Source organism: Rhodopirellula sp. UH5, assembly GCF_056839225.1.
Genome location: NZ_CM166390.1, coordinates 1,440,164 through 1,497,834, shown reverse-complemented (window position 1 = coordinate 1,497,834; position 57,671 = coordinate 1,440,164). Strand labels below are relative to the sequence as shown.

At 56.5% G+C, this 57,671-nt stretch carries 39 protein-coding genes (2 of these 39 running past the window's edge); 26 read left to right on the top strand and 13 right to left on the bottom strand.

The annotated features are described in order from the left end of the window. From UH5x_RS05620 to UH5x_RS05610, 3 genes are all read left to right on the top strand, one after another. Nucleotides 1-184 carry the 3' portion of an efflux RND transporter permease subunit gene (locus tag UH5x_RS05620; RefSeq protein WP_482635028.1) on the top strand. Its footprint begins 3,086 nt before the window's first position, so the window shows 184 of its 3,270 coding nt (coding positions 3,087-3,270); the start codon falls outside the window, past its left edge; it ends in the stop codon at nucleotides 182-184. 69 nt (nucleotides 185-253) lie between these two features. Continuing rightward, a complete protein-coding gene (locus UH5x_RS05615; protein WP_482635027.1) occupies nucleotides 254-2,290 on the top strand; it encodes an alpha/beta hydrolase in 2,037 nt (678 codons plus the stop codon). Between the two features lie 772 nt (nucleotides 2,291-3,062). Beyond that, on the top strand, nucleotides 3,063-3,422 hold the full coding sequence (locus UH5x_RS05610; protein ID WP_482635026.1) for an ion transporter: 360 nt from the start codon (nucleotides 3,063-3,065) through the stop codon (nucleotides 3,420-3,422). Nucleotides 3,423-3,448: 26 nt separating this feature from the next. Here UH5x_RS05610 and UH5x_RS05605 read toward each other — a convergent pair whose 3' ends face one another. Beyond that, nucleotides 3,449-4,822, bottom strand: coding sequence for an IS4 family transposase (locus UH5x_RS05605; RefSeq protein WP_482633085.1), 1,374 nt, complete (start codon nucleotides 4,820-4,822; stop codon nucleotides 3,449-3,451). A 164-nt stretch (nucleotides 4,823-4,986) separates the two neighbouring features. Between UH5x_RS05605 and UH5x_RS05600 the strand changes: the two genes are divergently transcribed. Next, nucleotides 4,987-5,373 carry an ion transporter gene (locus UH5x_RS05600; protein ID WP_482635025.1) on the top strand — a complete coding sequence of 129 codons (387 nt, stop codon included), beginning with the start codon at nucleotides 4,987-4,989 and terminating at the stop codon, nucleotides 5,371-5,373. Here the strand turns inward: UH5x_RS05600 and UH5x_RS05595 are convergent. From UH5x_RS05595 to UH5x_RS05570, 6 genes are all read right to left on the bottom strand, one after another. Next, entirely contained in the window at nucleotides 5,365-6,522 is a 1,158-nt protein-coding gene (locus UH5x_RS05595; protein WP_482635024.1) for a Wadjet anti-phage system protein JetD domain-containing protein, read from the bottom strand. The genes UH5x_RS05600 and UH5x_RS05595 overlap by 9 nt on opposite strands. Further along, nucleotides 6,519-9,899: an ATP-binding protein gene (locus UH5x_RS05590; RefSeq protein ID WP_482635023.1), complete on the bottom strand. Its 3,381-nt coding sequence runs from the start codon at nucleotides 9,897-9,899 to the stop codon at nucleotides 6,519-6,521. Before UH5x_RS05590 ends, UH5x_RS05595 begins: the two co-directional genes overlap by 4 nt. A 1,133-nt stretch (nucleotides 9,900-11,032) precedes the next feature. After that, nucleotides 11,033-11,413, bottom strand: a complete 381-nt coding sequence (locus UH5x_RS05585; protein ID WP_482635022.1) for a GxxExxY protein — start codon at nucleotides 11,411-11,413, stop codon at nucleotides 11,033-11,035. A 244-nt stretch (nucleotides 11,414-11,657) separates the two neighbouring features. Then, nucleotides 11,658-12,371, bottom strand: coding sequence for a DUF4194 domain-containing protein (locus tag UH5x_RS05580; RefSeq protein WP_482635021.1), 714 nt, complete (start codon nucleotides 12,369-12,371; stop codon nucleotides 11,658-11,660). After that, nucleotides 12,368-13,897, bottom strand: coding sequence for a DUF3375 domain-containing protein (locus UH5x_RS05575; RefSeq protein ID WP_482635020.1), 1,530 nt, complete (start codon nucleotides 13,895-13,897; stop codon nucleotides 12,368-12,370). Before UH5x_RS05575 ends, UH5x_RS05580 begins: the two co-directional genes overlap by 4 nt. A 457-nt stretch (nucleotides 13,898-14,354) precedes the next feature. Next, nucleotides 14,355-14,723 (bottom strand): hypothetical protein, encoded by a 369-nt coding sequence (locus UH5x_RS05570; protein WP_053061113.1) that lies wholly within the window; start codon nucleotides 14,721-14,723, stop codon nucleotides 14,355-14,357. On the opposite strand from UH5x_RS05570, the gene UH5x_RS05565 reads away from it, so the two are divergent. Then, nucleotides 14,722-14,874 (top strand): hypothetical protein, encoded by a 153-nt coding sequence (locus tag UH5x_RS05565; RefSeq protein ID WP_482635019.1) that lies wholly within the window; start codon nucleotides 14,722-14,724, stop codon nucleotides 14,872-14,874. The genes UH5x_RS05570 and UH5x_RS05565 overlap by 2 nt on opposite strands. Nucleotides 14,875-15,203: 329 nt before the next feature. On the opposite strand, the gene UH5x_RS05560 is transcribed toward UH5x_RS05565, so the two are convergent. The 3 genes from UH5x_RS05560 to UH5x_RS05550 form a co-directional block, all read right to left on the bottom strand. Then, a complete protein-coding gene (locus UH5x_RS05560) occupies nucleotides 15,204-15,392 on the bottom strand; it encodes a hypothetical protein (RefSeq protein WP_482635018.1) in 189 nt (62 codons plus the stop codon). Between the two features lie 6 nt (nucleotides 15,393-15,398). Continuing rightward, the gene (locus UH5x_RS05555; RefSeq protein ID WP_482635017.1) at nucleotides 15,399-15,869 is read right to left on the bottom strand and encodes a c-type cytochrome; all 471 of its coding nucleotides are present in this window, start codon (nucleotides 15,867-15,869) and stop codon (nucleotides 15,399-15,401) included. Nucleotides 15,870-16,000: 131 nt separating this feature from the next. After that, nucleotides 16,001-16,477: a CBS domain-containing protein gene (locus UH5x_RS05550; RefSeq protein ID WP_482635016.1), complete on the bottom strand. Its 477-nt coding sequence runs from the start codon at nucleotides 16,475-16,477 to the stop codon at nucleotides 16,001-16,003. 786 nt (nucleotides 16,478-17,263) lie between these two features. On the opposite strand from UH5x_RS05550, the gene UH5x_RS05545 reads away from it, so the two are divergent. From UH5x_RS05545 to UH5x_RS05535, 3 genes are all read left to right on the top strand, one after another. Next, entirely contained in the window at nucleotides 17,264-18,895 is a 1,632-nt protein-coding gene (locus UH5x_RS05545) for an AMP-binding protein (protein ID WP_482635015.1), read from the top strand. Continuing rightward, entirely contained in the window at nucleotides 18,892-19,038 is a 147-nt protein-coding gene (locus UH5x_RS05540) for a hypothetical protein (RefSeq protein WP_482635014.1), read from the top strand. The genes UH5x_RS05545 and UH5x_RS05540 overlap by 4 nt, the downstream gene beginning before the upstream one ends. Nucleotides 19,039-19,160: 122 nt before the next feature. Next, entirely contained in the window at nucleotides 19,161-19,631 is a 471-nt protein-coding gene (locus tag UH5x_RS05535; protein WP_482635013.1) for an Hsp20/alpha crystallin family protein, read from the top strand. Between the two features lie 72 nt (nucleotides 19,632-19,703). Here the strand turns inward: UH5x_RS05535 and UH5x_RS05530 are convergent, their stop codons facing one another. Next, the gene (locus UH5x_RS05530) at nucleotides 19,704-20,630 is read right to left on the bottom strand and encodes a PAC2 family protein (protein ID WP_482635012.1); all 927 of its coding nucleotides are present in this window, start codon (nucleotides 20,628-20,630) and stop codon (nucleotides 19,704-19,706) included. 577 nt (nucleotides 20,631-21,207) lie between these two features. Here UH5x_RS05530 and UH5x_RS05525 point away from each other — a divergent pair. Next, nucleotides 21,208-21,801, top strand: coding sequence for a DUF21 domain-containing protein (locus tag UH5x_RS05525; RefSeq protein ID WP_482635011.1), 594 nt, complete (start codon nucleotides 21,208-21,210; stop codon nucleotides 21,799-21,801). Between the two features lie 93 nt (nucleotides 21,802-21,894). Here the strand turns inward: UH5x_RS05525 and trxC are convergent, their stop codons facing one another. Then, nucleotides 21,895-22,308 (bottom strand): thioredoxin TrxC, encoded by a 414-nt coding sequence (trxC, locus tag UH5x_RS05520; protein ID WP_047813971.1) that lies wholly within the window; start codon nucleotides 22,306-22,308, stop codon nucleotides 21,895-21,897. 1,306 nt (nucleotides 22,309-23,614) lie between these two features. On the opposite strand from trxC, the gene UH5x_RS05515 reads away from it, so the two are divergent. The 10 genes from UH5x_RS05515 to UH5x_RS05470 all read left to right on the top strand — a co-directional run bounded on the left by UH5x_RS05515 (nucleotide 23,615) and on the right by UH5x_RS05470 (nucleotide 49,904). Next, nucleotides 23,615-27,076: a PSD1 and planctomycete cytochrome C domain-containing protein gene (locus tag UH5x_RS05515; RefSeq protein ID WP_482635010.1), complete on the top strand. Its 3,462-nt coding sequence runs from the start codon at nucleotides 23,615-23,617 to the stop codon at nucleotides 27,074-27,076. 12 nt (nucleotides 27,077-27,088) lie between these two features. Further along, nucleotides 27,089-28,546, top strand: coding sequence for a DUF1501 domain-containing protein (locus UH5x_RS05510; protein ID WP_482635009.1), 1,458 nt, complete (start codon nucleotides 27,089-27,091; stop codon nucleotides 28,544-28,546). Between the two features lie 1,653 nt (nucleotides 28,547-30,199). Then, entirely contained in the window at nucleotides 30,200-30,397 is a 198-nt protein-coding gene (locus UH5x_RS05505) for a hypothetical protein (RefSeq protein WP_482635008.1), read from the top strand. A gap of 167 nt (nucleotides 30,398-30,564) precedes the next feature. Continuing rightward, nucleotides 30,565-31,008, top strand: coding sequence for a cyclic-phosphate processing receiver domain-containing protein (locus tag UH5x_RS05500; RefSeq protein WP_047816948.1), 444 nt, complete (start codon nucleotides 30,565-30,567; stop codon nucleotides 31,006-31,008). A 522-nt stretch (nucleotides 31,009-31,530) separates the two neighbouring features. Beyond that, complete coding sequence (locus tag UH5x_RS05495; RefSeq protein ID WP_482635007.1) at nucleotides 31,531-32,196, top strand: hypothetical protein; 666 nt, start codon at nucleotides 31,531-31,533, stop codon at nucleotides 32,194-32,196. A 435-nt stretch (nucleotides 32,197-32,631) separates the two neighbouring features. Then, on the top strand, nucleotides 32,632-35,379 hold the full coding sequence (locus UH5x_RS05490) for a PSD1 and planctomycete cytochrome C domain-containing protein (RefSeq protein ID WP_482635006.1): 2,748 nt from the start codon (nucleotides 32,632-32,634) through the stop codon (nucleotides 35,377-35,379). A gap of 26 nt (nucleotides 35,380-35,405) precedes the next feature. Further along, nucleotides 35,406-36,866, top strand: a complete 1,461-nt coding sequence (locus tag UH5x_RS05485; protein ID WP_482635005.1) for a DUF1501 domain-containing protein — start codon at nucleotides 35,406-35,408, stop codon at nucleotides 36,864-36,866. A gap of 4,852 nt (nucleotides 36,867-41,718) precedes the next feature. Continuing rightward, a complete protein-coding gene (locus UH5x_RS05480) occupies nucleotides 41,719-44,760 on the top strand; it encodes a two-component regulator propeller domain-containing protein (RefSeq protein ID WP_482635004.1) in 3,042 nt (1,013 codons plus the stop codon). After that, nucleotides 44,757-48,152 carry a response regulator gene (locus UH5x_RS05475; protein WP_482635003.1) on the top strand — a complete coding sequence of 1,132 codons (3,396 nt, stop codon included), beginning with the start codon at nucleotides 44,757-44,759 and terminating at the stop codon, nucleotides 48,150-48,152. Before UH5x_RS05480 ends, UH5x_RS05475 begins: the two co-directional genes overlap by 4 nt. Before the next feature lie 378 nt (nucleotides 48,153-48,530). Then, the gene (locus tag UH5x_RS05470) at nucleotides 48,531-49,904 is read left to right on the top strand and encodes an IS4 family transposase (RefSeq protein WP_482635002.1); all 1,374 of its coding nucleotides are present in this window, start codon (nucleotides 48,531-48,533) and stop codon (nucleotides 49,902-49,904) included. Between the two features lie 123 nt (nucleotides 49,905-50,027). On the opposite strand, the gene tnpA is transcribed toward UH5x_RS05470, so the two are convergent. Next, a complete protein-coding gene (tnpA, locus tag UH5x_RS05465) occupies nucleotides 50,028-50,495 on the bottom strand; it encodes an IS200/IS605 family transposase (RefSeq protein ID WP_482635001.1) in 468 nt (155 codons plus the stop codon). A gap of 943 nt (nucleotides 50,496-51,438) precedes the next feature. On the opposite strand from tnpA, the gene UH5x_RS05460 reads away from it, so the two are divergent. The 7 genes from UH5x_RS05460 to UH5x_RS05430 form a co-directional block, all read left to right on the top strand. Further along, a complete protein-coding gene (locus UH5x_RS05460; RefSeq protein WP_482635000.1) occupies nucleotides 51,439-51,714 on the top strand; it encodes a DUF3302 domain-containing protein in 276 nt (91 codons plus the stop codon). Then, complete coding sequence (locus UH5x_RS05455) at nucleotides 51,711-53,027, top strand: HlyD family secretion protein (RefSeq protein WP_482634999.1); 1,317 nt, start codon at nucleotides 51,711-51,713, stop codon at nucleotides 53,025-53,027. The genes UH5x_RS05460 and UH5x_RS05455 overlap by 4 nt, the downstream gene beginning before the upstream one ends. Before the next feature lie 60 nt (nucleotides 53,028-53,087). Then, nucleotides 53,088-54,623: a DUF1254 domain-containing protein gene (locus tag UH5x_RS05450; protein WP_482634998.1), complete on the top strand. Its 1,536-nt coding sequence runs from the start codon at nucleotides 53,088-53,090 to the stop codon at nucleotides 54,621-54,623. Nucleotides 54,624-54,833: 210 nt separating this feature from the next. Then, nucleotides 54,834-55,088, top strand: a complete 255-nt coding sequence (gene csrA, locus UH5x_RS05445) for a carbon storage regulator CsrA (RefSeq protein ID WP_482634997.1) — start codon at nucleotides 54,834-54,836, stop codon at nucleotides 55,086-55,088. A gap of 189 nt (nucleotides 55,089-55,277) precedes the next feature. Beyond that, on the top strand, nucleotides 55,278-56,822 hold the full coding sequence (locus UH5x_RS05440) for a DUF1254 domain-containing protein (protein ID WP_482634996.1): 1,545 nt from the start codon (nucleotides 55,278-55,280) through the stop codon (nucleotides 56,820-56,822). 223 nt (nucleotides 56,823-57,045) lie between these two features. Further along, complete coding sequence (locus tag UH5x_RS05435) at nucleotides 57,046-57,474, top strand: hypothetical protein (protein ID WP_482634995.1); 429 nt, start codon at nucleotides 57,046-57,048, stop codon at nucleotides 57,472-57,474. 76 nt (nucleotides 57,475-57,550) lie between these two features. Further along, nucleotides 57,551-57,671 carry the 5' portion of a hypothetical protein gene (locus tag UH5x_RS05430; RefSeq protein ID WP_283431085.1) on the top strand. Its footprint extends 389 nt past the window's final position, so the window shows 121 of its 510 coding nt (coding positions 1-121); the start codon lies at nucleotides 57,551-57,553; the stop codon falls past the right edge of the window.

Sequence of the window (57,671 nt, the reverse complement as noted above, 5' to 3'; positions counted from 1 at the left end):
CATGACTTCGCTGGCATTCATCCTGGGTGTGGTCCCCTTGGTGTTGGGAACTGGCGCCGGGGCCGAGATGCGATCCACGCTTGGGGTGGCTGTCTTTTCAGGCATGCTGGGCGTGACGTTTTTCGGCATCTTCTTGACACCTGTTTTCTACTACGTCCTCGCCAATCGGACGCCTCCGTCCTGATCGCAACCGTGCTTGGGTGAGCTACGTGATCGTACTGGCACGTTTTTTCGTTATTGCAGGAGCCAACGAGTGATCCATCGCGCAGCTATCAAGGTCCAATCGTTGTCGCGGTCGTACCTGGACTCGTTTTCGTTCACCGGATTGGTGTTCGCAACGCTATTTTTCTGCGGATCGATCACGCCGTCGTTGTTGCCTCGACCCTACGTTGTCCAAGGAATCCTGTCTGGGTTTTCGCTTGCCATCGGTTACGTCGTGGGTGTGCTTGCGACGTGGGGCTGGTCGTTCCTGGAATTGCCCCAGCCTGGAAGTACGCTGGCACGTCGTTCCAAACAGATCTGCGTGACGCTGGTGTCGATCGTCTTCGCACTTTCGATTTGGTATGCAACCGAATGGCAGAACTCGATTCGTATGTTGATGGAGATGCCGCCGCTCCAGTCAACGGCTCCGATTCACTTCTTTTTGATCGCGCTTTTGGTCGCATTCATTCTGGTTTCGATTGCTCGTTGGATGATTCGTTTCGGGGCCTCCCTTTCCAATCTGCTGCAGAGATATTTGCCTCGCCGAATTGCCATTTCAATCAGCACGGTGTGCGTGTTGTTGCTCGGACTGATGGTCGGCAATGGCGTGATTGCACGAGGGTTGCTGAACGCTGCGGATCGTTTCTTTTTGCAAGCCGATTTGTTGATTGATGACGGCATCGAACAACCCACATTGGACCTCGCCTGCGGTAGCGAGCAGTCGCTGGTCGATTGGGAAGCAATCGGCCGTCGAGGAAAGGACTTCATCGGGGGCGGCCCCAAGGCGGAAGAGATTGAAAGGCTGAGTGGGCGACCTTCGAAGCGTCCGATTCGGGTCTATGTCGGGATGCGAACGGACGAAGACGAGCAAGCCAGAGCAACGCTCGCTTTGGAAGAACTGAAACGCGAGGGCGCGTTTGATCGCAAAATCCTGATCGTCGCAACACCCACCGGCACCGGTTGGCTTGATGAAAGTGCGGTCGACACAGTCGAGTATTTGCATCGTGGCGATACAGCGATTGTCAGCATGCAGTACTCGTATTTGCCCAGCTGGATCACCATTTTGGTGGACCCGTCTCGGTCCAAACGATCCGCCTCCGCGTTGTTCGATCAAGTCTACGCGTACTGGACCACTTTGCCGAAAGAAGAGCGGCCTCGGTTGTACTTGTTCGGATTGAGTTTGGGTTCCTATGGATGCGAAGATGCAGCGGACTTGATGGAGACCTTTCAGGATCCGATCCAAGGTGCAGTCTGGAGCGGGCCTCCGTTTCCCAGTCGGCAATGGGCGTCCATTGTCAGCTCTCGCAATGCGGGAACGCCCATTTGGTCGCCAACTTTTCGCGACGAATCGATGGTCCGGTTCACGTCGCAACAGAACTCGCTCGAAACCCAGAAACGCTGGGGGCCGATTCGAAATGTGTACATCCAGCATGCGAGTGATCCGATGGTTTGGTTTTCACCCTCATTGGCCTGGCACCAACCGCAATGGCTTTCCGAACCACGTGGACCGGATGTCTCTCCTGGTTTGCGCTGGTATCCCATCGTGACGTTTCTGCAGATCGCTTTTGATTTGCCGATGGCGACCAGTGTTCCACTTGGCTACGGGCACAACTATTCGCCGTCGAGCTACATCGACGCTTGGGTTGCCGTGACCCAACCGGAGGGCTGGTCGAAGTCTGATTTGGACAAGCTTCGCGAACGCTTTGCCACACCAACTGAAGACGTCCAGCCGCCCATCCCAGACTTTGACCCGAGTTCGATTCCTTCCGAGTTGGATTCGGAACCCACCGAACCCATGAATCGACTTCAAATCACCGCCGAGGGGGAGCTTTACCGCAACGGCGAACTCATCTCGCGGTCGGCCGTGATAGACGATCTGCGTGGTTTTCCAGATGTTTCTGAAGTTCATGTCGTGGTCGACGGAGATCCGACCGTCACGGTGAAAACTGTTGTTGGGCTGCAGAAGAACTTGGGCAAAGAAGTCCCAAACCACGGTCCATTCACGTACTCCGTTACTCGTGATTCAGACGAACTGTCGTCTGGTGGTGATGCCTCGATCATACGGTCGGAAGAAAATCGAAAGGAATGATCGGGGACAACCACGCGAGCCGTTTTGGGTTGGCGGGTTGTGTGCGGTAACCGTGGCGAACGCCGTGCGGCTGACATGTGTTGGATGCATTTGGGGAGAAGGGACGCTGGCGACGAGAAGACGTTTGAGCTATCGCCCCGGACGGGGCCGACGTTCTTAGCTCGGGGCGGAAGCCCCGAGATTGATTGCGAGAAACGGCAGGTCGCCCCGGATGGGGCCGTCGTGGGGATGGGATGCGGTTTCCCGCTGACGATTTGGCGGTCCGATTTGGGGTGCTGGTTGTGTGCGGTAACCGTGGTGAACGCTGTGCGGTTTACATGTGCTGATCGCGTGTTGGGCGAAGAGGCGAAGACGACGGGAAGACGTTGAGGTATCGCCCCGGACGGGGCCGACGTCCTTAGCTCGGGGCGGAAGCCCCGAGATTGATTGCGAGAAACGGCAGGTCGCCCCGGATGGGGCCGTCGTGGGGATGGGATGTGGTTTCCCGCTGACGGGTTGGCGGTCCGATTTGGGGTGCTGGTTGTGTGCGGCAACCGTAGCGAGCGCCATGCGGCTCACATGTGCTGGATGCATGTTGGGCGAAGGGGCGAAGACGACGAGAAGACGTTTGAGTTATCGCCCCGGACGGGGCCGACGTTCTTAGCTTGGGGCGGAAGCGTTGAGACTTCCAACGAAAACCGTTCAAATCCCGAAAGACTCCTGCCGACCTGCTACGGTTTCAACGTCGAGTCGCGATGCAAACAACAGATGCACCTAGGAAAGGAAAAATCAATTGGATCTCAAGCAGATCGTCGAGAAAACGGACACCAAGGCGGGACTCGTCTTTGACCTGACCATGCAGGCCTTGATCGTCGTCTCGTTGGTGGATTTCTCTGTTGAAACGATTCCTGGTCTATCAGATACCACGCGTGAGATACTGTGGTTTGTTGAGCTTGGGACAGTGGTCGTTTTCACAGCTGAATATCTCATTCGCCTATTCGTCGCCGATCGCAAGATCGAATTCGCGACCAGCTTCTTCGGTGTCATCGACCTGCTTGCGATTCTACCGTTTTATCTGTCGCCAAGCAGGTCGGCAGGAGTGATCAAGCACAACCATGTGAGCCGTTTGGGCGTTAGCCCCGGTTGTGCGTGAAAACCGTGGCTAACGCCGAATGGCACTTACTTTAGATCCGAGTCTTTCAGTTTTGACGGTGGTTTCTTTCGCTTTTCGAATTGCGCGTCTTTGGGCCGTTTGCGGTACGCCTCGCGTCGGTATCTGCGTTTGCCTCGAATTGGCAACTTGTCTTTGCGGGCGATCGCCAGGGCGGTTCGGTAGGCCTCGCGCCACTGGCTAGGCTCGGTGTGCATGTGTCGCAACAAAAAAGTCTGAAAGGTGGTCCACGTTCGCTTGAAACTCATTCGACGCGGCGGAACTTCCTCCATGGCGGCCGCTTCGATACGAAGCTGACTGGTCAGGTTGTAAGCCACGACTGACGTGTAGAGTTCTTTCATGAATGTGTCGACACTCTTGGCACGGATATTCTCGGCATCCATCACCACCTTGAAGTTGCAAATGTCAATTTCTACATCGTAGCGACGCTCAAATAATGCGGCCAACGTGAAAGCTTCGTCGGCCAGCGTGCTGACCAGATAAAGCGTCAGCGAGTCGGTAACCTTGACCTCGTGCAGAAAAACATCGCACTGGCAATCCGCGGGCAACTCCGGTTGGGTCTGGCGATTCTTCTTCGTGGGTATCCACGTGTGTCGGTAACTTTTGTGATGTTCGGATTGCTCAATCAGCTCGGCATTCTTCTGCAGCGAATGAAAGTTAGCCTTCTTCATTCGCAGCAAAATGTCGTGCCCTGCATTGATGGCTTCATACGCGACTCCAAAGATCCCAAAGCCCGCATCGGACATAATGATCGAGTGCTCGGGAAGCTGCTCAAAACCTTGGCGAGCAAGTTGCGTCTCGGAGACTGCCTCGGGCCCGTACATCGGTCCGACTTGCGGAAGCATTGCAGCGCCGCTGGCAAGTTCATGAAAGACGGTTAACAACGCGCATGGCCAGATACCTTCGCCGAGTTGGTTGCTTGCCGGTGGAAACGCTTGTTGGAGTTCTTTTTCCGGTGCAAGAGCCATCGTGGTTCCGTCAATCAGGAACACGCGTTGTTGGTTGAATGTAGGCTCGGTGGCCGAAATGATGCCGGAGCTGACTTCCTCGGCAAACCAACGAACGACTTCTAGAGGCAGTCGAGATCGCGCTCGGCTGTAGGCACCCGATGCGGTCGAGATCGTGTTTTCGTCGAGTCGTTTGTTCTCGGGAAGATAGCTCGGCCTAGTTTCGATCAGGTGTTTCACCGCGTTTTCGAGTGAGGCATCGGGCTTGAGACGCTGGTAGACGAGCATCCAAAGGACAACGCAGGCGGTGTAGACAGTGTGAGCTCGCTGGGCAAAAAGCTCGTTCGCATCTTCGAAGTTGACAAGCTGATGCAGCAGTTCGAAGGAGCGGTCAAACTGCTGGTCGGCTTCCATGCTTCGCTCGGAATCGTTCATGCCAAAATGGCTCCTTTTTGAGAAAGGAAGCCTGAATGCGCAAAAACTGTGCCAAGATTATCGCAGCTGAAGACTCAATCTAAAGTAAGTGCCATTCGGCTAACGCCAGCGGCTCACATACCCGATGACACCTGCGTACCTGCTTAGGGTTCGACCTTCGTTCCATGCGAGCGTTTCGGTTGTTGCGTCTGTTTCGAATTCTGAAACTGGCGAGATACAACGCGGCTGTGCGAAGGTTTCACCGAGCCTTGTTGATCGCTTGGGAAGAATTGGTTCTCTTCGGCGTGGTTGCCGTGATCGTGCTCTACCTCGCGGCGGTTGGCATCTACCATTTCGAGAACGAAGCTCAACCCGATGCTTTTGCCTCGGTGTTTCATTCGCTTTGGTGGGCGGTGGCGACGCTGACAACGGTTGGATACGGCGACGTCTACCCGTTGACCGTGGGTGGCCGCATCTTCACGTTTGTCGTGTTGATCGTCGGATTGGGCGTTGTGTCGATTCCCGCCGGATTGATCGCGTCAGCGCTTTCCAAGGCAAGAGAATCAGAGTGAGAGTGCCTTGAATATCAACTCAGTCGGCAAGTGTTCTTGCTCGATCCGAAGGTTGGTTTCGCACACGTGGTGATAGCACCGCAGTTCGCTCTCACAAAGATTCTCGACTGCATGAGCCTCGCTCGCGTTGCCTTTGGTCGCTAGATCGGCAAATTGCTCCACGATGGATCGGTCCATCAAACGGCTTTCCACGTGCGGAAGAATCACTCGGAGTCGATCGAGAATGCGAAACCCGTCGGCATCCAGATCGCCCCAGTAAATGACTTTGCACTTCGAAAGCCAGGAGATCTCAGACAGTTGCGTCACCCCGTTTCCCAGTCCGCCCAACGCAAGCGTTCGACGCATCGAGGGCAGCGACAACAGACTCACTTTATTCTCGACAATGATGACTCGCTGGTCCCTTGCCGGCAGCTTGTCAATGGATTCAGCGGGCAATGAAAGTTCGTCAAATGGTAGCCCCAGATCGTGTTGCAACGCTTCGTCGAGGACTCGAAGCAAGTAGTGCGGACGGGCGTAGCGCAGCCCGTATCGAGGTTCAAATTGGTCGTGGCCAAACCGGAAATCAATCGCGTCGGGCGGCAACAGCAGATCCAGCCAGATTGCCAGCCGACGACGATGTTGCTCGATCAGCTTGGTGGAAACGGCAACCGGCAACTCACGAGCGAAACAGTCTGGACGCGGATGCAAAAGCATGTGATCGAGAATGCTGAGCAAATCAGGAAGCACGTCGGACAACTCCAAAATCAACTTCCAATTCGTCCCCGCTCGCAACCAGTCTTCGAGCCTCGGTTGACGATCACGAAGCGTGGCAACGGCCAACTGAAGCGACTTCCAGTCACCCACCCGGTCACTCAGTTCAACCAGGTCATCCATCGTGTCCACGAAAACTGCATCGGGAAAGTCATTCTGCCCATGCGTGCGACTTCGACGGGATTTCCATTCGATTCGGTACCCTGATCCGATCGTTCGTTTGCTGTGCTCACGCAGGGACTCGACTTCCGCGATCGCTTTTGACAAATCCTGCGAGGGTGTCAGGTTGGCGGGGATTCGGTGTGGGAAGAACGCCTCCAGCTCATGGTTCAACCAAGCCTTGATTGCCTTCCCAAACAGTCGCTTTGCTTTGTCTCGAATCTGTTTGGCAGTGATCATGCTTCCTGATCCGTGGCTCGATACTGCTCGGTCGTCAGGCTGATCAATTGGCTGCGGTGCGTGTCGGGATCTTTGATGATGTGACCATACGTGCCAATATAGCTCTCCGTGATCCGTGCCTTGGCGTCCAGTGGCGCGACGATGGCCAACTGCAATCCAAAACGTTCAAACAAATCGAGTGCGTACTTGGCACGCGTGTCATCGCTGCGTGAAAACATTTCGTCCACCATGACAAATTGAAATCGTTCGCGGGATGGATCATCCGGTTGGAGATCATATTGATAGGCGATCGCAGCGACCAACACCAAGAACGCCAGTTTGCCTTTCTCGCCACCGGATTGCCCGGTGCCTCCGTCGTAATAGCTGCCTGGTTCACCCGATACCGTATCGTATTCGCGAGCCGCGAATTTGAACCAATTCCGAACATCGATCACCTTTTCTCGCCAACGAAGGTTCGCGTCGTCTCGAAGTCGGTCGACCAGCTGTTCGATCTTCTTGAACGTTGCTTCATTGGCGTCGTCGGTGCCACCTAGCGTTCCTTCCAGGCAACCCGCAAGCTCCCGTCGAAAATCACGGATCTCCGCGTCGGACGTGTCGCTTGGTTCCAGGCGCATGAACGAGCCTGGATTCCAATCGAGTTGACGCAGGGCTTCGTTGAGCGTTTCGACCTTGCTGCGAATTTCTTCTCGTTCGTCTTCGAGTGATCCATGTAGCAAGCCGATCTCTTGAAGCACTTTTTCCTTGAGTCGCTGTTTGAACCGCCGCTCGTGACGAGGCAGGTCGTCCTTGTTGATTCGCTCGGCAAGTTGTTTGAAGCTGGGCAATGCTTGAGGCGTGGGATCGAGTTCCGACTCGAAGACAGGGAATCGATTCAACAATTTGCTCATCGCCTTGGTCAGGTTGTCCCGGACTGGAACGATCCGCTCTTCCAACTCGCTGACACGGACGTTCAGTTCATCCGCAATATCCCGCGGTAACATCCCAAGATTCTCCAATGTCAGTTTACGCTCGCCCAGTTGATGGACGATCCCGTTGAAGAACGCTTGGGTGGAAGCGAATCGATCGTTCGAGCGAGCCTCCTCGACTTTCGCATCAACTTGTTTCAAGATCCCTTCGCTTTTCCCGATCTCTGTCTGCAGATTGGAGCGTTCCCCCACAAATCGATCTCGTTCGGATTCCAGCCCCTGGATCTCCGCATTGAGAGCCGCCAGCTTTGCCTTGAGCTGTCGAACTTGATCGCTCGACTCCTCCAGCTTTTGCTTTTCGAGCCTCAATTGAGAGGCTTCAAAATCGTGCCGGTGATCGTCGATGGTGTCGAACTGCGTCACCGCCGATAACTCGTCCAACAGGCTCAGCCTTCGCGTCGCCTGGTCGCTCCTACGACGGAGTGACTCAGCCGATGAAACTCTGCGATCAAGCAACGCCTTTTGTTCTCCGATCGATCGTTCCAGTGCCTCTCGCTTGGTGCGATTGTCCCAGCCCAAAACGAAGTGCTTTCGGTCCCCAATCGCTGTGCGGTCATCTTTGGCGTGTTGCCGGCGGTTCTGTTTGACGTGTCGATGGACCGTCATCGCCCGACGACCCGCCATTTGAAAGTCTCGGATGGATTCGCACGCCAGGTGGTCGAACCGTGACAGAATCTCGCCGCGGACATACGGGACCAGTGGATGGTTGTCGCGGTAGAGCAACATGTCGGGCAGGCCCAGGTCGGTCGATGGTTGCGATGGAGTGGACTGGCGAGCCCCGATACGATCGTAGGTCAATCGCAGACCTCGACCGCGTGAATCCGTCAGACGCTGCGAATCGACAAATCCTGAAACCTTGGCATAGAGGTCGTCTGGGACCAACAATGTTCTCGCAAAGGAATGAAGCACCTGTTCAATCGACGCTTCCCAGCGGCCATGATCCGGGTTGACGGCGATCAACTCGGCCGCGAACGGAAGATCGGTTGGCGAGAGTCGAAAGGCAGCGCACAGTTCACTGCGAACTTCAATGAACGCGTCGGGCAGATTGCCCTTTCGTTGGCGAAGTGATTCCAGTTCGCTTTCGTCGGTGGCGAGTTCCTGACGCAGCACACCGATTTCATAGTTGAGTGATTCGAGCTGGTCGGTGGCGGTTTGTTTTTCGATCGCGATTCGTTGTTGCTGATCGCCAATTTGCCGGTGAACCTTTTCAAGTTGCTCGGGACTGGAAATGGTTTCGTCGATACCAACTTGCTTCAGTTTCGACTCATACAAAAGGCGTTTCTCTTTTTTGGACGCCGCATGCTGTTCTTCCTTTTCGATCAAAAAGGGGAGTTGCTGCAGTCTGGCCCCACCACTGTGGCGAATCTCGTGATCAACGGACGCGGCTTCACCACGTTTGGATTTCAACGAGTGATCCAGCAGACTGATCTGTTCATCAAGATGTTCCAATCGCAGTTTCCATTGCTGACACAGCGGACGCAAAAGTTCGCCGGTTTGGATGTCAAAGAACAACCCCGATGCAGCGAGTTCTTTGCGAGCCGATTGCAGCTTGGCGTTTGTCTCTTGGAACCGCTTGCCTGTTCTTAAGATCGGGACCAGCAACTCCGACTGCTGACGCACCTGCACGAGTGCACGATGAGCCTCACTCAACTGGGCAAAGTGTTCGAGCAGTTTGCTTACCTTATCGTTCCACGACTTCTTTTCCAGCATGTGATCGCGAATGAACTGATCCAGTCGCTGGACATCTTTCACCGCGACGGTCTGGTTGAAGATATCCATTGCCTTGGAACGAAATTTGACCAACCGTTTCATCCACCCGTGATAGGTTTTGAAGTTCTCGGTGACTTCAAATCCCCGGTCGATCAACGTGCTCTTGATGTCACCGGTGGAGGTCAGATCGCCCAGGTCACCTGCGATGCTGCGAGGTTTCCGATCAAACGCGTAGAAGATTTTCCGATCGCCGCTCGACGTCAAATACATCACCTGGCAAACCGTGAACGACTTGCCCGAACGAGCGCTGGCGAACGTGGCCAACAGGGCCGTGTAGAATCCAGTCCCTTCCCGGAGGTACTGAATCCTGGGCTTCTCATCGCTGCCGGCGGTCCGGTCGTACGCACCGCGAATGTACGTTCGTTCGTCGCGTTCTTTCTTGGATGCCCCAGCGGCGACGTTGTAGTTTCGAACCCCGGGACGAACCAGCAACGTCAACATCGCATCGACCAGTGTTGACTTGCCCGCTCCGTTTTCACCGACCAGCAAACAGGAAGTCCCTTGAGGCGAGATCGAGTGGACTTGGCCGTCAAAAGTTCCCCAATTGAAGACTTCAAACGTCGCCAGACGGAATCCGGGCTTCATACGTTCTGACACTTCATCGTCGTCAGCGAATAATTCGAGTGGTTGAGAGGGCTTCATGTTGGTTGGCGATAAAATTCGAGAGACTGAGAAACGCATCACGCGACAGGATATCAGACGTCAAGGTTCCCCTCTGCGTCCCTGCGCCTCCCCGCCTCTGCGTCAACTTCCTACCAACCGTTTCCAACGCGATGGAAGCCGTTCTTCACTTTGTGTTCACCGAATTGGACCGCTCCACCTGATCCAGCCTGATGGATTCGATGCAGAGGCGCGAGAGACGGGGAGGCGCAGAGGGATAGGCCTGGGCTGCGAAAAGTGAATTCAACTAGACCGTTTGGGCGGCTTTCCGACGAATGGGATTGATACAGCGGTTGGCGTTATTGAAAAAGTCAAAGTGTAAATTGACAATTGCAAAATGCCGGAAATACGTGGATGAGATCGCGTCGCTTTGCATTTTTCAATTGTCAATTGGACTTTTTCAATGAGTTGCATTCGGTTCGCACACTTACCGCGCTGCCAACTTTTCCCATCAGCTCAGGGCTGGCATTACGATCAAGTGTCCACGCTGCCCTCTGCGCCCCTGCGTCTCCCCGCCTCAGCGTCAACTTCTTACAAACCATTTACGACGCGATGGAAGCCAGAATTCACTTTGCGTTTTCCGAATTGGACGCCTCCACATGATCCAGCCTGATGGGTTCGACGCAGAGGCGCGAGAGACGGGGAGACGCAGAGGTACAGACCAAGTATTCGATGTCTGCGCCCTCCTCTGCGTCCCTGCGCCTCCCCGCCTCTGCGTCAACTTCCTACAAACCGTTTACAACGCGATGGAATCCATCCTTGACTTTGCGTTCACCGAATTGGACCGCTCCACATGATCCAGCCTGATGGATTCGACGCAGAGGCGCGAGAGACGGTGAGTCGCAGAGGTACAGGACCGAGTATTCGATGTCTGCGCCCTCCTCTGCGTCCCTGCGCCTCCCCGCCTCTGCGTCAACTTCCTACCAACCGTTTACAACGCGGTGGAAACCAGAATTCACTTTGGGTTCACCGAATTGGACCGCTCCACATGATCCAGCCTGATGGGTTCGACGCAGAGGCGCAAGAGACGGGGAGACGCAGAGGTACAGAACCATGTATTCGATGTCTGCGCCCTCCTCTGCGCCCCTGCGCCTCCCCGCCTCTGCGTCAACTTCCTACAAACCGTTTACAACGCGATGGAATCCATCCTTGACTTTGCGTTCACCGAAATTGACAACAATCCCCAGCTTCAGATTCATCAACCGTAGATAGGTGAGACACTGAACGGCAAAGATGTCGTTGTACTTCGAAGTGGCTTTGCACTCGACGATGACCAAGTCATTCACGACCAGGTCCAGCCGAAGAGGAGTCGACAAGACGTTGCCTTTGTATTGGATCGGAACTGCTTGTTGTCGTCTGACCGACAAACCGGTTTGGTCGAGTTCCCAGGCCAACGCCTCCTCGTACACGCTCTCCAGCAATCCAGGCCCACCGAGCGTGCGATGCACTTCGATCGAAGCGTTCAAGACGACCTTGCTGATGTCGTTTTCTTTCATGATTCACCACACCGGTTGAAGGGGAAAAGCAGGGGCGAAGAAGCGAAATACTACCCCACCCGCTCCCCTCCGCGTCCCTGCGTCTCACCGCCTCTGCGTCAACTTCCTACCAACCGTTTCCAACGCGATGGAAACCATCCTTGACTTTGCGTTTTCCAAAATGGACGCTTCTGCTTGGTTCAGCCTGATGGATTCGACGCTGAGGCGCGAGAGACGGAGAGACGCAGAGGTACAGGACCAAGCATCAGATGTTTTCGCTGCCCTCTGCGTCCTTGCGTCTCCCCGTCTCTGCGTCAAGTTCTTCTTCCTGGACCGATCCCGCGTCGCTGCGTTTCAACTCCGCCTCCAAATCCGCTCGCAACCTTTCCAGTTCCTGCAACGGCAATCTCGCTTTCAAGATCCGACGGACTTCCCAACTGGGGGGATCCTTTTCGAACTGGCGAACGAATTTCAGCTCTTCGAGTTTTCGAAGTTGACCGCCCAGATTCCGATTCGCTCGCACGTCGTCAGTCTCCGTTGGGACGAGCGATTGCCAAACTTCGAGTAACGCCGCTTGAGTCACCACACAACGACCATCGCGATGAATTTCTTCTTCGAATTGACGCAGTTCTTCTCGCAGCAAGACGCATAACAACGACGCCTCGAACGTCAGTCGCACGCTGCGAAACAACTTTGGAATCGACGGGTACTCCGGCGGCAGTGACTCAGGATCGATCTGACGCAGGTAGGCCATCCCGTCTTCTTCGTTGACAATCAATTGCAACCCGATCCGAGCGAAGTAGTCCGTCAGCGGCGTGACGCCCGACAGAATCCGTTCCCACGTGTCGCCAGCGTCGTCGTGATAGACAATGCCTTGCAACAATCGAACTGCCGCGGGGGCCCAAGGTACCGGAGGCGGCATCGTGTCGGAGAACATTTTGTCGGGCGTTGGGTCCGTTTGCGAAGAAGGTTCTGTCATCGTGGTTTTCCCTTCCGGACGGGTTCGTTTTCGATTTGATGCGTCTTTGAGAAAGTGACCAGCGGAACACGAACGTGAACCGTGCTTGATTCGCCGCTCAAAGGATCTTCCGTCGTCACCGTCACCTGTTCGGTCGCTTCGGCATCGATGGTGTGACCGTCCTCGTGAGCAATCTGCATCCATCCGACCAACTCGATCACGCCGACCGTGGGTGGGCGATGTTCCAGCAACTGTGACAACGTGATGTTGGTTTGCAGATCCGTGACCCGGTGCACCAAGTCTCGCATGCGATCCCATTGCAAGCGTTTCAGCCCGGATAGCTTGCGAGCATGCCGTTTCGCTGTTTCCCAGTCAATCTCGTTGGTTTCCACGGCGATGTCGAAGACTTGCGGGGGAGTCCAAAACGGTCGGGTCAATGGCGAACTGATGCCCAACGTCGTGTCGACTCGCAATCCGATTTCGCTCGGCACGGGGATTCCCGTCTGCATCGTGGATTGTTTCATTTTCGCTGCCAAGGTCCGAACCTCTTGCAAAACTTCGGCGGTTCGCTTGCGATGGCTGGTCGATCGACTGTCCAGCAAGCGTCTGAGTGTTTGCGACAATCGTCCTGTTTGACGAAGCACATTTTCGGCTTCTGCCAACAACGAAGGAACCATTGCCCGAACGTGTTCAATGGCGCCGCGTTGATCGGCGATGGCTTCCAATCGTGTCACTTCGGCGATCGTCTCTCGTAGTTTGGCTTGAGCCTGCGGCGAAAAGAGGAAGGCGACAAAGGCATCGAAGCTGACACCTTCGTCTTGTTGTTTGACCAAGTCCTCCGCATCGAGTGCACCGGCCAAAATGTCACCGCGACCGCGCTCGGTATCAAGAGCCCCGCGGGTCACATCGCGAGCGATTTCTTCAAAGCGATCTTCGACCGCCCGGAAATCACCTTGCAGGGTCTTCAGCAGGTCAACAGCGGTGTGGAAACGTTCGCGAACCTGCGCGGGATGGTAGGTCTCGATCTCAGCGCCCCCGCGAATTGAATCGATCTGACGGTTCAAGTCGTCACGCTGTTCGATCAGGGTTTGCAATCGCTGTTCACGATCCGAGGAAGCGCCTTGGACCAAATCGGTCAGCGTGTCGATGACCAACCGCAATCGAGATTCAGTGCCGACCATTCGCGTTTCGCGAGAGATCGACTGTTCAAGAAACCCAATCGCGTCTTCGGCATAGCGAGTCAGTTGGTAGTGCGGGCTGGACGATTCAGCTGGCAGAAAGCGTCTCAGCCACCCCGCATCCGACCATTCCCGAAGGTAGCGATCCGCGGAACCTGAGAAGGCGTCGTATCCGTCCTCCCGAAGTTGTTCTTGAAAGACGGTCAGTCGGTGTTGCAGTTCGTTGTGCGACAACGAGATCGCTGAATCTTGCCCGGTCAACTTCAACGAATGGCGGAGAAAGCAAACCACAAACGCCGCCTGATCGGCTCGCAGCAAACGAACCGTTGGCGAGGATTCCAAAAACGCGACCAATCTCTCAATTTCCATCGCGGCATTCTAATCTCACTGGCACACATTTGCTGCACGCCACGTCTTCCCGCCATCAGAATCCCGCGGTTCGCATCAATGTTGCACGGCCATCTTTGTCATGCCTCGACAGGCAAAAAACGCCCTGCAAAGCAGGTCGGCAGGAGTCTTTCGGCATTTGAAATGTCTTGGCAAGCGTGGTTGCTTCCATGTCCAACCGGGGCTATCGCCCAAACGGCTCACATGGTGATGCCCGATCATTCCTGCCGACCTGCTTAAGCGGAGCGCACCAGACGACGAAAACACGTTGCGTCCCAGGGCCGTTGCATCCAATCGGTCTGCTGACTTGCGAGATTCTGCCAGCACCTTCTCAAGCAAGTGTGACATCCAGAACTGGGCTCGAAGGGCAACGCAAAGATCGGCCCGGACCGTCACAACGAACGGCCCCGACCGATCCGGTTGATGCGATCAAGTGGGATCACCAGCTCCCGCCGGACGAGCCATAGCTGCGGACGCGATAGTATCCCCCACTGCTGCCGCCGGACGAACCGCCGGACGAACCGTAGCTGCGGGCGCGGTAGGCACCACCAGAACTGCCGTGGCTTGCTCGCTGGACGGTGATTCGATGTCGAACTCGAGCGACGATGCGTCCCGAACTTCCACCGCTGCTGCCATAGCTTCGGGAAACGTAGCCTCCGCTACTTCCGCCTGAGCTTCCGTAGTTGACCGCATAGCCGCCACTGCTTCCGCCGGAGCTACCACCACTGCTCCCCCAACCCGCGTCGACGGAGTTACCACAGGCCGCCATTGCGATGGACAGCGTCATCGTCAGTGCAATCTTCATCATGTCAGTACTCTTCCATTCGTTGGATCATGAATCGCAAAATGCAAACACACAAACGATCAGCGAAACCATTTCGCCGATTGAGGCCGCTGTGCTGCAAAGCGTCGATGCGTCGGATCGCACATCGCGTACCACATTGGGGGCACCGGCCTGAATGAGGTCCTAAGCAGGTACGCAGGAATGATTGGGTTTCACCTTGTGAGCCGTTTGGGCGTTAGCCCCGGTTTTGCGTGGGAACCGTGGCTAACGCCAAACGGCTCACATACCCGATGACACCTGCGTACCTGCTTTGCGTTCTTGGCATCGTGAGTGGATCACCATCAGCGGAACCATGCGGACTTCCCTGACGCTTCGGCCGGACCCCTGTTCGTGTGCAGCGACCGGAGGTTCGCCGAGCGAAGCGGGACGCTATGGATGCGAGAGACAACAGAGAAAATCAGGAAAGCGATGATCCTCCGCCAAACCGCTCCGTTGAGTGTGCAACTACGCCCACTGTCGCTGGTCGAGATGGGCACGGCTGAGCCAGTCGCCAACGACCTGCTCATTCAAGTTTCCGCCCGCGGGGTCTGTCACACGGAGCTCGACGAGCACTGCCTCAGCACCAATCGTTCGAATCGAATTGGCGGAAAGGGGCATCCACATCGTGGTGCGGCCGCCAAGTTTCGATTGCATCCTGGTTCAGAATGAATAGGGACCGTACGGCGTGGGTTCGTATGGTTTCACCGAGTAGTGCGATTCCAAAAATGTGACCAGGTCGATCAGTTGCTGCACGGTCATCACCTCGTTGTAGTTTCGCATTTTGGATTCCCCTTCACTTGCGATGTCCGCTTGGTCAAATCCCTTGGCGAATCGGTGCGAAGGGTTGATGATCGACGTGACCAGGTCACCGTAGGTTTGAACGGCCATTTTCTCGCCGCCCAAGGCGACAACCTTTTGATCCGTGGAGTCTGAGTCGGACGACTGTTCCGTGTCATCGAAAGTCACGCCAGCCACGGTGTGGCACGCTTGGCAATTCAACTGCTCGAACGTGGATTTCCCTCGCGTGATGTCTCCTTCGGGCAGCGTGAATCCCTTTCCTGATTTCGGGTCGGGAGTGCATCCGATCAGCCCCAAAAGCAACACCCCAAAGAGAATATGAATCGTCTTCATCACGAAACTCCCATTTTGGTTGGCGCGAAATCAATGACGTGTTGCACTACACAACCCGTCCCAGTTGTCGTTTTGAGGCGGCAGGGATCGCCCACATTGACCAAGGCCACAGCGTATGATTTCCCTTCGATTCATGCGGGTGTGGCCGCCAGACGCACGAAGTCAATGGATGACACCATCCCCACCAACTGCTTCCCTTCCGTTGTGATCGGAATGTGATGCACTTGATGATCGAGCATCAAATTGGCGACTCGCTGCAATGGATCATCGGGCTTGGCGGTGACTGGCTTGGAGGACATTGCCGTGGTGACTTCGTTGTTACCCAACGTGTCGCGAATCAACTCGGTCAGCCAGAAACAATTTTCATAAACCGTCATCCGATCCTCCAGCGATTGCTCGGCGTCCTGCACCAATCGCAGCAAATCCGTGACAGTCAGGATGCCCACCAATTGGTCGTCATCGTTGACCACCGGCAATGCTGACACATGATTCTCGTTCAGTTGGTCGACGGCGTCTTGGATCGAGTCGGTTTCATGCAACTTCACGACGGGATGCTGCATCACGCTGCTGACCCGAAGAGCTGATGGGGTGGTCGATGCGGTGCCCATGTCTTTTCACTTGGTGAGAGGGGGAACTGGCAGTGCACGAGGTCGCAAGTCCTTCACCTCGAAGTGAGCAACCTCGTTCACGACGGCAGAGTCGTTGACGCCGAAGCAGGTCGCTGTGCGTTGGCGTCGGGCCTCGGGCTGGCTTGAGCCAAGCTTGTTTGTATCTCCGATGCACGGTCCGTGCCAATCGTTGCCGCATCCTTCGTCGCGGAGAACGTCCAAACAAGCATTGGTTCCTGCTTGGCTCGCCAGCCCAGGAATCTGGCGTCGCTTGGCACCATTGACCAATGCCCTCAATGAATGCTCGACGCCCAACGGCTCGGCATTGCAGTGGATCAGCACAATGATCATGCCGCCATCCATCCAGTTGTATCAGCGGCTAGGAAATGTGACCGCCCCTTCACTTTTACTTGAGCTCCGTTGTGTTGGACCGATTCCGCTTCCGCGAGTGAGCCACCCACGATCATGTAACGTGGGCGGGTTCGCACGCCTTGCGCGGATGCGGACAAGATGCCAAACGTCGTTGCACAACCGAAAACTCAGGCATGAGGGTATTTCTTCCTCGACTAGCCGGGACGAACGCCCAAACGGTTCACATCGTCGATGTCAGATCATTCCTGTCCACCTGCTCAGCCAGCTTGCACTTGTGTGTTCCGCGGGATGAAACCAGAAACGGAATGGTGTTTGCGGCGAGAGAATCACGGTGCAAGTTCGATCGAAACGAGTGCTCTGACTTGCCCATTGGACAGATTCGTCAAATCTGTTTCCTTCTCGCTGGCCAACAGCATGTTCCCCCTGCAAGACTTCATTCGCACGTGTCGGTCGCGCCTCTTTCGCCGCCAAGCCGCCGATTCGACCGGCTTGGATTTGTCAGGGGGACGCTTGCTAGCGGCCGCCTTGGTCACGCGTCGAGTGTTGATGCGATCGGGAATCGTCAACGACAAAGACGTCATGATTGGCGTGCTCTTGCCGCCTTCCGTTGCCGCCGTGTTGGCGAACGTTAGCATCGGCTTGGCTGGCAAGGTGGTGGTGAATTTGAATTACACATTCACCAACGAACGAATTCAAAAGTGTCTCGACGAGTGCGCAATCACACACGTCCTTACCAGCCGTCAATTTCTAAAGCGGCGTCCCTATGAGGTGGAGCCCCAACTCGTTTGCATGGAAGACCTGATGCAACAGGCGACTTGGTGGGACAAGTCCGTCTCCGGCCTGATGGCCTATTGCTTGCCCAGCATTTTGCTCGATCGAGTACTTGGACTTCATCGCACGAGTGCCAACGATTTGATGGCGGTCTTGTTCACGTCCGGAACAACCGCTGATCCCAAGGGCGTGATGCTGTCACACGGCAACATGGCCGCCAGCATCGACGCGATTCGCCAAAGGTATCGCGTTCGGCCGGATGATGTCGTGCTAGGAATCCTGCCGACCTTCCACGCATTCGGGTTCTCCGCCACGCTGTGGTTGCCGTTCGGGTTGAACATGACGGCGGTCTATCACTTTGATCCGTTCGGAACAAAGGCCATTGCCAAACTGGCCAAGAAATATCTCGCCACGGTTTTGTTCGCGACGCCCACATTTTTAAAAGTGTACCAGCGACGATGTCCAGCAAATGCTTTCCCCGCCTTGGACTTGGCCATCGTCGGTGGTGAACGACTCGAGCCAAGCACTGCGAATTCGTTTGCTGAGAAATTCGGCGTCACCCCTGCTGAGGGATACGGGACAACCGAGCTGTCTCCATGGGCGTCGGTCAATGTGCCGGTGCATCGCTCGTTCGCACCGTCGCAGTTGTTCGACCGGAAAGGAACCGTCGGCCGCCCGGTTGCTGGTGTGCAAATACGGATGGTTGCTCCCGAAACGCGCGCTGAAGTGCCCGTTGGCGAACAGGGGCTGCTGCTGGTTCGCGGTGCCAACGTGATGCTTGGCTACTTGAACCTGCCCGATAAAACCGCCGAGGTCATGGTGGACGGATGGTACAACACCGGCGATTTCGCGAGCGTTGACGAGGATGGCTTTGTCACGATCCAAGGACGCCAGCACCGCTTCTCAAAAATCGGCGGCGAGATCGTGCCTCATGCAGCAGTCGAAGAAGCGATCGAAGAGCTGCTTCGAACAAACAACGCCAATGAGGAACGTCAGGTCGCCATCACGGCCATTCCCGATCTCAACAGGGGCGAACGTTTGGTCGTTGTTCACACCCCTTGGAGAAACACGTCGGCAGCCGACATCACGCGAAAACTTTCGGAAGCGAACGATCTTCCTGCTGTCTGGATTCCCAAGCCCGTTGACTTCATCGAAGTGGAGACGATCCCGCTGACCAGCCTGGGGAAACTCGACCTCGGCGAACTCAGACGAATCGCCATGCAACGAGATGTTGACATGAACTTCATTCACACCCATGCACCGGAGAAGTCTTGAGACGTGGTTCGGCAGGTCTGCAAATGAAATGCAGCGAGATCATCGAAGCAGAAGACATCTATCACCGAATCGCCGAGTTCATCCATGCGTTGACGCACCGGAAGCAAGCAGAAGACAAGATGCAATGGTTCTTTGGAACATGACTTGCTTTTCATTTCAACTGTCGTTGTTTAGGACTGGCGAAACAGAAACGTCCAACTCGCTGTGAAGTTGACTTCTCATGGTCAGTCCGATCTTTGGAAATCAAACTCAAGGAACCCAAAAGATGTTGAAGTACTTGGTCCCCTGGAAACACCAAAGCGACTCCGAATTGATGGAAGCCGCACCGCAAAACGATTTGACGCAGTTTCGTGCCAACTTTGACCGCATGCTCAACAAAATGTGGAGTGCTGATTTGGATGACACCTGGAACAACGGTTGGGGCTGCGAAGTCCAGGACACCGAAGACGAAATCGTCGTCCGTGCCGAAGCACCGGGATTTGAACCGGACGAAATCGACGTGAAGTTGTCTCCGGGACGCTTGGTCATGCAAGCGGAGCACAAGACCGAGCAAGACTCTTCCCAAAATGGCAATGGGCACTTCAGCAGCTACGGCAAGTTCTACCGAGCAATGAGTGTGCCGTCAGGTATCGAAGCCGACAACATCGAGGCCATCTATAAGAATGGCATCGTGGAAGTCCACTTGCCCAAAGGCGAAGAAGCCAAGGCCAAACGCATTGCGGTGAAAGCCAAATAGCACCACCGGCAGTTCACATGATCGGTTGGATCTGTCCGCTCGGACGGATCCAACCGATCTTTTTTTGTGATGTCATGGCGACTTGAATAGATCCAAGAACCGATCCTCGTAGTCTTCGAAAACTTGCAATCGGTCCAGCTCCGCTTTCAACTCAAACGCGCGGCTACGGTCAGCAGCGGCGATCTCAAACAGCGATTCAATGCGTTGTTCGTCTTCGTCGGATAGTTGCGAAGCGACCTTCCAATCTTCGCCTGCCGGTTCCTCCGCTTCCTCGGGCTGAGGTTCCAGTTTCCGCCGCACCTGGGCCACAATCTGCCCCAATCGATGCTCCGTTTGTTCGGCGTGCTGTGCCAATTCGGCTAAGTCCATTTCAATCTGGGACATCTGCAAGAACACCCGCAGCACAGCCAGGGATGCCTTGGGGTACAGCAACTGGACAAACAAGTGCGGCATCTCGCCCAGCAAGCAAACGCCCGGCATCCCCTTTTCGGCGGCCGCTGCCAACAACACGCCATTGAGCCCACCGATGTGCCCGTCATCGAGAATCTTCACGCCGAAGGGCTCGATCTCGTCGAGCAACGACTGCTCAGTCGCGGCCGCGAACACGCGAGCGTCGGTGCCCGGTTGCATGTCGGTGGCCATTGCCGCGAATGTGAACAATCGCTCGACACCGTGGTCCCGAGCGAAGTCGATTAGTCGTTCGCAAAACGGCAACTTGCCCATTTGCGGTTGAAACTCGCCAATGAACACGATGACGTCACGTCCACCCGGCGGTGCCTTCCATGCAAACACTCGGCTGCGCGGTCGATGGGGGCGCTGCACCAAGCCATCCTGCACGATCGCGGAGTCCACATCAAACAGTTCGTCCGCTGACATCTCCGCGAATTGACTCATGCCCAACTTGGACATCAGGTAGTAACCGGCACTCAAGGCCACGTGCCCCATACCAGGCCAAACGGCAATCAACCAAGGGTGATCGAGTTTTCTTGTTTCAGTCATTGTTGAACCTCCGCGTCCCATCGCAGCAAGATCCGCGCCACCTCTTCGGCCCGTGAATTGCAATTTCGCAAGGTAGAAAAATGCGTTTCATGCACCTCAGGGAGCAATCAAACATGAGCCACACGATGATCTATCAAAACGTTCACGGCGTCGAAGCATTTGTCATCGAGATGGAAGATCACGACCCCGAAAATCACGATCATTCACCCCGACTCGAAGCAGATCGGCAGGAGTCTTTCGACATTGGAACCGTTTTGAGTCGCCTTGTTGCTCCTCGTGGTCTTTCAGGACTTGTCGTTAGGGTAGTGGACGAGGTCACGAGTCCTGAACCGGCGTCGAATCCAAGGACTCGTGGCCTCGTCCACTACGATTAACTCTAACTTTTAGCTTTGACGGACCACTAGGTACAACCAGGATGAACACCCAAACGGGTCACATGGTTGTGCCAGATCACTTCTGCCGATCTGCTTCGCGGGCAAAACGATGCTGTCTTGGTCGAGTTCGTGGCAGATCACCGAACCCCTGTGCGAGTGAGCCCCAGACCGGCGGGGCTTCCGCACGAGAACAGGAAATTGGAATGGCAACGCTGATCTTGCTTTTCGTCGCGTTCATCATGTTGTCGGGCCTGATGGCCGCGGTGGACGCGGCGGTGCTGAGCGTGACCCAACCAGAAGTCGAAGAACTCATCCAGCTTCAACGTTACGGTTCCAAGCGACTGAGCCAAGTCAAGCGTCGAATACGTGATTCCGTTGTCGTGATTGTGATTGCGACCAATACGATCAACGTTCTCGGCCCCGTGCTTGTGAGCCATTGGGCATTCACGCTCTATGACTCGCAGGCGGCAGGGGAGGTGCAAGACAGTGAATTTTCTCGCTATCCCATTTTCGGCGCAACGATCGACGAAGTCCAAGGCATTCTCTTGGCTCGCGATTTGTTTCGGGCGATCATCCGTGGTGACTCCCAAGAATCCGTGCTGTCGTTGGCGGTCGAACCGTTGGTGGTTGATCCCGAATATCGCAGTGACGATTTGTTGACCATGTTTCGCGATCAGCACGTGCATCTGGCCGTGGTGCAGTCCGCCAGCAGGACCTTGGGAATTGTCACCTTGGAAGACGTGCTGGAACAACTCGTCGGTGCAATTGACGACGAAACAGACGTTTCGGCCGGCTGACCGCGACTTCGCTGCTTCACGGGACCGATCAGTGCCGCTTCTCAATCTCGCCGCCCCGCCTGCACAGCGGCCCTCAGGTTCATAACGATTTCGCTATGACACGAACTGGGCGATTTGTTGTGCATTGAGCACTCCCGACTGTCTGGCCACTTCCACGCCATGTTTGAACAGAATCAAAGTTGGGATTCCTGAGATGCCAAACTTCGATGCGGTTTGCGGGGCCTCTTCGGTATTGAGCTTCGCCAGAATGACTTGCGGGGAGAGCGTCGTCGCCGCCTCGGCGAAGGCAGGGGCCATCATGCGACATGGACCACACCACGACGCCCAGAAATCGACGAGGACTGGCACTTCGGTTCGGCCAACGAACTTGGCGAACGTCGCTTCGGAAAGCTCGACGGGGCGATTGGGCAGCAGCGGGGTTTTGCACTTCCCGCACACGGGTTTGTCGTGTCGTTTGGCTTCCGGCACTCGATTCAATGCCGCACACTGGGAGCAGACAATATTCAATGGAGGGGACCTTGTTCGGAAAGGGAGACGGATCTGGCAATCATGTTGGCAGGAGCCATCCGACAAAGCAACTTGAGTGCCGATTCGCCATCCGCCTCATCTTATCGCTCGACACCTGTCACCGCTCCGCGGCTTGTCGAGCGTGAGGGCGAGCCCAAGACCTCGGGTTGAAAACCCGAGGCTAACAACTGTCACCGCTCCGCGGTTGTTCGAACGCCCCGACACCCACCACCAGTCGCGGAGCGACGGAAGCCGAAAGCCTTGGGTTTTAACCCAAGGTCACACGCCCACGACACAAAGTCCCCCAAGTCGCGGAGCGACGACAGTTGTTTCCCCACCCCGTCGTAGAACAATCCCCCACGTCGAATCCCCGTACACTGGGCTTCCAAGCCCGTCGAAATGGAGCCCGACGCGTGAGTTTTGAAGTTGCGTTTTTGCAGTCGGTTTTGTTGGCCAACGGCCATCCTCATCGAAGCCAGGGGCATCGCCCCTGGAATCGAGAACGAAGGGAAATTGGTTGGCCAACGGCCAACATCAACCCACACGTTTTGGATTGAACTTGGCCGTTGGCCAAAATGGAAGTGTGTTTTCCTGGTCCACGGGCGTTGCCCGCTGGCTAATGGTCTGTCAGGACTTGTTTTTAGGGTAGTGGACGAGGCCACGAGTCCTGAACTGGCGTCAAATCCAAGGACTCGTGGCCTCGTCCACTACGATCATCCCTCACTTTTAGCTGTGACAGACCACGAGTTTGAAAAAGGCCGTTGGCCATCCGTCGAAAAAGCGCAATTTCAAAACGCGTCAGCAAGGCCCACGCGGCATGCCCAACGCCGGCCCCATCCGGGGCCAGGATCGCCGCCACGATGCTCCTCCGGTCCGTGCGCCGTCGTGGCCGCCACCGCCCAGATTTTGAAATTTACAATTTGCAGTTTCACTTTTTCAATCGATCTCCCATCTCATCGCTCGACACCTGTCGCCGCTCCGCGGCTTGTCGAGCGAGAGGGCGAGCCCAAGACCTCGGGGTGAAAACCCGAGGCTAACAATTGTCACCGCTCCGCGGTTGTTCGATCATCCCGACATCCACCCCCAAGTCGCGGAGCCAACATGATGCTCGGGGCACGCATGCCGACCGGACCAAACCGACGGTGTATTCTCGGCCGGTCAGTAAAACACCGGCGAGTTACGCTCAAAACTTCGATCGTGTGCCGGCAGGCAGGGTCAGTTACAATTTGCTCTGCTGGGCCCTGTCACGCACCTCCGGGTGCGTCCCACCTTCGGGGCCGTTTCATGATGAAAGAATAGGTTTTCAATGATGCTTTCGTTGATGTCTTCTCAACGAGTGCTTTCTGTCTGGATGCACCAAACCGCCCGGTACCTCACGTGTTTGCTTGCCGTGGCGTTGTTTTGCGCTGGTGCGTACGCCGATGGTTTGAATCCCCGTGAGTCGTTCTTTGAAGAAAAGGTTCGACCGCTGCTGATTGAACACTGCTACGAGTGTCACGGGGATGCACTGCAGGAATCGGATCTGCGATTGGATTCGCTGGGGACAATCTTGCAGGGCGGCATCAGTGGTCCAGCAGCAGTTGCCAAGAACGTCAATGAGAGCCTGATCATTGATGCGGTGCTTGGTCGACGCGGGATGGAGATGATGCCGCCGGACGGGCCGCTGGAAGAAGATCAAATCGTGACCCTGCGGCGTTGGATCAACATGGGGTTGCCGTGGCCCGCAAGTGCTCAGGACATGGCAGAGTCCGATGCCGCGGACATGACTCCGGCACTCGGTGACCAAAAGGCGATCGGTCGCGTCGCCGAGTCACACTGGGCATTCCAACCGCTGCAAAAGCCCCAGGTTCCCACCACATCGAAACCGGCGGACCAGACCGCGGCGAATCAAAAAAAATCGGCCCATCCAATCGACTCATTCATTGCCGCCTCGCTTGACCGTAATGGATTGACGCCAGGAAAAACCGCGTCTCGTGAGGTGATCGTCCGCAGGCTGCACTTCGACCTGCTGGGGCTGCCCCCGACGTACTCTCAGGTGCAAGCCTTTGTGAATGACGAACGCGACACGGATGTGGTGGTCTCGGAATGGATCGAAACGTTGTTGGCCGACCAGCATCACGGCGAACGATGGGCACGCTACTGGTTGGACCTGGCACGCTACGGTGACACTCGCGATTGGCAGGCCCAAGCCGAACTTCGTTACCCGTACGCCTACACCTATCGCGACTACGTGATCCAGTCGCTGAACCATGACAAACCCTACGATCAATTTGTTCGCGAACAGATCGCAGCGGATTTCTACACCGAAGACGCCGATTCACCCTCGCTGGCGGCACTGGGCTTCTTGACCGTTGGCCCCCGTTTTCGCAACAACCGCCTGGAACAGATCGCGGACAAAATTGACGTGGTCGGTCGTGGGTTGATGGGAATCACGGTCAGTTGTGCACGCTGCCACGATCACAAATACGATCCGATCCCGACGGAGGACTACTACTCGTTGTATGGCGTGTTCGCGAGTTGTGCTCTTCCGGAGACACTGCCGCGGATCGACACGGACGTTTCATTCTCCGATGAATTGAAAGCGGATTTCCAGGCTCAACTAACCGCCAAGCAGAATGAGCTCGCCGAGTACAAAGCAGACTTGCGAAAGCAAGCGATCGCGGATTTGAAAAAGCAATTTCCGACGTACCTGGACGGCTTCTATCTGCTGTCGATCGCTCGCGGAAAAGAGATCCGTGGTGTGATTGGCCAATTGAAGATCAAAGAGACCGCGATGACGCCGCTGAACGCACGCTTGGCGGCGGACTTGAAGAATCGTTCCGATGTTTCGCATCCCATCCTGGGCCCATGGAACCAAGCATTGGGCGCAAACACGAAACAGTTCGACAATCAATTGCCTCGCTGGATGAAATCGTGGCGGAAGAACAAGGATCTCAATCCGCTCATCCGCGATGGCTTGGTGCAATCGAATCCCAAGACGCAGCGTGAATTGATTGCCGCTTATGCAGGCGTGATGGACGACGTGCTGAAGGCTTGGGACGCGAAGTCGAAATCGGCGGACGTCAAGAACGACAATCAAGCGATCAAGCTGGTTGATGCAAACCAAGAAGCAATCCGTCAGATCCTGATGGCTGACGGAGGTTGGTTTGACCTCGACGTGGAAGCGGTCGCGCGAGCGTCACGTTTGCTAGGCAAAGGACGCAAGGCTCTGGGGGATCGCGAAAAGGCCATCGCCGCGGTCGAATCCACTCACCCGGCCGCGCCTCCACGAGCGATGGCATTGGTCGACCTGAAGAAGCCCGTCAATCCGTTCGTGCTGCTGCGTGGCGAAGCGAACCGTCGTGGCGATCGGGTGCCGCGTCAATTTTTGTCGTTGTTGCCCAACGTCAGTGACGGCCCCTTCACCGATGGCAGCGGCCGCCGCGAACTTGCCGAAGCGATCACGTCAGCGGAAAACCCATTGACCGCTCGTGTGCTGGTCAACCGCGTTTGGGCTCGTTACTTCGGCCGTGGCTTGGTCGATTCGTTGGATGACTTCGGATTGCGAAGTTCACCTCCATCGCACCCGGAATTGCTCGACTGGTTGGCCAGCGAATTCATTGAGCAAGGCTGGTCGATGAAATGGTTGCATCGCACGATCACGACCAGCCACACCTACCAGCAATCTTCTGAACTGCGAGAGGATGCTTTCGCGGTCGATCCGGAGAACCGTTGGTTGTGGCGGCAGAATCGTCGACGTCTCGATTTCGAAGCGATGCGGGATTCGATCGTCTCAGTCGCAGGCACGATCGATCTCACCGTCGGTGGACGCTCGGTCAAGTTGAGTGAAACGCCGTACACGACTCGGCGCAGTTTGTACGCTTACGTCGACCGTCTGGAACTCGATCCGATCTTGCGGACGTTCGACTTTGCATCGCCAACCGCATCCGCGGCCTCGCGGGCGGAAACCACCATCCCGCAGCAGGCTTTGTTCTTCATGAACCACCCGTTTGTTGCCGAGCAAGCGCGTGTACTGGCCGATCGTGTTGCCGACGAAGCCGATGGCAACGACGCCGACGCGGCGACGATCACGGCGCTCTACCGGCGAGTGTTTTCGCGTGATCCGTCAGCGGATGAAATCACGATGGCAAAACGGTTTCTGGTCGCCGCTGCGGACACCGACGGGCAGGCTCTCGGTGGAGTTTGGCAGTACGGTTGGGGAAACATCGCCAGCACGCCCAAGCATGCCGGTGACCCAGCCGACGACTTCACACCCCTTCCGTATTGGTCCGGCAAATCCTACCAGGCATCGGAAGCATTCCCTGACCCGAAGTTGAAATTCCTGCGGTTGTCGGCCACCGCGGCACATTGCGGCGTCAATCCAGCGCACAGCATCATTCGCCGCTGGGTGGCTCCGGCCGATGGTGCGGTCCGAATCGCCAGCAAGGTGACGCATGCCAGGCCCAATGGGGATGGCATCACAGTGTCGATTCGAAGCGGTGACTTCCGCACGACAGACAAAGTGGCTCGTGGAACGATCAAACCGTCGGTGCCCCGGTTACCAGTGAAGGCGGGCGAGGTGATCGATTTTGTCGCCAGCCCAGGAGCCAATTCGAATTCGGACTCTCACACCTGGACGATCACGATTGCGGGCATTGGCGGTGAGCTCAACGGCGATCGCTGGCAGTCCCAAAAAGACTTCGCGCCTCCCGCACCGCAACCGCTTGGTCGTGTCGACCAATTGGCCCAGGCCCTGATGTTGACCAATGAATTCCGTTACCTCGATTGAGTGTCACCCGTGATGTTTGAGAACAATTTCATCGACCGCCGATCGATGCTTCGTCGCAGCGGGATGGGCATGGGGATGCTGGCACTGGCCGGCGTGCTGCGAGATGGCGGCATGCTGGGTGATGGCATCGGCGCTTCCGGCCGGCTGTTCGCTGCCGAGGCGGCGTCTCCCGAAGGAAACGCCAACAGCTTGGCAGTCCGGCCGACGCACTTTCCTGGCAAAGCCAAACGAGTGATTCACTTGTTTGCCAATGGTGGCCCCAGCCAGATCGACACGTTCGATCCCAAGCCGATGCTGGCCAAGATGCATGGCAAGACGCTGGACGACAAACTGAAAAACAACCGGCGATTGGGCGGGGTTGCGCACCAGTCCAAGTTCAAGTTTCAAAAGCACGGCCAATCGGGAATTGAAATCAGCGAGTTGTTTCCCGAACTGTCCAAGCACGCGGACAAGTTGTGCGTGATTCGTTCGATGGTCACCGATGTCCCCAATCACGAGCCCGGTTTGATGATGATGAACTGTGGCGACATCGTCCGGCCGCGGCCCAGCGTCGGCGCGTGGATGTTGTATGGCATGGGCACTGAAAATCAAAGCTTGCCCGGCTACGTCGTCATGTGCCCGTCCGGTTTGCCAACCGCTGCGACGGCGAACTGGCGGAACGCGTTCTTGCCGGGCATCTTTCAAGGCACGCACGTTGACACGCAGTACACCAACCCAGAGGAATTGGTTGCCAACATCGACAACGAGTACTTGGTGCCGTCCCAGCAAAAACGGCAGATGGATTTGATCCAAAACCTGAACCGGATGCACCTGGCCGAGCGCAGTGACGATGCCCAGTTGTCCGGCCGCATCGAGTCACTCGAGCTTGCCTTCCGGATGCAGGGGGAAGCACGCGATGCGTTTGATATCTCCACCGAAACCAAAGAGACGCAGGAGATGTACGGCGATTCGCTTCAAGGCCGTCAGATGCTGATCGCACGGCGGCTGAGCGAACGCGGCGTGCGCTATGTCCAGGTCTATCATGGTGCTGGCCAGCCCTGGGATTCACACGCATCGATCGAACGCAATCATCCTCGGCTGGCACGTGAATGCGATGGTCCCATCGCAGCACTCTTGCAAGACCTGGAGCAGCGAGGGTTGTTGGACGAAACGCTGGTGATTTGGGGTGGCGAGATGGGCCGCACACCCACGGTTCAATTGCCCGTCTCAGCGAACCCGGGACGCGACCACCATGACAACGGGTTCACCGTCTGGATGGCTGGTGGCGGTGTCAAAGCGGGCACAACGTACGGAACCACCGACGAAGTCGGTCTGAGCGTTGCCGAGAACCCCGTGCACGTCCACGACTTGCATGCCACGATCTTGCACTTGCTCGGCTTTGACCACACACGGCTCACGTATCGATACGCAGGCCGCGACTTCCGCCTGACCGACGTCCACGGTCACGTCGTCCACGACATCATCAGCTAGTAGGCGGTTGCCATCGGCGGATCGCGAAGTCCGCGAAATGCATTCAATCAACAGCCCGCCAATGGTCCCTTCCACCAAAGGCCGTAGCGAAAGTCGTCAAGACTTTCGGTTTCCCCGCCACCAACGAACCTCTCAACGAGTTCCGCTACCCTCAAACTGAGTTGAAACAGACCACAAGCGAGGGCATCGCCATCCCTCAACGCCCCGGCAGGGGCCGTCGTCGATCGCTCGGGGCGGAAGCCCCGAGACCAAAGGCAACACAAAGAATGTCGCCCCGGACGGGGCCGTCGTGGGAACGGGCATCCAACTCGACAACGCCCCGTTCCCTTGATTTGGCCGCAACTTCGTTTTGCGGTAAGTCGATGGACGAAGTCAGAGTAGAACAGTTGTCCCCAACTGTTCCGTCGGGCAACCCTCCACCGCGAAGCCTCGTTGCAACGAAGTCCCTGTCAAAACATTCGCGTCATGCTGCTCGACGACAGCGGCCAGCCACGCAAACATTTGGGGACAAATGTTCTACTCTCATTCCATGCTCGACCTCCGCACGCAACTTCGTTTTACGGAAGCGAATGGACGAAGTCAGAGTAGAACCGTTGTCCCCAACTGTTCCGTCGAGCAACCCTCCATCGCGAAGCCTTGTTGCAAACAAGTCCCGGTCAAACCGTCCGCGTCATGCTGCTCGACGACAGAGGCCAGCCACGCAAACATTGGGGGAAAATTTTTCTACTCTCCCCTCATGCTCGAACTTCGCACGCAACTTCGTTTTACGGAAGCGAATGAGCGAAGTCAGAGTAGAACCGTTGTCCTCCACTGTTCCGTCGAGCAACTCTCCACCGCGAAGCCTCGTTGCAACCGAGCCCATTTCAAACCGTCCGCGTCATGCTGCTCGACGACAGCGGCCAGCCACGCAAACATTTGGGGACAAATGTTCGACTCTCATTTCATGCTCGACCTCCGCACGCAACTTCGTTTTGCGGAAGCGAATGGGCGAAGTCAGAGTCGAACAGTTGTCCCCAACTGTTCCGTCGAGCAACCCTCCACCGCGAAGCCTCGTTGCGACCGAGCCCATTTCAAACCGTTCGCGTCACGCTGCTCGACAACAGCGGCCGACCACGCAAACATTGGGGGACAAATGTTCGACTCTTATTTCATGCTCGACCTCCGCACGCAACTTCGTTTTACGGAAGCGAATGGACGAAGTCAGAGTAGAACAGTTGTCCCCAACTGTTCCGTCGAGCAACCCTCCACCGCGAAGCCTCGTTGCGACCGAGCCCATTTCAAACCGTTCGCATCATGTTGCTCGACAACAGCGGCCAGCCACGCAAACATTGGGGGACAAATGTTCTACTCTCGTTCCATGCTCAACCTCCGAAGCAATGCCGCAAGGTGCCATCCAGCTACGCAAGTTGGTAGGATGGATTGGGCAGAACCAGGGCGAACCGTTTTGGCGTTCGCCCTGGGCTGCTGAACGTCTGATCTTCCAAGCAACGTAGGCTTGCGTAAGCGTTTTCCCGAAGGGATTGCAGACATTCGCCGTTGGTTGGAACGCGGTGAACACCACCGACTTCCAGTTTTCAGTTCAGGGCCGACACAAAGCCAACGACAAAAACGCGTCCTGTCCAATTTTTCAAACAACCTGGCTTTCGCAACGCAATGACCGCAGTGAATGCTATTCATTTGATTTACGCTGCCATTCTGCTGGCTTTTGCAGTTCCGGTTCTTCGCGCGCAGTGCACCATGCCGCAGAAGCAGGCGATCGCACGGATCGGAAAACTAATGTCGATACTCTCGGTCATTTCGATTGCTTACACGCTGCTCGCCGCATGGATCCTGACCACGATCGACAACTGATATCGTCGAGAGAATCACAGGGCAAATTTGCGGACGAACAGTTCAAAACGCGAACCATGGACTCATCGATGACGCGCTTCACTTTCGATTTGGCTAACATGAACTCAACTTGGCGTTGCTCGGTCAAGCTGCCGTTCCCCGACTGAACCTTGTGGTGCCATAGACGAATGCAATACCTCGTGATGCTCGAAGACGATCTTGACCGCATTTGGCGGTTCAAAACGATCGTCGCGGCGCACTATCCTGACGCTCGACTTGACGTCTATCGAACCGCTCCCGCCTTCATCGCGGCGTACACGAAACTTGCCTCGCCCCCGTGTTTGATCTGCCTGGATCACGATCTATTTGTTGATTCGCCAAATGATCCAGATCCCGGAGATGGTCGTGATGTGTCAAGGTTCCTCACCACCCAAGAAGCGATTTGTCCTGCGCTGATTCATTCGACGAATGCGCCCGCCGCCGACAGCATGATGTTCTCGATGCGGGATGCAGGATGGACGGTGGATCGAATTGCACCCCTCGGCGACGACTGGATCGAAACGTACTGGTACCCCACCGCGAAACAAATGTTGGTTGAAAACACTTCCACGGACAGGGAAGACGGTTGCTAGCCGTCGCATGCAATGAAACGGCGATTCGGAGATTGCACGAACGATGGACACGCTTCCGCCGCCCCCTATCGCCTAAGCAAGTTGTTGATGGAATACGTCTGTCAGATCGAGCCATCAGGCGATGGGCGATTGCCCACGGTTACCGGAGACGATCCAGATCGCGATCGCATTCCGGCTGACTCAATCAAGAGGTCGCCGAGCAACGAGCGAAGAGGAAAGACGCTACGTTGGCTCGACTACCGCTCACTTCGCAAAGACGGTCGCTGCAAACCGTGACCTCAAGACGAAGGGCACTCCAGCGAGGAGCGCCGGGCGGCCGACTACGACTTGACAAATGAAACGCCTCTGCCGCGTCCCAGTCATTCCGGACAAGATCCGAGAACAAAACGGCGCCCAGAATTCAGTGCTATTGAGCCTAGTCGGAAACGGTATCCTTCACCCTGGTTCAAGACAAAGTCTCTGCAAATGACGTTTTCAGCCCGCCCATCTCAGGTGTCTTTGACTCCCCTTGTCGTGTTCCTCATGGCGGTCCCATTGCTCGGTTGCGATCGAGAGACAGACGATCGTCTACCCACTGCTTCGCAGATACTCGACCGGATGGCGACCACCTATTCTGAATGCCAAACCTACACCGATTCAGGCACACTCACGACAACGTACCTGTCCGATGAAGGCGAATCCTCGGAGGTCAAACCGTTTGCAACCGCCATGATTCGTCCGCATCAATTCCGTTTCGAGTTCAGTGTCGAGGGTGATTCGCAGTCCCGATACATCGTTTGTCGAGACCAGGGTCAGGTACGGACGTGGTGGGACGTTGGGCGACGATCAGAACGGCCCTACTCATTGGGCCTTGGGTTGGCAGGCGCGACCGGCGTCTCGGGAGGGTCTGCCCACACCATTCCAGCCTTGCTACTGCCAAGAGAAGTCGGCGGGCGCAAGTTGACAGACGTTACCAAAACGAAACGAGGTGATGACCAGCAACAGGGCGATCATGCGTGCTTCACAATCGAAGCCCAGTTTTCTGGTGACCCGATCACGATCTGGATCGATCAAGAATCCTACCTTGTCCGTCGGATCGACAGCCAATCTGAATTTGATGACTTCACGTCGCAAGACGTGACAATCTATGACCCCGTAATCAATTTCACCATCGATCCATCTTTGCTGAAATTTCGTGCACCCTACTAAGCAAGTCGGCAGAAGTCCCTCGGCATTTCAACCGCTTTGGCAAGCGTGCTCGTGCCCATGCACGACCGGGGCGAACGCCCAAACGGCTCACATCGTTCTGCCCAGTCATGCCTGCCGACCTGCTCATCGCCTGCCTTCAACTTCGCCAACGACACAAGCTGGTTCGTTCCGGCATTCCCTTTCGCGTGCTTCGTTTCTTTCATGGTGAAAACGTCCTTGAAAAGTTCTGTATGATCTCTTCTCCGGTTCCCATGCACATCGAACGGAATGCTTCCTCCACGGCGGAGGAAACGAACGCATCGCGTCGAGATGACGTCGCTCAGGAGAACCGGCACGTTCAACCTGCCGCGTTTCGGCCACCGCAGCAGCGATTGCTGTGCAAGCACCGGCGAGGAAGGGCATACTGGTAGGGCGATGCACCTCGAAAGCGGGAATATGAAACCAAAACAAGCAAGCCAGTCCTTCCAGGCCCAATGTCTGCTCGCTGTTTCGCTGATAGTTTTTTCAGCGTGCGAAGCAGGAGCGGTTGATTTTGCAACCGAGATTGAACCGATCCTCCAGGCTCATTGCCTGGATTGTCATGGGCCGGAGGAGCAGGAAAGTCAATTCCGATTGGATCGCTTGGCGCCGCTGCTCTCTGGCGGGAATTCGGGAGAGCCTGCCGTGGTGCCGGGAAAACCGGATGAGAGCTTTCTGTTGAAGCTGATTCGGCACGCGGAACCAGGCATGGAGATGCCGCCGGGTGAATCATTGCCGAAGGGCGAGATCGAACTGATCGAACGCTGGATCGGCGAGGGGGCCATGACGCCAGAGAGCTATGGCCCCGCGAAAACGGAAGTCGATCTCACGCACTGGGCATTCCAGCCCGTGAAGCGTCCGCAAGCGAAAGGGATCGACGATTTCGTTCGACGAAAATTGACAGACAATGGCTTGACGCAGTCACCTGCTGCCGAGCGACGCGTTTTGGTTCGTCGGTTGTATCTGGCCATGCTCGGGATCCCGCCCACGCCCGAGCAAGTGGATGCGTTCGTGACGGATGAAAGCGAGGATGCGTGGCAGACGCTCGTGGAAACGGTTCTCGCCAGTTCTCACTACGGAGAACGTGGGGCGACGTTCTGGTTGGATTTGGTTCGGTTCGGCGAAACGCATGGTTATGAAATGAATCGTGAGCGACCGACTGCCTGGCCATACCGCGATTGGGTCATCCACTCTCTCAATGACGACAAGCCGTACGACGAATTCGTTCGACAGCAAATCGCTGGCGATGCTCTGGGGGCGGATGTCGCCACGGGCTTTCTCGTGGCTGGGCCAGTCGATCAAGTGCAAGGGGCCGATCCGCAACTGCGGCAGGCTCAGCGGATGAACGAACTGGACGACATGATCAACACCACCGGCACGGCGTTCTTGGGACTGACGACCGGCTGTGCGAGATGCCACAATCACAAGTTCGATCCCATCAGCCAACGCGATTATTACGCGATGCAAGCCGTGTTCGCTGGCGTCCAACACGGCGATCGTGAGTTACCGCCTTCACCCGAAGTCAAACAGCAACTCGCGGCAAACGGGGCGGAGATCGCCGAACTAACGGACCGGTTGAAAAAGTTCATCCCCCAAGATGATTTGAACCAGCGCCCGCCGGTCAATGCCAAGCGGAACGAAGAGGTCTTTGAGAAACGAAAAGCACGTTTCATTCGTTTCACCATCGAAAGAACCACCGGCGGCGAAGGTTGCATCGACGAGTTGGAGATCCACGCGGAAGGGACCAATGTGGCTCTGGCGAGCCGCGGTGCCAAGGCGACATCGTCCGGCGACTTCGTGCATCCCAAGCATCAACTGACGCATATCAACGATGGGCGTCACGGCAATGATCGAAGCTGGATTGTCGACTCGGCCCAAGGCGGCTGGGTCCAAATTGAACTCGACGCTCCCGCCGTCATCGACCGCGTTGTTTGGGGCCGTGATCGGGAAGGCAAGTACGCCGATCGCTTGCCGATCGAGTATCGCATTGAATCCGCGATGGAAGCGAACCAGTGGCAGTTGTTGGCGTCGTCTGCGGATCGAAAAGTTTTCTCAGGTGGCAAACCTTCCGGACCAGAGTATCAGTTTTCGAAATTTTCGGATGCGGAGGCGACCCAGGGTAGAGCGTGGCTGAAGCGGTTGCAGTCGGCTCGCGAAGAGAGGAAAGAACTCGAGAAATCAACACGGGTTTATGCAGGGAGGTTCTCGCAGCCTGGTCCGACGCATCGTCTGTACCGCGGCGAACCGGAGGCCAAGCGTGAGCAAGTTGCCCCGGATGCGATCAAAGTCTTCACCTCGTTGAATCTGGCGTTCGACGCGTCCGAGCGTGAACGTCGATTGGCGTTGGCAACTTGGATTGCCAGCAAAGACAATCCCTTGACGGTGCGCGTGATCGTCAACCGGTTGTGGCAATTCCACTTCGGCACCGGCATTGTCGACACCCCCAGCGACTTCGGGCTCAACGGCTCGCCGCCAAGTCACCCGGAGTTGCTCGACTGGTTGGCCAGCGAACTGATGGATCAGGATTGGTCACTGAAACACATTCATCGACTGATCTTGAATTCTGACACCTGGCGTCAAAGCAACCGGCCGAACGTGGATGCCATGCGAGCCGATGCGACATCGCGTCTGCTGTGGCGATACCCGCCGCGAAGATTGGAAGCGGAAGCAATTCGCGATTCCATTTTGGCTGTCACAGGAGTACTGGATCTGGAAAAGGTGGGCGGTCCTGGGTTCAGTCCGTTCGAAGTCGAGATGGAAAATGTACGCCACTATCATGCGAAGAAAACGTTTGGCCCCGAGGATTGGCGACGGATGATTTACATGACGAAGGTGAGACAAGAACGTGAGCAGGTGTTCGCTGCCTTCGATTGCCCCGATGCGAGCATGGTGGTGCCCAAACGCAGTCGTTCGACCACACCGCTGCAAGCATTGAATCTGCTCAACAGCCCTTTTGTCATGCAGCAAGCCGAGTTGTTCGCGCGACGTCTGGAACGGGAATCGGAAACACGGTCGCAGCAGATCACTCTCGCGTGGCAGTTGTGTTTTCAGCGGGATCCGACCGAGGAAGAATTGGCCGATAGCCAAACGTTCATCCAACAAGAAGGCATCCAGCAGTTCACCCGCGCGATGCTGAATGCCAATGAGTTTGTCTTTGTTCCGTGATCGCCAGCACAGATGAAAAGTGAATCATGACTCCTTTCCTGAATCGACGACACTTTCTGACTCAGGCGACGACTGGATTGAGCAGCATCGCGTTGGCGAGTTTGCTTGATCAACAATCGCTGCTTGCAGATCCGGGGCCGATTCGACCGAAGATTGATCCGACGCAACCCTTCGCGGTTCGCGAAACGCATCATCCCGCGGCGGCCAAAAACGTGCTGGTCATTTTTTGTGCCGGTGCGTGCAGCCAGATCGATACCTTCGATTACAAACCCGAGTTGATCAAACGGCATGGTCAGCCCATGCCCGGAGCCGAGTCGCTGGTGACGTTTCAAGGCGAACAAGGGATGCTGACCAAGAGCCCGTGGGAATTCAAACCGCGTGGCGAGTCCGGCAAGATGATTTCAGATCTGGTGCCGCAACTTGCAGAACTCGCCGACGACATGTGCTTCCTTCATTCGTTGACCGGCAAAACGAACACGCACGGTCCAGGCGAAAATTTCATGTCGACGGGGTACACACTCGATGGTTTCCCCAGCATGGGCGCGTGGGCGACCTGGGCGCTCGGAACCGAGAACGAAAATCTGCCTGCCTACGTCGCCATTGCTGATCCACGTGGCACGCCGCAGTCGAGTGTCAACAATTGGGGAGCAGGGTTTCTGCCCGCAGCCTTTCAGGGAACCGAGCTCAGTGCGCTCCGGCCGCTGGGCAACCTCGACATTCCGCCCGGGGTCAGCTCCAAGACCGATGGAGCAACGCGCGCTTTTTTGGAGCGAATGAACAAGCGGCATCTCGAACACTTCCCGGGCGACAGCGAACTGTCAGCGAGAATTTCCAGCTACCAGCTCGCGGCGCGGATGCAGTTGAGTGTTCCTGAAGTCGCGGATTTGTCGAGCGAACCGCAGAGCATCCTCCGCGAATACGGAGCGGATGATTCGCAGAACACTTTGAAAGCACAATTCGCGAAGAACTGCATCCTCGCGCGGCGACTGATCGAAAACGGAGTCCGCTTTGTGCAATTGTTCAATGGCGCGTATCAAACCGGTGGCGAAGGCGTCAGCAATTGGGACGGACACAAGTCGCTTCAGCAACAGTACAACCAGCATGGTCCGGTGCTGGATCAGCCTTGCGCGGCCCTCCTTCGAGACATGAAGCGGCGCGGGTTGTTGAAAGAGACCCTGGTCGTTTGGATGACAGAGTTTGGTCGCATGCCGACATTTCAAAAGGGCGCCAGCGGACGCGATCACAACCCAGACGGATTCACCGCTTGGATGATGGGAGCCGGCGTGAAAGCACCGTTCACCTACGGCGCGACCGACGAGTTCAGTTACAAGGCCGCCGAGAATGTCACCACCGTGTACGACCTTCACGCCACGATTTTGCATTTGCTCGGTTTGAACCACAAACGGCTCACCTACTATCACAACGGCTTCGAGCGCCGCCTGACGGACGTGCACGGGCAGGTGATCCAAGAGATCCTCAGCACCTGAAACAACCGAGAAATTTGTCCCCGACAATCCTCGCAAACCAAGTCACCAAGCAGGCCGCTCCGGCACGTCGTCCTGCAAGCTGCCGAAACGTTGTCAATCAATCGCGAAGCGATGACAGGCAGTAGCCACGGACGTCAGTCCATGGAAACGTTGCCCAATCAAACGCAAAGTCGCGAAGCGACGACAGGTGTGATCCAACGCCGACCTCCCACTCGAAATCGCTTTTTGTGTCGCACGATGCCGTTCACCAGTCGCCCACGATTGCGTGAGATGATGTTGGCAGTTGTCAATCAATCGCGAAGCGATGACAGGCAGTAGCCACGGACGTCAGTCCGTGGAAACGTTGCCCATCCAAACGCAAAGTCGCGAAGCGACGACAGGTGTGATCCAACGCCGACCTCCCACTCGAAATCGCTTTTTGTGTCGCACGATGCCGTCCACCAGTCGCCCACGATTGCGTGAGATGATGTTGGCAGTTGTCAATCAATCGCGAAGCGATGACAGGCAGTAGCCACGGACGTCAGTCCGTGGAAACGTTGCCCATCCAAACGCAAAGTCGCGAAGCGACGACAGGAGTGTTCCAATCCTGGCCTGCCGCTCAAAACGCTTTTTGGGTCGCACGGTGCCGTCCACCAACCGCCCACGATTGCGTGAGGTGATGTCGTCAGACCCCAATCAATCGCGAAGCGATGACAGGTAGTAGCCACGGACGTCAGTCCGTGGAAACGTTGCCCATTCAAACGCAAAGTCGCGAAGCGACGACAGGAGTGATCCAACGCCGCCCGCCCCATCTGCCCTGCCCCACACCTTCTTCACCCTCCTGGCAGGAGGGTCGAGCGAAGCGAGGCGAGGTCGAACGGTGACTGGGCGACTACGTCTCGATCACTTCACGAACGCAGCCGGTTGTTGACCACGAAATACGCGAACCACACGAAAACGCATCTCCGCTTGCCGTCTTTTGTATGCTCCGTGTCCAGGCCAACCACGTGGCGGGCATGGGATCTGCGAATTCGACCTCCGTCCCCTTTTCGTGGCCTCAAAGAATCGCGAAGCGATGACAGGTAGTAGCCACGGACGTCAGTCCGTGGAAACGTTGCCCAATCAAACGCAAAGTCGCGAAGCGACGACAGGTGTGATCCAACGCCCCCGTCCCTTCTGACCTGCCCCACGCCACCTTCACCCTCCTAGCAGGAGGGGCGAGCGAAGCGTGGGGAGGTCGAACGGTGGCTGGGCGATTGGGTCTCGATCCCTTCACGAACGCAGCCGGTTGTTGACCACGAAATACGCGAACCACACGAAAACGCATCCCCGTTTGCCGTCTTTTGCGTGCTCCGTTCCCTGAGCCAACCACTTGGAAGGCATTCGATTCTCGAAAACGACCCCCGTTCCCTTTGCATCACCCACGCTTGCGTAAGGTGATGTTGCCAATCAATCGCGAAGCGATGGCAGGTAGTAGCCACGGACGTCAGTCCGTGGAAACGTTGCCCATTTATCCGCAAAGTCGCGAAGCGACGACAGGTGTATTCCGACGCCCACGTCCCATCTGACCTGCCCCACTCCTTCTTCACCCTCCAGGCAGGAGGGTCGAGCGAAGCGAGGCGAGGTCGAACGGTGACTGGCCGATTGGGTCTCGATCACTTCACGAACGCAGCCGGTTGCTAACCAAGAAATACGCGAACGACACGAAAACGCATCCCCGTTTGCCGTCTTTTGCGTGCTCCGTGCCCAGGTCAACCACGTGACGGGCATGGGATCTGCGAATTCGACCTCCGTCCCCTTTTCGTGGCCTCAAAGAATCGCGAAGCGATGACAGGTAGTAGCCACGGACGTCAGTCCGTGGAAACGTTGCCCATCCAAACGCATAGTCGCGAAGCGACGACAGGAGTGATCCAACGCCGCCCGCCCCATCTGCCCTGCCCCACACCTTCTTCACCCTCCTGGCAGGAGGGTCGAGTGAAGCGAGGGGAGGTCGAACGGTGACTGGCCGATTACGTTTCGATCACTTCACGAACGCAGCCGGTTGCTAACCACGAACTACGCGAACGACACGAAAACGCATCCCCGTTTGCCGTCTTTTGTATGCCCCTTGCCCAGGCCAACCACGTGCCGGGCATTCGATTCTCGAAAACGACCCCCGTCCCCGTTTCGTGGCCGTCCCCTTTTCGTGGCTCGTCCCATCTGACCTGCCCCACTCCTTCTGCACCCTCCAGGCAGGAGGGGCGAGCGAAGCGAGTGGAGGTCGAACGGTGACTGGCCGATTACGTCTCGATCACTTCACGAACGCAGCCGGTTGCTAACCACGAAATATGCGAACCACACGAAAACGCATCCCCGTTTGTCGTCTTTTGTATGCTCCGTGCCCTGGCCAACCACGTGGCGGGCATTCGATTCTCGAAAACGACCCCCGTCCCTTTTCGTGGCCGTCCCTTTTCGTGGCCTCAATCAATCGCGAAGCGATGACAGGTAGTAGCCACGGACGTCAGTCCGTGGAAACGTTGCCCATTCAAACGCAAAGTCGCGAAGCGACGACAGGTGTGTTCCAACGCCCACGTCCCATCTGACCTGCCCCACTCCTTCTGCACCCTCCAGGCAGGAGGGGCGAGCGAAGCGAGTGGAGGTCGAACGGTGACTGGCCGATTGGGTCTCGATCACTTCACGAACGCAGTCGGTTGCTAACCACGAAATACGCGAACGACACGAAAACGCATCCCCGTTTGCCGTCTTTTGCGTGCTCCGTTCCCTGAGCCAACCACTTGGAAGGCATTCGATTCTCGAAAACGACCCCCGTCCCTTTTCGTGGCCTTCAAACCAACCACGTGGCGGGCATGGGATCAGCGAATTCGACCTCCGTCCCCTTTTCGTGGCCTCAAAGAATCGCGAAGCGATGACAGGCAGTAGCCACGGACGTCAGTCCGTGGAAACGTTACCCATCCAAACGCAAAGTCGCGAAGCGACGACAGGAGTGATCCAACGCCGCCCGCCCCATCTGACCTGCCCCACTTCACCTTCACCCTCCTGGCAGGAGGGGCGAGCGAAGCGAGGGGAGGTCGAACGGTGACTGGCCGATTACGTCTCGATCACTTCACGAACGCAGCCGGTAGCGAACCGCGAAATATGCGAACCACACGAAAACGCATCCCCGTTCGTCGTCTTTTGTATGCTCCGGTTCCTGAGCCAACCACGTTCCGGGCATTCGATTCTCGAAAACGACCCCCGTCCCTTTTCGTGGCCTCAATCAATCGCGAAGCGATGACAGGCAGTAGCGATGACAGGCAGTAGCCACGGACGTCAGTCCGTGGAAACGTTGCCCAATCAAACGGAAAGTCGCGAAGCGACGACAGGAGTGATCCAACGCCGCCCGCCCCATCTGCCCTGCCCCACACCTTCTTCACCCTCCAGGCAGGAGGGTCGAGCGAAGCGAGGGGAGGTCGAACGGCGACTGGCCGATTAGGTCTCGATCACTTCACGAACGCAGCCGGTTGCGAACCGCGAAATATGCGAACCACACGAAAACGCATCCCCGTTCGTCGTCTATTGCGTGCTTCGTGCCCTGAGCCAACCACTTGGCGGGCATTCGATTCTCGAAAACGACCCCCGTCCCCTTTTCGTGGCTCGTCCCATCTGACCTGCCCCACTCCTTCTGCACCCTCCAGGCAGGCTCGGTCGAGCGAGCCGAGCGGTAGACGATGGTGGTCGCTTCGCCCCGACCCAGCGTGATCAAACGCAGTGATTGTGGATGACGCTTCCGCTGCGTTCCCATGCTCATCAATTCAAAACCTCGCCTTCCGCCGTCATGCCGCGTTCGTCTGTTCCCGAGTTGCGCTTCAAATTTCGCAACAGGGTGAGTGTAGCAAGTCCTTGGCTGGCGGGGGGGGTGGCCTGGGCAACATGTGTCCAACCCGCCCGCAAATTGTTGGAATCGAGTGAAAATCGCGTTGGGTTTTATTTTCCGCCGCGGCCCGGACAGGGTGGCGTGGGCGATGCCGGAATTGGCTGGGGCCTGGAAGTGGCGTTCGACGATTTGAGATTGGGCTGGCAGGCGGCTCGCGCAGCGTGAGTGGTGAGAAAGCGAACTTTCCGGTGGGGTTGCACGCGCCGCTTCCCATGCCCGGCCCTCACCCTCGCGTACGCCTGAACGGCGTCGCTCGACCTCTCCCCAAACTTCGTTCTGGGAGAGGTGGGCCGTGTGGAAATCTGACACAAAGCGGTATCGAAAACTGCACGACCTGCTTGGGGTGGAGGCGGCATGGCGACCGGTGGCTGACGCCACCGGCAGAGGTTCTGTCGCCCCTTCGAGACTGGTTCGGGTTGGTGGACGTGCGGGACTGTTGATCCAATACGTTTCGCAGATTGAGCCGTCAGGCGAAGGGCGATCGCCCACAGTTACCGGAGACGAACCGGACGCTGGCGGGTTCCGGCTGATTGAGGCAACAAGGCCCGGATGGGCCGACAAAGTCATTGCCGGGGCGTCAGGCCCCGGAGAGGGCGTCCAGTGGACGCGATCGGCCAATGGAATTGTCGACGACGCGTGAGGCATGGGCTCTCGCCTGTCTATGAAGCTGTCTCGCCGGAGGGGACTATCACGGCAAGCATGGCTTATTGCGAATTCGTTCGGGTTTCTTGGCGATGACACAGTTTCTTGGCCACTACGCAGGCGATCGTTGCTGACGCCGAAGCAGACAATCCAAACCGCGTCTCAATGCTGCGTGCAAGCAAATAGGCAGTGGAATACACTAAGGCTTCACCATCTCAATCGATTCAATCAATGAAACTGCGGTATTGAATGCGAGAATCTCGGCAAGCCCGATCGCCTGACTTGCAATGGTTTTGTCGTCTCTCGCTGATTGGCTTCATGCTCATCTTGGTTGCGCGGCCGAGCCTGGGGCAGACCGAGGAAGCTTCCGGTCGCCTGCATGACGATCGCCGGATTGATCGTTTGCACAACAACGCTTGGGGACCAGGTGATGGACTACCTTCGGACCAAGTGTTCGACATCCTGCAAACTCAAGACGGTTACTTGTGGGTTGGAACCGGCGCAGGTCTGTGCCGATTCGACGGCGTCAAGTTCACCACCTTTGATCAGGGCAACACGCCGGAGCTCGCTTCGGAACGCATGACGCAGTTGCTTGAGAGCCGCGATGGCACTCTTTGGGTCGGCTCTGACGAGGGCGGTTTGGTTGCGTTTCAAACTGGGCGACTGCGCGAGGCCAAGGCGGCGCAGGAACTTTCCGGCAAAAGGATTCGTTCGATTCATCAGGATCATGGCGGTGCGCTGTGGGTGGGTACCGATTCAGGCACGTGGCGATCGCAGGCGAGTGGTGAATTTCAACCGCTCGAGCGCGCACCCAAGCAAGTCTTTTCGATGGCGGAAGACCGTGAAGGCAGTCTCTGGATGGGCGGGCCGGACGGTTTGTTTCGCTGGGACGACGCGAACTCCGCCGCCGTGAAAGTTGAGTTGACTTTGCCCGCAGGAGCGAGCCTCGCGGTGAATGCACTGGAAGCGGATCGCGATGGCAGCCTTTGGGTGGGCACCGACACGGCGGGGCTGATCCATTTCAAAGGTGTTGTGCTCAATCGCATTTTGCCGAACTCAAGCATTCGACTGGTCTATCAGGATCGTCTGGGCGTGATCTGGTATGCGGGGAAGGTCGGAAAGCTGAAACGATTGCATCAGGGTCAACCGGAGACGAACAGTCCGCCTTGGTTCGGTATCGGTGTCAGTTGTATCGCGGATGATCGTGAGGGAAGTTTGTGGCTGGGTGCCAACGGTTCGCCTCGCTGCCTGCGTCAATTGACGCCCGCTTCGGCTGTTTCTTTCGACCACGTTGCGGCTTGTGTCCTTTCCGCATCCGATGGCGGCGTCTGGCTGGGCTCCAACGCGGGACTCTCGCATGTTGCAGCGAGAAGTGGTCCGGAAACGCTCACCGTGGATCGGTTCTCCAAACTCATTCGCTCTCTGACGCTGGCACCAGGTAGCGATGGGTCGCTTTGGATCGGGCAAAAAGAGAAGTGGGTTACTCACTGGGCCGGCGAAACTTTGTCGACGTATTTGCTTCGCGATGGACTTCGCAAAGAACCTGTCGGAGCAATCGCCGAGGATCGTGATGGCAGCGTGTGGGTGGGTTACCTGGACGGGGGTGCCGCGCGACGGGATGAAGATCGCTTTGTCGAAATCGAAGCCTTCCAGAATCGAACCGTCCATTGGTTTGCCCAAGACGTCACAGGCGAACTTTATGCCGGAACAAACGACGGCTTGTATCGCGGGACAGAGCGTGTCAGCAATCCGTTGCTTGACGACTTGCCGAGCGCCGATTTCCGATCTCATTACATCGATGAAGTCGGCGACCTTTGGTTGGGGACCCTGGGCGGCGGTTTGTGCCGGATGAGGGACGGGAAGTTTACAAATTGGCGCGTTCGCGATGGCCTGCTGGCAAACCGTGTCTTTGCCATCACGGATGATCCCGACGACAACCTATGGATCGGCGGGCCCGACAAAGTCTTTTTCGTTTCCAAACAAAGCCTGGAGGAGTTGACCGCAGGGAAGATTGATCAACTTGATTGCCAAGGGATGCCACTTTCGGTGGAAGGTCAACGATTGGGCATCGGTTATCCAAAGATGGCCAGATCGGCTGACGGATCGGTGTGGGTCACACGGAAACGCGACACCGTGAAAATTCCTCCCGGCGCGATCAATGTCATCCGGAAAGCTCCGCCGGTGCACATTGAACAGGTGCTCGTTGATGGCGTCGCGGTAGCCGGCCACGACACGGTGGAATTTCAGTCGGGGACGCGACGATTGGCAATCCATTACACCGCCGCGACACATGCCAAGCCCGACGCCGCTGAGTTTCGGTACCGGCTGACAGGGCATGCCGACGACTGGGTCGAGGCTGACAATCAGCGAGTTGCCCATTTTACGGCGTTGCCTCCTGGAAGTTATCGGTTTGATGTGTTGGGGAGCAGTGGATACGGCGTCTGGAATGAGGAAGGGGCGACAATCGCGATCGTTGTCCATCCACGTTGGTTCGAAACCGCTTGGTTCAAAACGCTGATCGCAATGGGGCTATGCGCAGCGGTGATCGTGGGAGTGCGGGGCTACACATCATCCGTTCGAGACCACAACGCCCAATTGCAGAAGGAGGTCACGGAACGAAAAGAGGCAGAAGCGATTCTTCAAAAGCACCAGACGAGACTCAAAGCACTCGCGTCAGAGTTGACCGTTGCCGAAGAACGTGAACGCCGGCGGATCGCTGTGGATCTGCACGATGATGTTGGACAGACGCTTGCGCTCGCCCGAATTCAACTGGCAGGGGCACGAAAGTCAATGAACTCGCCCGAACTGGGTGCCAAGCTCGATGAACTTTCGTCAACCATTTTGAAAGCGTCTCAAGACACCCGGCACCTTGTTTACGATCTCAGTTCACCGTCACTCAATGAGCTCGGGCTCGACGAGGCGATCGAAGAATGGTTGGAGGAAGAAATTTCGAATCGTTTCGGCCTCAAGACTCAAATCGTCCGTCAGGCCGAGCCAGCGGCGCCGGAAAATGCTGTTGGCGACGATGTCAATGCACTGCTCTTTCGCAGCGTCCGCGAACTGCTTATCAACGTGGTGAAGCATGCGAAAGCTCGCCATGTCGTTGTCACGTCGGAGCATTCCCGCAATCACATCAAAATCTCTGTCGCGGACGACGGGGTTGGATTTGACGCCGGTTCGGAAGCTTTTCGGGCCAGTTCAGAAGGAGGGTTCGGTTTGTTCAGTATCCAAGAACGGATGATGAACCTCGGTGGCTCGTTGCAGATCGACTCAGAACCGGGCAAGGGTTGTCAGGCGAAACTGATCGTTCCTTGCGGCCATTCGGACAGATCCGCGACCACGCCAGAGAGCCACTCATGACGATTTCGGTATTGGTCGTTGACGATCATGCGATGTTCCGCAAGGGGCTGCGGATGATGTTGGATGACGAAGACGACATCCAAGTCGTTGGTGAGGCAGGTGACGGCGAGGGAGCAATTCGATTGGCCGTTGAACTTTTGCCAGATGTCATCGTCATGGACATCACGATGCCGGGCACCGATGGCATCGAGGCAACACGGCAAATCGTTTCAACGCTTCCGGGTGTGAAAGTGATTCCACTATCGATTCACTCGGGCAAACGTTTTGTTCAAAAAATGCTTCGCGCCGGGGCCGCCGGCTACGTCTTGAAGGAAAGCGCCCCCGAAGAGTTGGTGCATGCTGTTCGCGCGGTGCATGGCGATGACATCTATCTGAGTCCCGCGATTTCTGGCGTCGTTGTTTCGGAATACGTGCGACTGCTGAATCGATCGGACTCGCACGACCGCGACGGCGGACTGAGTGAAAGTGATGAGTCGATCGTACGGATGATTGCCGAAGGCCATTCGGTCAAGGAGATTGCCGCCGCTCGAGAGACAAGTGCGAGCAAGGTCCAGACGGCGCGGCGACGCATCATTAAAGCATTGGACTTGGCAAACGTCGCGGAGTTGACTGAGTATGCTCGCGCCCAGCGTTGGGGCGAAGGCGAAACACGCGTTGAGATGGCATCCTCGGACAGCCAATCGCTGCGTGTATCGATTCTCGGTACAAAATTTCACCGCCCCACGGTTCCGTCTGATTTCGTCTCCAGAGATCGCTTGCTACAGATCTTGGATGAAGCGTGCGATGTGCCGTTGATCCTGGTATGCGCGCCAGCCGGATACGGCAAGAGCATGTTGGTGGCAGATTGGCTTGCAAAGCACAACGAGCGCCGCGCCGCATGGCTTTCGCTGAGCGAAGGCGAGAGTGATTTGAGGTCGTTCTTGACCTATGTTGTGGCCGCGGTGGAGGGGCAGTTTTCCGGTGCTTGTCCCGACACGACGTCTGTTCTGCAGGCACCTGGACTACCGACGGTGAACGTTCTGGCCGATGCATTGGGCAATGATCTCGATGCAATTGACGAGCCCTTCGTACTGGTGCTGGATGATTACCACTTGATTGCCGGCGGCGATGTCCATGGCCTGCTCGAGAATCTGTTGCAGCATCCTCCTCGCCCCATGCGACTGGTCGTGATCACCCGGCACGATCCACCGTTTTCGTTGGCGGCTCTGCGTGGCAACCGGTGGTTGGCGGAACTTCGGCAGCAGGATCTCCGTTTCACTCGAGACGAAGTCAGCGAGGTGCTGAGTCAGATCACTGGCGTGACCGTAGGCGATGCGGCCCTCAGCCGACTCGAGCAACTCATGGAAGGTTGGATCGTCGGCTTGCAGTTGGTCGGTATGTTGATTCGAAATTGCGATGACAAGGAAGCGTTCGTGTCGCAATTGCAAGGCGGAGTTCATCAAGTCTACGACTACCTATTGCATGAGGTGCTCGGCAGGCAACCCTTGCCGTTTCAGAATTGTCTCCAGAAGATGTCCATCTTGGATCGCTTTTGTGCTCCTCTGGTCGAGGCGGTCTGCCAACCGTCAGGTGATTCACCGGATTCTGCAATGACGGGTGCACACATCATTCAACGCTTGCGGCAAGAGAATCTGTTCATCGTTCCGCTCGACGCTCAGGAATGTTGGTTTCGCTATCACCAGGTGTTTCAGAATCTGCTCACGCAACAACTGGATAACACGCACCCTGCGAGCGAGGTTCGCGGCCTGCACGGTCGTGCCAGCGATTGGTTTTCTCAGCAAGGGCTGATCGACGAAGCGATCCGGCATGCATTGGCAGCAGGGCGAAGCGAACAGGCGGCCGAGATCGTCGCCAACGCGCGGCTCAAGACGCTTACAAGAGATGCGTCGTACGAGCTTGAGCGATGGCTTGACTTGTTGCCCGAGTCCATCATCGGTGAGCGACCAGAACTTTTGCTCGCCCGTGTCTGGGTGCTCTACTTTCACCTCCAATTCGAGGAATTCTCGGCGGTCCTTGATCAGTTGGAGCCGCTCATTGCTGAGCGACAATTGTTGGATCGGGCGTCGGCCAGTGCGATGCGTGGCGAGGTGGACTTGTTTCGCGGCTATCTCGAGTTTTTCGCTGGGAATTGCGCTGACTCTCTAGGACACCTGCATCATGCGATCGAGCGGATTCCGGCTGACCATCACGCAGCGCTCAGCGAGACGGACCTGGTCCTGGGGCTGGCGAGTCAGATGGATGGTCAGCGGGAACAGGCACTCGAGCGGCTCCAGTCGATCCTTGCTAACACGCACGCGATGCACCCCATTCGGCAAATCCGAGCGATTGCGACTACTGTAATGATTCACATGATCTCGGCTCATCTTCATGATGCGATATTTGCCGCGTCGCGAATGAAGGGAATCGCAGCGGACAATGGATCGATCTACACGGAAAGTTGGCGTGACTACATGCAGGGATTGATTCACTTGTGGCAGAACCAACACGCCGCTGCGGTTGGTTGCCTGAACAAGGCAGTCGACCGTCGTTACCTTCTGGATTCGAGAGCCGCCATGGACGCGATGGCTGCGTTGGCGTTGAGCTACGAGATGAACGGAGAGCGGTTCGAAGCGGAAGCCACGATGCGGATGTTACGAGAATTCGTTGATTCGCTTCGGCTCTCGGCGGATGTCTTTCACTCCTGCGAAGCGAGACTAGCAATCGTTCGAGGCAACCGGCCGCCTGTTTCTCGCTGGTTGAAATCGGCCGCGCCGTCGGATGAGGCGGCATTGATCTTCTGGCACGAAGTCCCCTGTGTTACCCGCTGCCGCGCGTTGTTGGCGGAGGACTCTGAGGCCAGTTTGCGGGAAGCCGAGCTACGACTCGAAGCCTACGTGCAGACCAGTGAGGAAACTCACAACACACTGAATTTGATTCAAGCATTGCTGCTGCAATCGTTGGTCTTGCACCGGAGTGACAGAAACGCAGAGTCGGCAGAAGCATTGCACAGAGCAGTCGCACTTGCACAACCCGGTGACTGCATCCTTTTCTTTGTGGAACTGGGCGAACCGATGGCGGAGCTGTTACACGGCTTCACCGCTGACGATGCGGTCGCGGAATTTGTTGATCGCTTGCTGGCGGAAATTCCGAAGCCGGATCAACAAAAGGACAGCGAACTGGCCGAGCCAACGACCGAGGAAGATGGCTCACTGATCGAAACGCTGACCAATCGCGAACGTGACACGCTGGAGTTGCTGGCACAGCGACTTTACGACAAAGAGATCGCCAAATCGATGAGCGTTTCGGTTTGGACGGTGAAAACGCACGTCAAGCACATCTTCGAGAAGCTGCACGTCAAGAATCGCCGCGAAGCGGTACAGAAGGCTAAAGAGCTCGGTCTCGTCAAAGAGTGAAGTGGCAGTGGCTTCCAGCCGCAGCTTTCTCCTCAGCAGGGGCTGGAGGCTTCAGTCACGAACCAGGCAAATTCGCCGCTCCGCGGCTGTGATGCTGGTTCTTGCTCCGACCCCCTGGGGCTCACGCCCCAGGCTATAGAAAACCGCCGCTTCGCGGCTGTTGAACTGGTTCGTTCTTCTCTCCCGGGGCTGATGCCCCAGGCTGTAAAAATACGCCACTTCGCGGCTGCCATCCCGATTAGCCGCGGAGCGGCGTCTATCTCAAGCCTGGGGCGTAAGCCGAATGGCACTTACTTTAGATTGAGTCTTCAGTTGCGATAATCTTGGCACAGTTTTTGCGCATTCAGGCTTCCTTTCTCAAAAAGGAGCCATTTTGGCATGAACGATTCCGAGCGAAGCATGGAAGCCGACCAGCAGTTTGACCGCTCCTTCGAACTGCTGCATCAGCTTGTCAACTTCGAAGATGCGAACGAGCTTTTTGCCCAGCGAGCTCACACTGTCTACACCGCCTGCGTTGTCCTTTGGATGCTCGTCTACCAGCGTCTCAAGCCCGATGCCTCACTCGAAAACGCGGTGAAACACCTGATCGATACTCGGCCGAGCTATCTTCCCGAGAACAAACGACTCGACGAAAACACGATCTCGACCGCATCGGGTGCCTACAGCCGAGCGAGATCTCGACTGCCTCTGGATGTCGTTCGTTGGTTTGCCGAGGAAGTCAGCTCCGGCATCATTTCGGCCACCGAGCCTACATTCAACCAACAACGCGTGTTCCTGATTGACGGAACCACGATGGCTCTTGCACCGGAAAAAGAACTCCAACAAGCGTTTCCACCGGCAAGCAACCAACTCGGCGAAGGTATCTGGCCATGCGCGTTGTTAACCGTCTTTCATGAACTCGCCAGCGGCGCTGCAATGCTTCCGCAAGTCGGACCGATGTACGGGCCCGAGGCAGTCTCCGAGACGCAACTTGCTCGCCAAGGTTTTGAGCAGCTTCCCGAGCACTCGATCATTATGTCCGATGCGGGCTTTGGGATCTTTGGAGTCGCGTATGAAGCCATCAATGCAGGGCACGACATTTTGCTGCGAATGAAGAAGGCTAACTTTCATTCGCTGCAGAAGAATGCCGAGCTGATTGAGCAATCCGAACATCACAAAAGTTACCGACACACGTGGATACCCACGAAGAAGAATCGCCAGACCCAACCGGAGTTGCCCGCGGATTGCCAGTGCGATGTTTTTCTGCACGAGGTCAAGGTTACCGACTCGCTGACGCTTTATCTGGTCAGCACGCTGGCCGACGAAGCTTTCACGTTGGCCGCATTATTTGAGCGTCGCTACGATGTAGAAATTGACATTTGCAACTTCAAGGTGGTGATGGATGCCGAGAATATCCGTGCCAAGAGTGTCGACACATTCATGAAAGAACTCTACACGTCAGTCGTGGCTTACAACCTGACCAGTCAGCTTCGTATCGAAGCGGCCGCCATGGAGGAAGTTCCGCCGCGTCGAATGAGTTTCAAGCGAACGTGGACCACCTTTCAGACTTTTTTGTTGCGACACATGCACACCGAGCCTAGCCAGTGGCGCGAGGCCTACCGAACCGCCCTGGCGATCGCCCGCAAAGACAAGTTGCCAATTCGAGGCAAACGCAGATACCGACGCGAGGCGTACCGCAAACGGCCCAAAGACGCGCAATTCGAAAAGCGAAAGAAACCACCGTCAAAACTGAAAGACTCGGATCTAAAGTAAGTGCCATTCGGCGTAAGCCCCAGGGGAGAGCGTGCATGATTTCATCAAGCCGCGAAGCGGCGATTTTCAACGTCATGGGGCGTGAATGCGTTCACCACGACACCGCAAGCGGTGACTTTCCTTTCACGACACGATCTCCTCATCGAACACGTATTGCGGGTTGAATTCGATTTGGTGACGTCGCAACATTTCCAGATACTCGTCTTGAAACGTTTGTCGCTGATGGTGTTCGCGTTGACGAGCGAGATACGAACGCACCGTTTCAACCATCGACTGGCTCACCGAAAATGCACCGTATCCGCGCTGCCATTCATGACGGCAACCGATCTTGTTCTCTTTGTTGATCCAGCCGGATGAATTGGCTTTGATCGTCCGCAGCGTATCTGAGATCGCAAATTTTGGATGCATTTTGAGCAGAAGATGAATGTGATCTTCGACTCCGCCAGCGGCCAGAAGAACCGCTTGCTGTTCTTTCGCAATTCCGCCGATCACAGCAAACAGCTCATCTCGCCAAGAGTCGGCCAAGTGGGGATGTCGATGCTTGGTGCTAAAGACGACGTGAAGCAGAATCCCATGATGGGTTGATGACATGCCATTTCCCTCATTCAGTCTTACGTCTCGTTCGTTGACGCCAAAGAACATCGTAGCGAAATCTGCCGCTCCGCGCCTGTCCCCCGTATTTGTTTTGTTCTCCTGGGGCTGACGCCCCAGGCTTGAAAGAATCGCCGCTCCGCGGCTGCGGCGTTGCTCTATTTCAGGCTCCTGGGGCTGATGCCCCAGGCTATCAACATACGCCGCTCCGCGGCTGCATCCAGGAATAGCCGCGGAGCGGCGTTGTTTTCAAGCCTGGGGCGTCAGCCCCAGGAATTGTTGGCCCCGTCCCCGCAAGCCGCGAAGCGGCGAACTTCTTCTGCCTGGGGCGTCAGCCCCAGGACTCCTTTCGGTTCGGGCAAGGATCTCGCGTCCTGGCAACAACCCAACCGGGACTGCAATCCTCTGTTGCGAAATTTGCACTCCCTCATTTCTCACTCGTTGTGAGCGATGTGCACTCGCCCTCGCCGCCAGATACTTGCAGTGCAAGACCCCAGGAACAAGCAATCCGTGGAGGCAAACGAAAATCAATGGTGGATGAAAGAAGATGGCCGCAAATACAACCGGGAACTTCCGCCTGCTACCGGATTGTCGTCGAGGGAGAGCTGAGCGAAGAGTGGTCTGGACGTTTAGGCGGCATGCGAATTCAGACAAGCTCCACCGACAACCAACCGTCCGTGACGACGTTGAGTGGACAGGTCCAAGATCAAGCCGCGCTGATGGGCGTGCTCAATAGCCTTTACCAACTCCGATACAAGATCCTCTCCGTCAACTGCGAGCCCTGCAATGGTGCAAACGAGAATTCAACAACGAAGAATCAAACACTTTGAGAGGCGAGTGATTCCAGCTGACCTCAAGTTCTTTCAATGCGATTCAATCCATCTCAATGAAGTGAAACTCTTGCCGAAGAGTTCTCGAGATCAGAAACAGGAGGACTGCAATCATGGGATTTCTTGATGTCTTTGCGATCACCATCCTCGCGGTTCTGGGCCTCACGCTGGTTGGCGTTTGGGTCTTGCTGGGGATGATGCCCGGTCGAATTGCCCGCGGGCGCAACCACCCGCAAGCCGACGCCGTCAGCGTCTGTGGATGGTGGGGCGTCATCACCATGGGGCTGCTGCTACCGGTAGCGTTCATCTGGGCTTACTACAAACCGGTGGACGCTCAAAACGCCGAGTCTCGCAATGCCGCCACTTCGACGAAAGGAGATGTGTCGTGATCCTTTTTCTGACCCTGATCTATGTGGCGTTCTTAGCCATTCTGGTCAAGTTGAAAGTTATCCAGTTCAACTTGTTTTGGAAGCTCTCGCCGGTCCTTTGGATGGTGCTGCTGCTGGTGGTTCTGTTCATTCCGATGCAATGGGGCGCCCCTTCGGGTGTGGTCAATGTCTACCGCACTGTTGTTGAAATCGTTCCCAACGTCAGCGGCGAAGTGATCGAAGTCAACGCGCCCGGCAGCAAGCCGATTCGCAAAGGCGACGTCTTGTTTCGTCTTGATCCCCAACCCTATCAAATCGAAGTGGATCGGCTATTGGCTGGTTTGAAGGAAGCCGAACAAACTTCCAAGATGCTGCCCGCCGGCCTCGCGGAAGCGGATGCGAACGTCGCTCAGGCCGAAGCCGCGATCGTAGCGGCGACGCAACAAGCCGCCTCGCTGGAGTCCGCTCTCATCGCGGCGAAGGCCAACGTTAGCAAGTCTCAGGCACAACGAGAGTTGGCTCGATCGGATAATGAGCGTGCTCAAAAACTGCTTGCGGGCAACGCGACGTCTCCGGAAGAAGCGGCCACCAAAGCGCGGAACCTGGAACTGGCCATGGCATCGGTTGAGTCCGCCCAGGCCTCGCAACAACAGGCCCAACTTGCGTTGGACTCTTCGATAGATGGCGTCAACACCGGCGTCATCGAGGCGCAAGAACGATTGAAGGCGGCTCAAGCGGCAAAGCAGAAAGCGGAGTTCGCGGTTGCTTCGACGATCAACGGCGAAAACACGCAGGTCGCACAATTGCAAGCTCAATTGGCGACCGCTCAGTACAACCTTGCTCAAACCACCGTCTTGGCCCCAGCGGACGGTTTCGTGGTCGGGATGACCTTGCGACCAGGCCAACGAGTGGCAGCGTTTCCCGTTCGCACCTGGATGGCTTTCGTCGATTCATCCAGTGCACAAATCGCGGTTGGCGTCGATCAGAACCGGTTGCGTCATGTGAAGCCAGGTCAGAAAGCAGACGTTGTGTTGGAGCTTTACCCAGGCCGAACGCTTACTGCGACGGTGGATCGGATTGCCTACATCACACCGCAGGGACAACTCCAGCCGACGGGCGTGGTGGCTGCTGCACCGTCAAGCAGCCAGAAAACGCTGCCGTTCGGTGTCGTGCTCACGCTGGATGACGCGGGGCCGGAGTTTGACATTCACGAGTTGCCCGGTGGCGCGACCGGTACCGCCGCCATCTACACCGATTCGGTGAAGGCAACCCACCTCATACGTCGCGTCATGATTCGCATGGAAACATTCATGAATTACATCATGCCGTCCTAACTCAGGGTTCAACCCACAACCATCGTTATGAACAGTCACTCAAAAAGTAGGAGAAACACGATGAGCACGCGACGAAACCACCACCTGTTCAATCTGGCAGCGTTGGCTTTTTGCTCTCTCTCAACCAGCGTTCAAGCACAGCCACCGGCAATGAAATACTCCACCCAGATTCCGGCAAATGTCGTCACCCCCGATCGAACGGAAACACGCCTCGGGGCTTTGGAGTTCGTTGACGGATTCCCGACCGAAGCGACTGCGAAGAAGGTGTGGGATCACATGGATTTCTCCCGCGCCGTCGAGGCCATGATCATGACCACGCCCGCGGCTTCGCTGCAGGGATTTCGCAAAGGCATCAAAAACTGGGGCCCGGACAACGAGACCATGATTTACTGGGGCGGACGTCTGGATTCCAAAGGCTTGCTTCTGACGGGCAATACCACGGTGGTCTACACGTTTATGTGGATCGACTTGAAGGACGGTCCCATGGTCATGGAGACCCCGCCCAACGTGTTGGGCATCATCGACGATGCGTGGTTCCATTACATCTGTGATTTCGGCAACGCCGGCGATGACAAAGGCAAGGGCGGGAAGTTCCTGTTGGTGCCGCCGGGCTACGAAGGCGAATTGCCCACCGATGGCTACATCGTCAAGAAGTCAAAAACCTACGGCCACTGGCTGGCGATGCGTGGCTTCATGACGGACTTCGACCCGGTTCCCGTGGTCAGGAACATGAAGGAGCATTTCCGCCTTTACCCGCTGGGGAGCGAGCCCAAGGAAGTCAACTGGGTCAACACAGCGATGAAGGACTTCAACACCCTGCACGCCCAAGATGAGACCTTCTTCGACGAGGTCAACATCACAGTCCAGGAAGAGCCAAATTCGGCCGAGAGTTCCGAGATCCTCGGGTTGCTGGCCTCCATCGGCATCCAGAAGGGCAAGCCTTTCAAACCGGATGCCCGCATGAAGAAGATCCTCGCTGAAGCCGCTGCAGTCGGCACCGCCGCCCAACGCACGATCCTGTTTCGCAACCGCGACACGGAAGACACCGCGATCTGGCCGGGCAGCAAAAGCTGGGAGCTAGGCTTCGCTGGTGGCAGCTACGAGTTTCTCAACGACGGCGTCAGTCTGATCAATTCGCGGGTCCGCTTCCACTTCTACGCGACCGGCATCACGCCCGCGATGGTCAAACCACCTGTCGGAGCGGGATCCCAGTATGTGATGGGACTGCGCGACGCCGAAGGCAATGCCCTCGATGGCAGCAAGACCTACAAGATCCACCTTCCCGCCAACGTTCCCGCCGAGCGTTTCTGGGACATCACTGTCTACGACAACCAGACGCGTTCGCTGTTGCAAACCGACAATCCCTACCCGGGTGTCACCAGCATCGACAAGGCGACCGTGCAAAACGCGGACGGCTCTTATGACGTCTACATCGGCCCGAAGAAGCCTGATGGCCCCTTGGCAACTGAGGGACACGTGAATTGGATCCAGACCGATCCTTCCAAGGGCTGGAACATGTTGTGGCGGATTTATGGTCCGACGCAAGTCTGGTACGACAGAAGTTGGCGTCCAAGTGAGATCGAATTGGTTGACTGATGTGGCTGGGGCTTCCAGCCCTAGTTGTTAGACAAAAAACTACTGCGGCTGGAAGCCACAGCCACGGGGAAACAATCCAATGACATTGAGCGAAACCCAAATATTGCCATTCAAGCCGTTCGATGAATCCGGTGAAGTCCGGATATCGACTTTGTATGGCGACAAGGCTTTAAGAAACTTGACTTTTAACCTCGGTAAGGGAGTACAGAGATGCTTGTGTTAACACGAAAACCAGAGGAATCCATTTTCATTAACGAGAACGTCGAGGTCGTCGTCCTTGGAATCCACGGAAACAAAGTTCGCTTGGGTATTGAGGCACCCAAAGATGTTTCCATTCTTCGACGAGAGATCATTCCTGGAATCAATCAACACCATTCAGCGAATTCCGATTTGCTGAAAACCTCAAAACCGGCTGGGAATAAACCTGCCGGAGCTACGGTGAAGTGCAACTCTTTGAAATCGTGAACCAACATGGACCCATGCTGTTAAGCCACAACGTTTCACCACGTCTCTACGGTGAGTCCGGTGCCGGCGGCCTGGGTTTTCTCGTGGTCCTAGGCTTTGGCTTTCGTCTGCTTTGGCGAATCCGAAAAGACATCCGATGACAATCCGAATCCCGATACCGAAATCACACCCTTCTTGAGGAACCAACCGATGCTGTCGAGATTTTCAACGTCACAAATCGCCGTTGCCACCTGCGCGCTGGCGATAGCCATGGCCACGCAAGCCCGTGCGCAATCGCCGCAACCGAAAATGACCACGCCGATTCCGGAGTCGATCAAGGCTCGGGAAAGCGTCGAAACATCGATCGGCACGCTCGAGTACTTTGACGGAGTGCCGAAGCCGAAAACGGTGGAGACCGTCTACGACTACCTCGATACCTCGCGAGCCGTGAACGTCTATCTCAATTCGATCCCCGCCCTCTCTGTCAACGCCCTCCGCGAAGGGCAGGCGGCGATGGGCGCGGACGCCTGCCATAAGATCTGTATCTGGGACAATCTGATGGACTCCAAGTCCATCCTGCTGACCGGGAATACGTCGACCATGTACGCGGTTGGCTTTCTTGACCTGGTCAAAGACGGCCCGACCGTTGTCGACTTGCCGCAGGGAATGCTCGGCATCCTCGACGACATGGCTTTCCAGTATATGGTCGACCTCGGCGTGGCGGGTCCTGACAAGGGCAAGGGCGGCAAGTACCTCGTGCTTCCTCCCGGCTACAAAGGGGACGTCCCCGAGGGCTACTTCGTTGTCCCGTCAAAAACCAGTGGAGTCTGGGTGTTCATGCGCGGCTATCTCGACAAGAGCATGCCCATCGAAGAGGCCGTCCCGGCCGCGTCGAAGAACATCCGCAGCACGCTGAAAGTCTACCCGTTGTCGACCGCGGATGCCCCCCCGGCCACCGAGTTTATCAACGTATCCGGCAAGGACATGCAGGTGATCCTTCCGAATGATTACAGCGCGTTTGAAAAACTGCATGGACTGATGCAGACCGAACCCGAGTCGTATCTCGGCCCCGAAGCCCGGGGAATGATGGCGGCGATCGGGATCGAAAAGGGCAAGCCTTTCGCTCCGGATGCACGCATGAAGAAGATCCTCACTGACGCCGCCGCGATTGCTAACGGCGCCGCCCGCGCCATCAGCTACTTCCCGCGTGATCCCGGTAACCTGACCTACAAGGACGGTGATGCCTGGGTAACTGCCTTTGCGGACAAGGACACCACCTTCACTCGCAACGGCGCCTATCGCCTCGAACCACGTGTCCTGTTTCACTTCGGCTACATCTGTGTCTCTCCTGCGATGGCGATGACCGTTGCTGGCAAAGGATCGGACTACTCGATGGGAATGCTCGATTCCGAGGGCAAGGTTTTGGATGGCTCCATGACATACCGGCTCCGGATTCCGCCGAACCCGCCAGCCAAGGATTTCTGGGCGATCACCATGTATGACACCCAAACCCGCTCGCAGCTTCAAACGGACCAGCAGTTCCCGACCAAGGGAAGTCAGGATAAGGGAATCAAGACCAACGCGGACGGATCGATGGACATCTACTTCTCGCCGAAAGCGCCCGCAGGCCAGGAAGGCAACTGGCTCCAGACCATCCCCGGCAAGAGCTGGTTCATCGCCCTGCGCATCTACGGCCCCGAACAACCCTGGATCGACCAAACCTGGCGACCGGGCATGATCGAACTGGTGAAGTAATCGTGGCTGGGGCTTCCCGTCCAGTTGAGAAAGAACGCTGTGGGTGCCAGCGCCCTCGGCTACAGATGTAAGAGCAAGATTTGAGCGATGAACAAGCACCCGTGGCTAGCTTCGTTTTCGAACACTGAAACCCACAGAGAAGGCGGCGGTGATGGCCACAACGACAGGCAAGAAACCCACAAGAAAGACCACAACCAGTGAGCCTCAGATGACAGAAACCCCGATGACAGACACGCAACTTCGTGAGGCCGTGGTCCAGCTGCTGGAGCGCGAGCAGCAAGCGAGGGAGCAGCGCGAACTTGATAAGAAACGCGAGGAGGAAGCCGCGGTCGCCCGCAAGGAGCAGGAGACAGAAGCCGCCATGAACCGCATGGCGAGATCGGTAGAGATCATCAAATACTGCGTCCTCAGCATCTCATCCGTGATGGCAATATCGCTCGTCATCGGCATCCTGGTGCTGATGGAAGTCCAACGAGAAGCCGAGCGGATCAAGGGCGAGGTGGTAGAGATCGAACGGGAGGCGGAGCGGATCTACGAGAAATTGTCCAACCCGCTCGCGGCCGTCGGCGCCAGCTTCGACCGCGAGTTGAAACAGAGGCTAGGACTGTTCCCGAGTGACGACGCACCCTCCTCACAGAGGCCAGAAGAATAACAGGAAGAGTAAACAGTGTGCTGACAGGCAAGGCCGCAGCAAAATCGTTAACCACAGATCGTCTTAAGGAGACACCATGAAGAATTTGCAAATCATCGGACTTGCCGTGGGTATTGCCATGATGACCTGCGCGGTTAGCGCACAGGAGTCGGTGCCAAAGAAGCCGCAGGCTGCCGCGCTGGACAAACTGATGGCCG

Coding starts and splice junctions, on each gene's coding strand:
- UH5x_RS05495 (WP_482635007.1), top strand. CDS start 31,531: ATGGCGGTCCCATTGCTCGGTTGCGATCGAGAGACAGACGATCGTCTA.
- UH5x_RS05460 (WP_482635000.1), top strand. CDS start 51,439: ATGGGATTTCTTGATGTCTTTGCGATCACCATCCTCGCGGTTCTGGGC.
- UH5x_RS05585 (WP_482635022.1), bottom strand. CDS start 11,413: ATGAAAGAAAACGACATCAGCAAGGTCGTCTTGAACGCTTCGATCGAA.
- UH5x_RS05590 (WP_482635023.1), bottom strand. CDS start 9,899: ATGAAGCCCTCTCAACCACTCGAATTATTCGCTGACGACGATGAAGTG.
- UH5x_RS05440 (WP_482634996.1), top strand. CDS start 55,278: ATGCTGTCGAGATTTTCAACGTCACAAATCGCCGTTGCCACCTGCGCG.
- UH5x_RS05470 (WP_482635002.1), top strand. CDS start 48,531: ATGAACGATTCCGAGCGAAGCATGGAAGCCGACCAGCAGTTTGACCGC.
- UH5x_RS05525 (WP_482635011.1), top strand. CDS start 21,208: ATGGCAACGCTGATCTTGCTTTTCGTCGCGTTCATCATGTTGTCGGGC.
- UH5x_RS05450 (WP_482634998.1), top strand. CDS start 53,088: ATGAGCACGCGACGAAACCACCACCTGTTCAATCTGGCAGCGTTGGCT.
- csrA (WP_482634997.1), top strand. CDS start 54,834: ATGCTTGTGTTAACACGAAAACCAGAGGAATCCATTTTCATTAACGAG.
- UH5x_RS05485 (WP_482635005.1), top strand. CDS start 35,406: ATGACTCCTTTCCTGAATCGACGACACTTTCTGACTCAGGCGACGACT.
- UH5x_RS05505 (WP_482635008.1), top strand. CDS start 30,200: ATGACCGCAGTGAATGCTATTCATTTGATTTACGCTGCCATTCTGCTG.
- UH5x_RS05580 (WP_482635021.1), bottom strand. CDS start 12,371: ATGACAGAACCTTCTTCGCAAACGGACCCAACGCCCGACAAAATGTTC.
- UH5x_RS05530 (WP_482635012.1), bottom strand. CDS start 20,630: ATGACTGAAACAAGAAAACTCGATCACCCTTGGTTGATTGCCGTTTGG.
- UH5x_RS05510 (WP_482635009.1), top strand. CDS start 27,089: ATGTTTGAGAACAATTTCATCGACCGCCGATCGATGCTTCGTCGCAGC.
- UH5x_RS05545 (WP_482635015.1), top strand. CDS start 17,264: ATGTTCCCCCTGCAAGACTTCATTCGCACGTGTCGGTCGCGCCTCTTT.
- UH5x_RS05555 (WP_482635017.1), bottom strand. CDS start 15,869: ATGAAGACGATTCATATTCTCTTTGGGGTGTTGCTTTTGGGGCTGATC.
- UH5x_RS05515 (WP_482635010.1), top strand. CDS start 23,615: ATGATGCTTTCGTTGATGTCTTCTCAACGAGTGCTTTCTGTCTGGATG.
- UH5x_RS05535 (WP_482635013.1), top strand. CDS start 19,161: ATGTTGAAGTACTTGGTCCCCTGGAAACACCAAAGCGACTCCGAATTG.
- UH5x_RS05575 (WP_482635020.1), bottom strand. CDS start 13,897: ATGGAAATTGAGAGATTGGTCGCGTTTTTGGAATCCTCGCCAACGGTT.
- UH5x_RS05565 (WP_482635019.1), top strand. CDS start 14,722: ATGTCAGTACTCTTCCATTCGTTGGATCATGAATCGCAAAATGCAAAC.
- UH5x_RS05435 (WP_482634995.1), top strand. CDS start 57,046: ATGACAGACACGCAACTTCGTGAGGCCGTGGTCCAGCTGCTGGAGCGC.
- UH5x_RS05550 (WP_482635016.1), bottom strand. CDS start 16,477: ATGGGCACCGCATCGACCACCCCATCAGCTCTTCGGGTCAGCAGCGTG.
- UH5x_RS05570 (WP_053061113.1), bottom strand. CDS start 14,723: ATGATGAAGATTGCACTGACGATGACGCTGTCCATCGCAATGGCGGCC.
- UH5x_RS05595 (WP_482635024.1), bottom strand. CDS start 6,522: ATGATCACTGCCAAACAGATTCGAGACAAAGCAAAGCGACTGTTTGGG.
- UH5x_RS05490 (WP_482635006.1), top strand. CDS start 32,632: ATGAAACCAAAACAAGCAAGCCAGTCCTTCCAGGCCCAATGTCTGCTC.
- UH5x_RS05600 (WP_482635025.1), top strand. CDS start 4,987: ATGCGAGCGTTTCGGTTGTTGCGTCTGTTTCGAATTCTGAAACTGGCG.
- UH5x_RS05480 (WP_482635004.1), top strand. CDS start 41,719: ATGCTCATCTTGGTTGCGCGGCCGAGCCTGGGGCAGACCGAGGAAGCT.
- UH5x_RS05560 (WP_482635018.1), bottom strand. CDS start 15,392: ATGCAATCGAAACTTGGCGGCCGCACCACGATGTGGATGCCCCTTTCC.
- UH5x_RS05475 (WP_482635003.1), top strand. CDS start 44,757: ATGACGATTTCGGTATTGGTCGTTGACGATCATGCGATGTTCCGCAAG.
- UH5x_RS05605 (WP_482633085.1), bottom strand. CDS start 4,822: ATGAACGATTCCGAGCGAAGCATGGAAGCCGACCAGCAGTTTGACCGC.
- UH5x_RS05500 (WP_047816948.1), top strand. CDS start 30,565: ATGCAATACCTCGTGATGCTCGAAGACGATCTTGACCGCATTTGGCGG.
- tnpA (WP_482635001.1), bottom strand. CDS start 50,495: ATGTCATCAACCCATCATGGGATTCTGCTTCACGTCGTCTTTAGCACC.